Origin of the sequence: Agromyces mediolanus (genome assembly GCF_014648575.1) — a bacterium.
GTDB lineage: Bacteria > Actinomycetota > Actinomycetes > Actinomycetales > Microbacteriaceae > Agromyces > Agromyces mediolanus.
In genome coordinates, this window is the sequence record NZ_BMRJ01000002.1 from 228128 (window position 1) to 282522 (window position 54395).

The window sequence follows — 54395 nt, forward strand, 5'->3', positions numbered from 1 at the left end:
GCGACGGCGGCGCGGTACTCGGGCGCCGCCTCCTTGATGCCGAGCAGGTGACCGGTCGGCAGCTCGGCCACCCGTGCGTGCGGGTAGCGCGCGCCGAGGGCCCGCACCTGGGCGGGGTCGAGCACCTCGTCCTCGGTGCCGACGAGGAAGAGCATCGGGGTGGTGCCCGACGCCGAGCTCGCGGGGTCCGGCGGCCACGTGGCGCCGAGCATGGAGACGGCGGTCGAGGCGAACGCGGCGACCGCGGCCGGATGGCGCAGCGCCGAGCGGGCGGCGGCGGGCAGCTGCGCGCCGCCGTCGACGACGAAGCGCCGGAGCATCGGCTCGAGCTCCAGGCCGGGGCCGCTGTCGCAGAGGATGGCGTGGATCGGCGTCGCGGGGGTGCGCAGAGAGTAGAGCGTCGGGAACGTCGAGAAGGAGAAGCCCCACACGACGACGGGGCCGGCGTCCGGCCATCGCTCGGTCGCCGTCTCGATGCAGGCCGCGATGTCCCGGCTGAACCGATCGGCGAGCCCGCTCCGGCTCCGGTCGGAGCCGGAGCGACCGTGGTTGCGGTGGTCGAACAGCAGCACGTGATAGCCGAGCTCGTGCAACAGCTCCGCGTGCCGCAGGCTCGCCGACTTGGTCAGCCCGATGCCGTGGCCGACGATCGCCGTCCCGGCGCCGCGGCCGGGCACGAGCCAGACGTGGAGCTCGATGCCGTCGGCCGTGCGGACGGTGTCCGCGCTCGCCTCGAGCCCGAGGTCGGCCGGCCGGCGATGGTGGGGCCTCCGCGGCGGTCGGAAGAGCCGTGCAGCGAGTCGGCGCCCGATCAGCGCGCCGAGGCGCTCGCCGATCACGCGGCGGCCCCGTCGCCGCCCGCGGAGGCATCCGCGTCCGCCTCGAGCACGGCGGCCGAAGCGGCGAGCACCGAGCGCATGAGCCAGGGCGGCTGCGCGGCCTCCCGGATGATGAGGCGCGCGGCGGAGTACGGGAGGTCGATCAGGGCGAGCCGGGCGCGGCCGAGCGTCGCCGAGTCGACCCGCTCGAACCGCGCTGCCGCGAAGCCACGGACCGCGCGGGCGACGTCGTCGTTCAGAGTGCGCAGCTCGTCGCCGAGCTCGTCGGGCCAGAGCGCGATGAGGTCCTCCCGGCGGTGCCGGGTGAGCAGCTTCGCCTCGGTCGGATGCGCCGTGCTCCAGTCGAGCGTGTGGCGGACGGCGCGCTCGGCGGCGATCCGCGGGTCGGGCGAGGCGAGGGCGTCGAGGAAACCGCGCTGGAACCGCTGCACGGTGCGCACCCAGAGTGTGGCGACGAGCAGGTCCCGCGAGGGGAAGCGGTGGTAGATCGAGCCCGACGGCGCCCCGAGTCGCTTGGCGACCGCGACGGCGGTGGCCGCGTGGGCGCCGTCCTCGGCGATCAGCTCGAGCGCGGCATCCAGCATGTCCTGCTCCGAGTACTTCGCGGTCCGGCCCATCTCAGCGGACCTCCTTCCTGGTCGGTGCCTCCTGCTCGGCGAGCCGGCTCAGCTCGCGCAGCTGCTTGCGCATCATGACGAGGTCGCCCCAGGCCAGGGCGGTGTTGCGCGCCGCGGCCCCGCGGCCGGCGCTCGGCATGCGGAGGATGGCGCCGAGCTGACGCTCGTTGCCGGGGAGCCGGTCGATGCGGTACTCCACGACGAGCGCGCCGAAGAGTCGGGACGGCGCGCCGGGTCGCATGCCGAGGGCGATCGAGCGCCCGGGCTCGAAGGCGAGGAGGGTGAAGATGGTCATGAACCGTTGGCCCAGGGCGAGCCGGGTCATCGCCGGGTCGGCGCGCTGCGGGCTGCGGCGGGCGAAGTTGTCGATCCAGTCGTGGCTGTACGGAGCGCGGCGCAGCTGGCACAGCCAGAGGAACAGCGCCTCCGGTGTCGCGCTCGTGCGCACCGCCCGGGTCGCGATCGTCTGCGGATCGGGGAGGTGCGCGCCGGCGCTCGTGGCACCGGGGATCGGCGGCCCCCAGCTCCACGGGCGTCCCGGCCGGAGACGAGTCGACGAGATCATGGGGGCTCCTTGCATCCGGCTCAATATTAGAGATTAATCTCTATTAAGTCGAGCGTCTCACCGCGCGGGAGGAACGCGGCGCCCGTCGAGGGGTAACGTCGGGTGCGGCGCACCGCCGCCCGCACTCCCCGCCGAACGAAGGATCCGGATGACCGCCACCGCCACCCCCGAGCCCTCCATGAAGCGCGTGGCGCTCGGCGGCACCGGCCTGGAGGTGCCGAACCTCCTGCTCGGCGCCATGCGCATCGAGGACCTCGACGACGCCGCCATCCGCGAACTCGTCGATACCGCGCGCGCCGCGGGCGTCACGTACGTCGACCACGCGGACATCTACGGTCGGGAGCTGCACGGGTGCGAACGCCGCTTCGCCGAGGCGCTCCGGCTCAGCCCCGCCGAACGCGACGAGCTCACGCTGCAGACGAAGTGCGGCATCGTGAAGGGCGAGGCCGCCTTCGACTTCTCCTACGAGCACATCGTCGCCTCGGTCGAGGGCTCGCTCGACGCGCTCGACACCGACCGCATCGACGCGCTCCTGCTGCACCGGCCCGACGCACTGGTCGAGCCCGACGAGGTCGCCCGTGCCTTCGACGAGCTGCACGCCTCGGGCAAGGTGCGCGCATTCGGGGTGTCGAACCACACGCCCGGACAGATCGAGCTGCTCCAGCGCTCGCTCGACCAGCCCATCGTCGTGAACCAGATCCAGCTCTCGCTCGCCCACGCCTCCGCGATCGCCCAGGGCATCGCCGCGAACATGAGCGACGAGCAGTCCGTCGTGCGCGACGGCGGCGGCATCGTCGACTATGCCCGCCTGCACGGCATCGCGCTGCAGGCGTGGGCGCCGTTCCAGGGGCCGGCGGGCGTGTTCCTCGGCTCCGAGCAGTACCCCGAGCTCAACGCGGTGCTCGAGCGGATCGCGGCCCGGTACGGCGTGGAGCCCATCGCGGTCGCGACCGCGTGGCTCACCCGGCATCCCGCCGGCATCCAGGTCGTCCTCGGCACGACGAAGCCGGCCCGACTGGCCGCCGCCGCGCGCGGCTCCGATCTCCGGCTCAGCCGCAGCGAGTGGTACGAGCTGTTCCGCGCGGCCGGGTACCACGTGCCCTGACCGCGCGGAACGACCTGCCCGGTCAGGCGGACACGGCCTCGCGCCGCGCCTCCTCGATCTGCGCCGCCACCTTCGCGCGCTGCGCCCGGCCCCAGGTCTCGCGGGCGGTCAGGATGCCGGCGAGGCCGATCACGGCGGCGAGGATGTAGAGCATCGCGGCTCCGGGCCATCCGAACACACCGGTCAGCAGCGTCGCGAGCAGCGGGGCGAAGCCGCCGAGCGAGGCCGCGACCTGGTAGCCGATCGACGCGCCCGAGGTGCGCCTGGTCGTGCCGAACTGCTCCGACAGCAGCGAGCCCTGCACGCCGGTGAGCGTGGCGTGGATGAAGGCGATGCCGAACACGAAGACGGCGAAGATGAGCGCCGGCACCCCGTCGTTCGTGAGCCAGTACATCGGGAACGCGAACAGGATCGCGGTCACGCACGCGGCGATGTACAGCGGCCGGCGGCCGAAGCGGTCGCTGAGCGAGCCGGCGAGGAAGGTGGTGCCGATGGCGACGACGCTCGCGACGGTGATCGCGGCGAGCGCGACCGAGCGGGTGTCGGGATGGTTCGTGGTGAGGTAGTTGAGCAGGAACGTCGCCGTCAGGTAGTAGGCGAACGACTCCACGATGCGCAGCGCGATGACGCGCAGGATGCCCCGCCAGTCCTTGCGGAGCGTCGCGAGGAACGGGTTCTTCTCGATCTTGCCGGTCTCCTTCGCCGCCTCGAACTCCGGCGACTCCGACAGCCGTGCGCGCACGATCAGGCCCGCGACGACGAGGACGAGGCTCAGCAGGAACGGCACCCGCCAGGCCCAGTCGCCGGGGAGGTTGGCGCAGACCAGGAACATGAGGCTCGCGAGCGCGATGCCGAGCGGGTTGCCGGACTGGGGGATCGCGGCGAACATCCCGCGCCGGTTCCACGGCGCGTGCTCGTACGCCATCGTGACGGCGCCGCCCCACTCCGCGCCGAAGGCGAGCCCCTGGATCATGCGGATGGCGACGAGGAGGATCGGGGCGAGGATGCCGACGGTCGCGTAGGTCGGCAGCACGCCGATCACGAAGGTCGCGCCGCCCATGACGAGCATGGCCCCGACGAGCACGGGCTTGCGGCCGAAGCGGTCGCCGAGGTATCCGCCGATCGCGCCGCCGATGGGGCGCATCAGGAAGCCGACGGCGAGGGTCGCGAACGCGAGGAGCGTGCCGACGACGGTGTCCTCGTTCGGGAAGAACACCGGGCCGAAGTACAGGGCGGCGGCGGTGCCGTAGGCGATGAAGTCGTAGTTCTCGACGCTCGTGCCGACGGCGGCGGCGATCGCGGTCTTCACCCGGTCGGGCGAGCCCAGGGGGCTCGGGGCGGTGCTGGTCGTGCTGGTCATACCCAATCTCCTTCGATTGCGCGGTGGTGGGGTCAGGGGGTGGTGTCGTTCAGGTAGTCGGTGAGCGTGCGCTGCTCGAGCAGCCGGAGCTTCCGCACCCGGCGCCGGGTGTCCTCGTCGTCGTCGAACGTCGCCGTGAGGAAGGCGTCGAGGATGTCGCGGATGAGCGCGCGCGGCGCGAGCCACGCGCCCATCGCGATCAGGTTCGCGTCGTCGTGCTCGACGGCCTGATGGGCGGAGTACGGCTCGTGCGTCAGTGCGCAGCGGATGCCGTCGATCTTGTTCGCGGCCATGATCGCGCCGGCGCCGCTGCCGCAGACGAGCACCCCGCGCTCGGCCGCGCCCGACAGCACGGCGTGCGCGGTGCGGGCGGTGATGTCGGGGAAATCGACGGGGGTCTCGTCGAAGGTGCCGACGTCGACGATCTCGTGGCCGAGGGCCGTCAGCTGCTCCTTCACGAACCCGGTCAGCGGGAACCCCGCGTGGTCGGCGCCCACAGCAACTCTCATCCGGCAACTCCTTCATCCGCGGCGAGTGTGAACGTTTACATGGAAACGTTTACATGACTGCAGAGAGTTAACCTCCGCGGGCTCCCGCTGTCAAGTCGCGCGGGATCAGCCGCGAGCGATGAGCCGCGTGGGCAGGGTCACCGATCGGGGGTGACCGCCGTCGATCAGCTCGAGCAGCAGGCGCATCGCGACCGCGCCCATGTGCGCGGCGTCCTGCTCGATCACCGAGAGCGGCGGGTCGACCAGGCGCATCCAGTCCTGATCGTCGAACGAGACCAGCTCGACCGCCGCGCCGCTGCCGCGGATCGCCTCGAACGCCCCGGAGCTCATCAGCGCGTTCGAGGACAGCACCGCCGTCGGCGCCGGACTCAGGGCGAGCAGCCGTTCGGCCGCGTCCGCGCCGCCGCCGCGCCGGCCGTCGGCGAGCTGCACGAGCTCCGGCGCGGGATCCAGTCCGAGCTCGTCGCGGATCGCCTCGAACGCCGAGACCCGCGCCCGCCCCGTCGAGACCGAGACCGGTCCCGCGATCAGGCCGATGCGCCGGTGCCCGCGATCCCGCAGGTGGGTGATCGCCTGCTCGATCCCCTGCCGCACGTCGAAGGTCACGACGGGGGCGTCGACGCCGTCGAGCGTGCGGTTCAGCAGCACCACCGGGATCCCGGCCTCGACGAGCGACCGCGCGCCCTCGGCGCTGCCGCCCTGCGGTGACATCAGCACGCCGTCCACGCGCTGCGCGCGGAACGCCCGGAGATACCTGGCCTCGATCGCGGAGTCCTCGTCCGCATTGGCGAGCATCGTCACCCGTCCCGCCGCGAGCGCCTCCTGCTCGGCCCCGTGCGCGGCGTCGGCGAAGAACGGGTTCCGCACGTCGGAGATCGACAGGCCGATCACCCCCGTGCGCGCCAGGCGGAGGGACTGCGCCCGCGCGTTCGGGGTGTACCCGAGCTGCAGGGCGGCCTCGCGCACGCGTTCGCGCGACTCGGGGGAGGTGGCGGGGTTCCCGCTCAGCACCCGCGACACCGTGCCGATCGAGACGCCCGCGAGCCGCGCGACATCATGAATCGTGCTCATCCAGGTCCCCGCTCGGAAACGTTTCCACGTGCGCGGTCACGGTACCACGCCGCCGGCACGGTGACCCGCGGCGTCACACGCGCGCTGCGGGGTGGTGCTCACCGGTCTCAGAGCGGTGCTGCTGCGGTTCGGACGAGCCGCCGCCCGGTCGCCGCCCGGCGCAGTGCTACGACCGCGTCGACCGCGATGGCGATCACGAACGCGACGAGGATGAACTTGGTGGTCTCGTCAGCGGCTGCCGTCGCGAAGATCGGGCCGCCGAGCACCCACCAGAGCAGGAGTGCGATGAACACCAGGTCGAGCGCGCCCCTGACGGCCTGGGTGATCGGACCCCACCGGCCTGTGAGGAGGACGGCGATGAAGAGGGCGAGTTCCGCGGCCCACAGGAGCAGCAGCCACGGCGCCCGCCACTGCAGGAACTCGGGGTCGAGGGCGAGTGCGGCGAGCACGGGCTCGGGAAGGTCGGGTGCCCACGAGCCCAGCCAGGGCAGGGCGAGCAGCGCGCTGGCGCCCAGCAGGGCGAGTGCGAGGAAGAGCACCCCCAGGGGGCGGTTCACGAGGTCGCGGTCGATCGCGTTCCTCGGTACGGGAGCCGGGGTCGGCGCCCACGCCGTCGTCACGGACTCGCGGCGACGGGTGGCGAGCACCGAGAGGAGCGTGAACGTGATCAGTACGCCCGGCCACCAGAACGCGCCGAGGCCGGGGCCGAACCACCAGACCGTGAGTCGTCCCCACCAGGCGTCGGCGCCGTACTCCCAGCCGACGACCGGCGGCACGCCGAGCAGCGCGGCGGGAAGCGTGATCAGCCAGATCACGGCGATGCCGCCGAGTGCGAACCACGTGAAGCGCGGGGCATCCGATGGTCGGATCACGGTGAAGCCGGCGGGCCGGTAGCGGTCGGCCACGTCGGCCGGGCGACCGAACGCGGCGAGCAGCTCCATCGTCACGTCGGCGTCGACGGGGCGGCCGCCGTCTGCGGCGCGGCCCGCGACCTCCTCGCGGAGGAGCGAGCGGAGCTCGCGCGCCACATCGGTGCGCTGTCGTCGCGGCAAATGCCGCACGACGTCGCCGACGTAGCTGTCGATGATGGCGTTGGGGTCCATGTCACTCCTCCTCGTGGTCGTTCTCGTTCAACAGCACGTCCATCACCGACACGAGTGACCCCCAGGCGGAGGTGAGCTCGCGGTAGGCCTCGGCGCCCTGCGGGCTGAGTCGGTAGTAGCGGCGTGGTGGTCCGTCGTCCGCCTGCCAGTGCGACTCGAGCAGGCCCTGGCCCTCGAGTCGACGCAGCAGCGGGTACAGGGTGCCCTCCTCGATGGGCATGCCGTGCCGGGCGAGCTCCTGCCGCAGCGAGTACCCGTACTGCGGGGTGCGCAGCCGCGAGAGCGCGGAGAGCACCAGCACGCCTTTGCGCAGGTCCTGCTCGAGCTTCGGCAGCTGCCCGGCGTCATCTACCATGCGCCACACACTACATAGCGCCGCACAGTATGGCAATGGGCTCGACGAAAGACGACTCCCTCCGAGCCACCCTGGGGGTGAACGTGTCGCCGTCCCGCGGAGTACTCACTGGTGCCGACTACTCGGCGATGCGCGCTCCCGGCAGCGGTTCGAGCTCGGGTCTCCCATCGGCGAGCGCGCCCGCGCGGTCGCGCAGCGCGGCGAGGGCGGCGTGCAGGCCGAGCCCGAGGCGGTGCAGCGAGTTGAGGCCGCGCGACTCCCAGATCACGAGTTCGCCGTGCGCGTCCCGCGAGCCGAGCTCCCAGAGCAGCGCGTCGCCGTTCTCGCTCCAGGCGAAGACCTGCAGGCGCTCGGCGAGCGGCCAGTCACCGTCGGGCTCGACCATCCAGTCGTACCCCTCGGTGCGCCCGTCGGCGTAGGACTCGTGGAACCGCTCGGTGAGTCGAGTCGTGCGCCCGGGCCAGCCGTCCGCGTAGCCGGCCACGACGGGTGGGTAGACGAGCCACAGCCCGAAGAGCCGACCCCACCCTGCCGCCCGCACGAACTCGACATAGGAGGGTGGGAACGGCCCGCCGTCGGGCAGGACGGTCTGTTCGAGCGCCGCGATGTCGACGTGGTCGAGCGTCGGCGTGGCGGGCGGAGTGAATACCGGCATCGGACCCCTTCGCAGCGTGCGTCAGGACGACCCTACCCGCGCGCGTTCGTCGGCGCCGGTAGCTGCGCCAACCGGTGGTCGCGCCAGGCTCAGGCCGCGAGCACGCGGTGCCGGTCGGACGTGCCGGATGCCGTGAAGGCGACGGCCTCGTGCAGCCCGGCGTCGGCGGCCGCCGGCACCACCGACTCGGCATTGCGCCGTGCCTCTCGGAGCACGTCGGCGCGCGAGGTGTGCCACGTCGGCGCCGAGCGGCGTGCGATCCAGACAGCCTCGTAGCCGCCGCGCTCCCCGCGCTCCACGTAGGCGACGAGTCGCTGCACCTGCCCCACCGGGTACCGCGAGTCGCAGAGCCGCCAGCCCCCCGGTGCGAGCGGCTCCCAGATCAGTGTCTGCTCCATGTTCATCGACCTCCCGAAGGCATCATGCAGGCGGAAAGCCCCGCGCACGGGGCCCTTGACACGGAGGGGTTTTCAGCTAAATCGGCTACGCTGGCCACACCGGTCGCTCTACCCCTTCCGGCAGACGGAGTGACCGTGGACCCGGCCCAACTCGCCCTCGACCCCGACGAGCTCCGCAGGCTCGACGAGTGCGCGAAGGAGCCGATCCGAACGCCAGGCTCGATCCAGGCGCACGGTACCCTGCTCGGCATCGACCGCACCGGCCTCATCGCGGTGGCGAGCGAGAACGCGAGCGACTGGCTGGGGCATCTGGTGGCCGAGCTCGGCAACACCGAGCTCGAGTACGCGGTGCGCAGCGGCCAGGCGATCGACCCGGTGCGGATCACCTGGCAGGGCGAGGCGTGCGACGCGATCGTGCACCACCGCGACGCCATCACGATCGTCGAGATCGAACCCCTCCCGGAGAGCGGCGAGTACGCCCGCACGGCGGTCGTCGGGGCGATCATGCGCACCTCGCAGATGAGCTCCGAGGACGAGTTGCGCGCCGCGGTGGTCGCCGAGATCCGCGAGATCACCGGCTTCGACCGCGTCATGATGTACCACTTCCACGACGACGGCCACGGCGAGGTCGTGGCGGAGGCCCGCGCGGAGGAGCTGCCGCCGTACCTCGGCCTGCACTTCCCCTCCTCGGACATCCCGCCGCAGGCGCGCGCCCTCTACATCTCGAAGATCGGGCGCACGATCGCGAGCACCGAGGCACCCGGCATCCCGCTCGTCGCGCTCGCCGACGACCCGCTCACGATCGATCTGTCGGATGCCGAGCTGCGCACGGTCTCGCCCTACCACCTGCAGTTCATGCGGAACATGGGCCAGGCTTCGAGCTTCTCCCTCTCGATCGTCGAGAGCGGCCGGCTCGTCGGCATGATCACCTGCGCCGACCGGGGCGAGCGGCGGCTGCCCGTGCTGCTCCGGCGGGCGCTCGAGGTGCTGGCGGGACAGATCGCACTGCAGCTCGCCTCGATGCGGCAGATCAGCCGCCTCCAGCACATGGTCGACGTGCGCGCGCGGCGGGCGGAGCTGCTCGCCCCGCTCTACGCGTCCGACGACATCCACGCCGCGCTGCTCGGCGGCACCGCGACGGTGCTCGACCTCGTCCCCGCCGACGGCGTGCTGGTGCGGATCGCGGGCACCTCGCGGATGGCGGGCGAGACGCCCGCGCTCGGGCCGATCCTGCAGGTGCTCGAACGGGTGGGCAGCACGCCCTTCGTGTCCGAGTGCCTGCTGACCGAGCGGCCCGATCTCGCCGAGCTCATCCCGGGCGTCGCCGGGCTGCTCGTCGTGCCGCTCGCGGAGTCGGGCGACGTGCTCGTGTTCTTCCGCGGCGAGCTCGCACGCGAGATCTCCTGGCTCGGCGACCCCGGCGGCACGAACCGGCCCGACGAGCTGTCGCCGCGCACCTCGTTCGCCGCATGGAAGCGCACGGTGCGGGATCGCAGTGCGCCATGGGGCACGGTCGTCGAGGAGGCGGCGGAGCTCGGCCACGAGCTGGAGGTCGCCCTGCAGCGGCGGGCCGAGGCCCAGCTCGCGGAGCTCGCGATGCGCGATGCGCTCACCGGGCTGTACAACCGGCGCTACCTGGTGGAGCGTCTGGCCACCCGGGGGCCGGTGGGCGAGGCCGGCAAGGCGATGCTCTTCGTCGACCTCGACGACTTCAAGAGCGTGAACGACGCGCACGGGCACGACGCCGGCGACGCGGTGATCCTCGAGGTCGCGAACCGCCTCATCGAGTCCTCGCGCGAGCAGGACGTCGTGGTGCGCCTCGGCGGCGACGAGTTCGTGGTGCTGCTCGACGGCGTCATCGGCGAGGATGTCGAGGCGATCGCCGACCGGCTCGTGCAGTCGATCGCCGTGCCCATCGTGACGAGTCGTGCGGTGCTCTCGGTGACGGCGTCGTGCGGCGTCGTCGTGGCCGAGCCGGGCTCGCCCCGGGTCGGGCTCCTCGAGGCGGCGGACGCGGCGATGTACCGCGCCAAGCATGCCGGACGGAACCGCGTCTCGCTCTGAGCCGGGCGCGCCCTCGGGCGGGGCGCGTCAGGCGCCACCGCTCAGGCGGCGCACGCCGTCAGGCCTTCGGCTCCGGCGTGACGCGCATGCCGGCGGCGCCGTTGGCGGAGTCGATGAGCTCTTCGAGCCAGACCCGGTTGATCTCGCCGGGGGCGCCGTCGAACTCGAAGCGCAGCGTCGAGGACGGATTGATCCACACCTGCTGGCGTGCGCCCCCGTCGCCGTCGATGGAGAGCGCGAACGCCTCTTTGCGGCGGAGCTTGGCGAGCACGACGAACTCGATGTGCGCGAGGGTGCGATCGGGGATCGCGAACGAGGCCGGCGGCGAGCCGTAGTGCAGATGTCCCATTGTTCCGATCCTATGCGGAAGCGAGCCGAGGTAGCCTGAATCGGTGACCCTTGTGCACCGACTGACCGTAGACGGCCGAGACTACTTCCTTCCCGACCCCGTGACCGAGCTGAAGCAGCAGGTCCTCGAGGCGATCAAGGCGGGCGGCGGGTACGTCAACATCCCGCCGCTGCGCGGCGGCCCCGGCATCGACATCCTCTTCTCGCCGGGCATGCCCGTGACCTGGTCGCAGATCGACGTGGGCGGCGACCTGAGCGAACGCGACGACGAGAAGCCCGCCGGCGCATCCGGCGACGAGATCGTCCTTTAACGGCGGGATGCCTCGGGGCCCGGCGGCCTCGCGCCCGGCGCGAGGCTAGGCGACGCTGAGCAGCCGTTCCGCCTCGGCCGCGGGCAGCGCGGGGGAGAAGTAGAAGCCCTGCCCGCGATCGCAGCCCCACCGCCGAGCGCGGTCGAGATCGTCCGCCGTCTCGATGCCCTCCGCGACCACCACCGCGCCGCGCTCGTGCGCGACCTCCACCGCCGCACGCGCGAGCGCGTCCGACTCCGAGGCCTGGTCGCGCATGAGCGAGCGGTCGATCTTGACCTCGGTGAGCGGCATGCGCCGGAGCGCCTCGATCGAGGTGAAGCCGGCGCCGAAGTCGTCGACGGAGACGCCGATCCCGCCGTCGATGAGCATCTGCAGGGCCTCGACCTCCTCGCAGCTCTCGGTGAGGGCGGGGGTCTCGGTGATCTCCGCGGTCACGGTGCCCGCCGGGAGCCCGAGCTCGCCGACCAGCTCCAGCACGGCCGCCGCGAAGTCCGGGCGGAGTTGCGTCGGGGAGACGTTGACCGCGAGCCCGACGTGGCGGCCGTGGCGGTGCCACTCGGCGACGCGCCGCCCGGCCTGCTCGAACATGGCGCGGCTGAGCTCGCCGATGAGGCCGGTGCGCTCGGCGACCGGGATGAACAGGTCGGGCATCACCAGGCCGCGAGCGGGGTGCAGCCAGCGGCACAACGCCTCGACCACCACCGGCTGACCGGTCGCGAGTTCGTACTCGGGTTGGAAGTAGGCGACCAGCTCGCCCCGCCCGACGGCGCGACGGAGTTCTTCGGCCGACCGGTCGGCGATGGGATGCGATGCGCGGCGCTCCATCCCACAAGACTCGTCCTGTCAACCCCCTTGCGCAAGGATCGCTCGTTCACAGCTCGGGGGTGTACCGTACCGCCTCGCGGCTTCTGCACCCGCCGGGCGTGCGCCCAGCGGGCCGATGCCGGCGAGCGCTCGTCCTCCGGGTATCCTTCCTCTGATGGGCACGCTCACCTACGACTCCAAGCTGGTCGTCTCGTTCGACGATCGGGTGCTCGCGCACCTGCAGGCGGCGATCTGGGCGAAGCTGCGACGCGGCGAACCGTTCGCCTTCACCTGGACCGAGTCCGCCTCGGCCAGCGGCTTCGGTCGGACCTCGGTCTGGCTGTCGCCGGCGATCCCGGTCGCGTTCGAGTACTTCGGCGGCCGCGCCCCGCGCCTCAACCCCGCCTGGGTGCAGGCGATGAACCGCTCCGCGAACTCCGCAGGAGGCCTCACGATCGTGCCGGAGCCGCTCGAGGCCGGGCGCGAGCCCACGGGCTGAGCGCCGAGGCATCCGCCCGGTCGCGCCGAATGGGGTGCGCCCCGCTCAGTGCTCCGTCACGCCCTGACCGGACGGCTCGGGAACGAGGCTGAGGCCGGCGGGCGAGTTCGCCGCCCGCGTCAGATCGCGCAGCCAGAGCGGGTTCAGCCGCGGCTCCCGAGCGTCGAAGAACTCGAAGACGACCGGGATGTCGGGGCCGAGCCAGATCGAGTTGCGGCCGCTGCCCTGCTCGGCGGGCACCTCCCAGGAGAACGCGAAGGACTCGCCGCGTCGCAGCTTCGCCAGGATGACGCTGCGGAGATGGGCGAGCGACCGGTCCTCGATCTCGACGGTCCGGATGAAGCGATAGGTCAGGATGCCCACCGCTCCAGCATGCCACCCCCGCGGTCACTCGGCCGCCACCCGGGTCGCAGGATCGGCGCCCGCGGCGCCCGCGCCCGGCTCGGGGAGCTCGCGCACCCGGGGAAGCCGCGAACGCAGCACGTACAGCAGCTGCGCGGCGAACAGCACTGCGCACCCCGCGATGCACCACTCGATGCCGGCCGTGGCGGCCAGGGCTGCGCCGAGGCCGGCGCCGATCGGGCGGGCGCCGTACGTGGCGACGACGAGCACGGCGGAGACCCGGCCGATCATCCGGGTCGGGGTGACCGCCTGGCGAAGTGAGGTGGTGCCGATCGTCCAGAGCACCGGGCCGAGCCCGAACAAGAAGTAGGAGAGCACGGCGAGCGCGGGGATGGGGAACCAGAGCGTCGCCGCGACGAGCAGCGCGGCCGCGAAGCCGCCCATCGGCCCGAGCAGCGCCATCCGGCCCAGCGGGACGCGCGACGAGAGCCAGCCCGCGCTCAGTGCGCCGAGCACCATGCCGACGCCGAACGCGCCGAGCGCCACGCCGATGAGCTCCGGGGTCATGCCGAGCCGCTCGAGCGCGTACACGACGAAGACGGACTGCAGCAGGAACCAGCCGACGTTGAAGAGGAGCGAGGTGACGATCATGGCTCGCAGCAGCGCGTGCGTGAAGACGAAGCGCAGGCCGTCGCCGACCTCCCGCCACGGGCGGCTGCGCGGCGCGAGCTCACCGCGCGGGACTCGCGTCGTCGCGAGCAGGGCGAGCGCCGCCGCGCAGGCGATCGTCGCGGCGACGAACGCCGTCGTGCCACCGCCGGCGGCGACGGCCGCTCCGCCGAGCACGGGCCCCGAGATGAACGCCGCGCTGCGGCCGAGTTCGAGCCAGCGGTTCGCCGGGACGAGCTGCTCGCGCCCCACGAGCCGCGGCACGGAGGCGGGGACGGCGACGCTCAGACCCATCGTGCCGATCGCGCCGACGAAGCCGAGCGCGAGCAGGGCCGGGAACGTCAGGGACTCGAGGAGGAGCAGGCCGACGACCGCCGCGAGGGTCGTCGTGCGCAGGGCCTCGGAGCCGAGCAGCACTCGGCGCGGGGCGGTCCGGTCCACGAGCAGCCCGAACGGCACCGCGAGCAGGAGGAACGGCAGCGTCTGCGCCACTTGCAGCAGGGCGGTCTCCGCCGCGCCCACGCCGAGCGCGAGCACCGCGAGCAGCGGTGCGGCCACGAGCACGAGCTGCTCGGCGAGCTGGGTGAGGACGCTCGCCCAGGACAGTCGGGTGAAGCCGGAGGGGAGCGGGACGCGTTCGGGGGAGAGCGGCATTCCCCTACCCCACCACCGCGGGCGGCGCCGCTCCGGCGGAAATCGGACTGAGCGTGGGTCCTGTCCCGGCGAGGCCGGGCACCGGATTCGACCGGATCGTGCGGACGGTGTGCGTCGCGATCCGACCGGAGCGGGCGGCGCCGCCGGATCCCGGATGACCGATTCCGCCCGCTCGGCCCCGAGGGCGCCTCAGATGCGTCGCGGGCCGGGGCCGTCGGCGCTCAGGGCGTCGTCGGGGTTCAGCAGCCGGCAGGCCTTCAGCGAGAGGCATCCGCAGCCGATGCAGCCCGTGAGCTCGCGCTGCAGGTGCTCGAGCTGGGTGCGGCGGGCGTCGAGCTCGGCGCGCCAGATCTTGGCGAGCCGCCGCCAGTCCTGCTGCGACGGCGCGTGGTCGAGCGGGAGGCCGGCGAACAGCTCCTGCACGTCGCTGAGCGGGATGCCGAGCCGCTTCGCCACGACGATCAGGGAGATGCGTCGGAGCATGTGCCGCGGGTAGCGGCGCTGGTTGCCGGCCGTGCGAGTCGACGCGATGAGCCCGAGCTGCTCGTAGAAGTGCAGCGCCGAGGCGGGCACGCCGGTGCGGCGGGAGACCTCGCCGATCGCGAGCAGGTCGTCGGGTTCCAGGGACATGGCACCTCCTTGACCTCAAGTTTACTCGAGGTATTACCGTGGCCCGCGGCGCCGCATCGGCGCCCGGATGCCGCGGCATCCGCCCCTCGACACGAAGGACGGACCATGACCGAGATCGACCAGGACTCGACCGCCACGGGCACGTGGCGCGAACTCCTCGGCAGCCGGTACGCACCGATCGCCGCCGTCCTCGCCGGCGGCGTGCTGCTCGAGGCGAGCAACGTCTACCTCACCACCAGCCTGCTGCCGACGATCGTCGCCGAGATCGGCGGAGCCGAGTTCTACGCGTGGACGATGACGGTGTTCCTGCTCGCCTCGGTCGTCAGCTCCATGCTCGTCAGCCGCGTGCTCACCCGGCGCGGAGCGGTGCAGGCCTATCTGCTCGCGCTCGGCCTCTTCGCCGTGGGCTCGCTCGTCTGCGCCGTGAGCCCGTCGATGCTGGTGCTGCTGCTCGGCCGCGCGGTGCAGGGCCTCGGCGGCGGCCTGCTCGCCGGACTCGGCTACGCCCTCATCCAGCGCGCCCTGCCCGAACGGCTCTGGGCCCGGGCCGCCGCACTCGTCTCGGCCATGTGGGGCGTCGGCAACATCGTCGGCCCCGTCGTCGGCGGCGGCTTCGCCCAGCTCGACGCGTGGCGCTGGGCCTTCGCCCTGCTCGCCATCGTCTCGGCCCTGATCGCCCTCCTCGTGCTCCGCCGGATGCCCCGCACCGCGACCTCGCCGTCGAGCGACGCCCTGCCGTGGGCCTCGCTGCTGCTCCTCGCGGGCGCCGTCGGCGCGGTCGGCGTCGCCAGCATCCTGCCCGCCGGCGTCTGGACCGCGGTCGTGCTGATCGCCGGTGTGGCGCTCGCCGCCGGCTTCGTCGCGCACGAGCGGCGCACCGGCAACGGCATCCTGCCCCGCGTCACCTTCGCACGGAACTCCTCGCTGCGCTGGGTCTACCTCACCGTCGCCGTGCTCGCCTTCGGCATCGGGACGGAGGCCTTCATCCCCCTGTTCGGTCAGGAGATCGGTGGAATGGCCCCCTTCACCGCGGGCCTGCTCGGCGCGGCGCTCTCGCTCGGCTGGTCGGCCACCCAGGTGGTGGCTGCGAACGCCTCGACGGCGACCGCGCGCCGGGCGCTCATCCTCGTCGGCCCGCTCGTGCTCGCCGCGGGCCTCGCGGCGTACGGGCTGCTGCAGCACGAGGACCCCTCGCTCGCGGTGATCGTGGTCTGGTTCGTCGCACTGTTCGTCGCGGGTGCCGGCATCGGGCTCGGCTTCCCGCACCTGACCGTCGCCGCGCTCGGCAGCACGAGCGGCGAGGAGGAGGGCGCGAAGGCCGCCGCGGCCGTCAACACCGTGCTCCTGATCGCGAGCGCGTTCGCCGCCGCGCTCGCCGGGGTGCTCGTGAACCTGGCCGCTCCCGATCTCGTGCGCGCAGCTCAGCTGCTCATGCTCGTCTTCGCGGGGCTCAGCGTGCTCGGCCTGGTGCCGGCCCGCGGCGCGGGGCGGGGCATCCGTCGCGGCGCGGCGGCGGAATGAGCACCCCTCGACCAGCTCGGGAATCCGCGACCCGGTTCGCCGAGCTGGTCGAAGCGACTGATGCGCTGGTGACCGGATCGTACCGAGTCGTGGCCGGATCCGGCCTCGTCGGAGGCGCCCGCGGAGCACAGGATGATTCCATGACCCCTCGTTCCGACACCGCCTTGCTCGTCATCGATGTGCAGGAGTCGTTCCGCCAGCGCGCTGATGACTGGGCGGCGACGGCCAACCCCCGGGCCGTGCCGAACGTCGTCCGGCTCGTCGAGCGGGCCCGCGAAGCCGGTGACCTGATCGTGTGGGTCACCCACGCGGAGCCCGGCACCGGCCACGTGTTCGACCCGGCGCTGGGCTTCGTGCGGGTGATGGACGAGCTGCAGCCCGGCCCCGACGAGCCGCGGGTGACGAAGACCTCCATCAACGCGTTCACGACGACGAATCTGCAGCAGCAGCTGACGGCCGCCGGCATCCGCCGACTCGTCGTCTGCGGCATCCGCACCGAGCAGTGCTGCGAGACCACCGCCCGCGTCGCGAGCGACCTCGGCTACGACGTCCGGTTCGTCATCGACGCCACGACGACCTCCCCGATCCGCGCCGGCGAGGGATACTCCGAGATCTCCGGCGAGCGGCTGATGGCGCGCACGGCGTCGATCCTCGGCGGCCGCGGCTTCGCGGAGATCGTGACGACCGAGCAGCTCGCGGGGGTGGCGGTCCCAGCATGACCCGCGTCGTCTTCCTGCTCGCGCCCGGCGTGATCCTGCTGGATCTCGCCGGGCCGGCGCAGGTGTTCGCGACGGCGGCCTCGGCCGGCGCGGATTACCGTCTCGACTACGTGGCCGAGACCGCGAGGATCCCCTCCGGGCACGGGCTGATGCTCGAGGCCGCCGTCGAGCGACCCGAGCTCGACCCGGCGGACCTCCTCGTCGTCCCCGGCTGGCGTGCTCCGCTCGAGCCCGGCAGCGGCGCGTTCGCCGAGGCGACCCTGCGCTGGATCCGCGAGCACCACGAGCGCGGCGGCACCGTGGTGAGCGTGTGCTCCGGCGCATTCGCGCTCGGCCGCGCCGGGCTGCTCGAGGGGCGGCGCTGCACGACGCACCACGACATCCAGCACGAGCTGCAGCGCCGGAACCCGGGCGCCAGGGTCATCCACGACGTCCTCTACGTCGATGACGACCGCGTGCTCAGCTCGGCCGGGATCGCGAGCGGGATCGACCTCGCCCTCTTCCTGCTGGCGCAGCGCCACGGGCCGGCCCTCGCCGCGCGGGTCGCGCGCGAGATGGTCGTCTACGCGCGCCGCAACGGCGACGCGGCGCAGCTCAGCGCGCTGCTGCGGCACCGCTCGCACGTCGACGAGCTCGTGCACCGCGTGCAGGACCTCATCGACCGCTCCTTCGACCAGCCGCTGCCGCTCGCCGAACTCGCGGAGGGGGTCCACGCGAGCCCGCGCACTGTGACGCGGGCGTTCACCGCAGCTACCGGCCTCACGCCGCTGCGCTACCAGCAGCTGCTGCGACGGGAACGGGCCGAGCACCTGATCGCGCAGGGATACACCGCCGAGGCGGCCGCGCGGGAGGTCGGCTTCGAGGATGCGCGGATGCTGCGGCGGATGCGGGCCGCGGTGCGTCCCGCGGCTATGCCGGCCGCCTCGGCGGGATGACCTCGGGCTGCCGGGCGACGTTGTGACCAAAACTGCTACTCTGGTCACAACGTCGGAACGGAGCCGCAGCCATGCCACGACCACTCGTCCCGAATCGCCGCGAGCGCATCCTCGACGCCGCGGAGCAGCTCGTGCTCGACCGCGGGTTCGATGCGATGAGCGTCGCCTCGGTCGCCGAGCGCGCCGGCATCGCCAAGGGCGCCGTGTACCGCGAGTTCGCGAGCAAGCACGAGCTCCGCGAGGCGCTGCTCCGCCGGGGCGCCGAGCGCATGCGCGCCCGGGTCGAACAGGAGCTCGGCGAGCAGCCCCTGCTCAGCGAGGGCTACCGTGCGACGATCCGCGCGCTCCTCGGCGACCCGCTGATGACCGCCGCGTACCTCGACGACGAGGGGGTGCTCGGCACCCATGCCGACGCCGTGAGCGACGAGCGCTTCCGGGTGCACTTCGAGGGCACCGCCGAGTGGATCCGCCAGCTCCAGGAGCGCGGCGCGTTCAGCTCGGCGGTCGACGCCGAGCAGCTCGCGCTCGCCCTGTCGTGCGCGACGATCGGCCTGCTCTCGGCGGCGAAACGGCTCGGGCCGCTGAGCCCGGCGCAGCTCGGCGGGGCGATCTCCGTGCTCGCGACGATGGTGGCCGGATTCGAGCAGACGGATGCGCCCGCGACCGGCGCGTGACGAAGGGGCGGGCATGTACGCGAGTGTGACGAGCGGGCGGGCCGATCGGACGGTGCTCCTGCTGCACGGCGGCGGCGTCGGCGGGTGGATGTGGCGGCCCGCGATCGCCGAGCTGCGCTCCGATCCCACCCTGATCGTCCCCGACCTGCCCGGCCACGACCGCAGCTCGGCGACACCCTACGTCTCGCACGCGCAGACCGTGCACGAGCTCGCGGAGCTGATCGAGCGGCGTGCCGAGGGGCCGGTCGCGGTGGTGGGCTTCTCGCTGGGTGCGCAGCTGGCGGCACTCCTCGCCGCCGAGCGGCCTGAGCTCGTCGACCGCGTCGCGGTGGTGAGCGCGCAGGCCGAGCCGACCCCGGCGCCTGGCCTCGTCCTCGGCCTGCTGGGCCTGACCGCGCCGCTCGCGCGGCGGCGCTGGTTCGCGACGCTGCAGGCGCGGGAGCTCTTCGTCCCGGCATCCCTGCTCGACGACTACCTGCGCACCTCGGCGAGCGTCTCGCGCGCGACGCTCCTCGCGGCCGTCGGCGAGAACCTCCGCTTCACCGTCCCAGCCGGCTGGGCGGGCTTCCCCGGCCGCGCCGTCGTCCTCGCCGGGGCGAAAGAGCGCGCGGTCATGCGCCGCTCCGCCCGTCGTCTGGCCGAAGCCCTGCCGAGCAGCGAGCTGGAGATCGTGGACGGATGCGGCCACGGCATCCCGCTCCAACGCCCCGACTGGTTCGCCCGGCGGCTGGAGCGCTGGCTGGCCGAGGACTAGCGAGCGCGCCCGGATTCGCGGCCCGCCGCCGTCACAGCCCGCCGTCGATGCGCAGCACCTGGCCGGTGAGGTACTCGGAGCCGGGTTCGAGCAGGAAGCGCACGAGCGGGGCCACATCGGCCGGGGTGCCCAGCCGGCCGAGGGCGTTCCGCACGTTCGCGTTGGCCTCGGGGCGCTCCGCCATGCGGCGGAGCAGGCGGCCCGTCGCGATCGGGCCGGGCGCGATGCAGTTGACTCGGATGCCCTCGGGCCCGAGGTCCTTCGCGAGGTAGCGCGAGTAGTGCGCCACGGCGGCCTTCGCGACCCCGTAGTGGGCGTAGCCGCCGTGCTCGGTCGGCTCGATCCCGTTGAGCGAGGACATGGTCACGATCGCGCCGCCGGGCGTCGCACGGAGCAGCCCGAGGTGCGCCTGCACGGTGCGCACCGTGCCCAGGAGGTTGCGCTCCAGCATCTCGGCGAGGTCGGCGGGCGAGACCTCCGATGCCCGGTTGCCGTCGAGTTCGCCGGAGCCGCCGCCGGCGTTGCAGACGAGGCCGTCGAGCGAGCCCCACCGCGCCCGGAGCTCGGCGGCCACCGCGTCGAGCGCGGCCCGGTCGGTCACGCTCGCCTCGAAGCCGACGGCGTCCGCCCCGAGCTCGCGGAGGACGTCCACGACGGGGGCCGTGAACGGCTCCTCGGGGAACTCGCGGTAGCCGTCGAGGTCGAGGTCCAGCACCGCGACGTCCCAGCCGGCGCCGGCGAGGTGCTCGGCGAAGGCGCGGCCGAGCCCCCGGGCGCCGCCCGTGACGAGCACCCGGCGCCGCTCGCTCGGGCTCATGCGACCGGGACGGCCGCGCCGAGGCGTTCGGCCGCGAGCGAGCGGATCGTCTCGCCGAGCAGTTCGAGGGCCCGCGCCGCCTCCTCGGCGGTGACGGTCATCGGCGGCGTGACCCGCAGCACGTTGCCGTACAGGCCGCCGCGACCGATCAGCAGGCCGAGTTCCCTGGCCCGCTGCACCGCTGCGACGGCGAGCGCCGGCGCGGGATCGCTCGTGCCCGGCTCGACGAGCTCGACGCCGATCATCAGCCCGGCCCCGCGCACCTCGCCGACGATCCCCTGCGAGTCGGCCGCGATGGCGCGGAGCCCGCGCTGCAGGAGCTCGCCCATGCGGTCCGCCTGCTCGATGAGGCCGCGCTCCTCGATGTAGTCGAGCGTCGCGTTGGCCGCGGCCATGACCACGGGGTTGCCGCCCGCGGTGGAGATGCTGTTGGCCGGGAGGCTGTTCATGATCTCCGCCTCGGCGACGACGGCGCCGATCGGCAGCCCGTTCGCGATGCCCTTCGCGAGCGTGAGCAGCTGGGGCACGACGCCGTGCGCGTGCATGCCGTACGGCCCGCGGCCCGTGCGGCCCCAGGCGGTCTGCACCTCGTCGGAGATGAGCGGGATGCCGTACTCGTCGAGCACCGCCTTCGTGCGCTGGAAGAAGCCGGGCGGCGGTTCGGCGAAGCCCCCGGCGCCCTGCACCGGCTCGGCGAGCATGGCCGCGACCCGGCCGCTCGTGCTCGTCTCGATGATGGTGCGCATCTCCTCGATGCACGCGTCGACGAAGCGGGCGTCGTCGAGGTCGCGGAAGGGGCTGCGGTAGCGGTAGCCGCTGTGCAGGTAGCTCACCTGCAGCGGGCTGAAGCCGGTCGCGGACCAGGCGCGGATGCCGGTCGTCGCGACCGTGCCGAAGCTGCGGCCGTGGTAGCTGCCGCGCAGCGCGAGCACCTGGTTGCTCGACGCGTGCGCCGTCGCGATCAGCAGGGCGGCCTCGACCGCCTCCGTGCCGGAGTTCACGAAGAACACCCGCGGGTCGGCCATCCGGCTCGCGGCGGCCAGCCGCTCGGCGAGCCGCACCTGGCCGCTCAGCAGGTACAGCGTCGAGGAGTGCAGGATGCGCTCCGACTGACGGCGGATCGCCTCGGTGATCTCGGGGATGTCGTGCCCGACCATGGTCGCGAGCAGGCCGCCGAAGCAGTCCAGGTACTCCCTGCCGTCGCTGCCGAGTACGGTGCGGCCGCGGCCCGAGACGAGCTCCAGCGGCTCGTCGTAGTACAGCGACATCCAGTCGGGCATCACGGCGCGGTGGCGCTCGAGGAGCGTGCGCCCGTCGGCGTCGGGCGTGGGGTGCGCGTTCGTCATGCGCCCACGGTAGGGCCGGGGCCCGCGGGCGGCGGGGTCGCAGCGGCGATATTTCGGATAATCGAAAAGCTTGTTCGGAATATCGATGAGCTCGGGCCCCGCCCCGATGATGATCCAGACCAGAGAGGGAAGCCAGCATGACTGCAGAGGAAACGCACGGTCTCGACGACGAGATCGCGGCGCGCGGCGAGGCCATCGCCGCCCTCCTCGCCGACTCCGTGCGGCGGCCGAGCGTGACCGGCGCCGAGCGCGCCGTCGCGGACTTCTACGCCGACTGGATGCGGGCGCACGGCTGGGACGTCGAGCTCCAGCCCCTCTCCGGCACCGGCTTCGCCGCGAGCGAGGAGCACGTCGGCGACCGAGCGAACGTGATCGGCTACCCGTTCGGCCGCCCGCAGCCGGGCGACCGCACGATCGTCTTCAACGGCCACCTCGACGTCGTCCCCGAGGGGGACCACGCCGCCTGGACGCATCCGCCCTTCGACGGCGTCCGCGCGGACGGCCGCGTGCACGGACGCGGAACGGTCGACATGAAGGGCGGCATCGCGGCCGCGCTGGTCGCCCTCGAGGTGCTCCGCGAACGCGCCGAGCCGCTGCGTCATCTCCCCGTCGTCCACCTCGTGATCGGGGAGGAACGCACCGGGGTCGGCACCCGGCTCGCGCTCTCCCTCGCCGAACCGCCCGCCGCGGCCGTCGTGCTCGAGCCGACGGGCAACGCCCTCGTCACCGCCTGCACGGGGCTCCAGTTCTTCCGCGTGGAGGCGTCCGGCGTCGCCGCGCACTCCTCGGCCCCGTGGCTCGGGATCGACGCGCTCGCGCGACTCCTCGTGCTCCGGGAGACGATGCTCGCCACCGCGGCCGCCCGCTCCGCCGGCTTCGCCCACCCCCGCTTCGCGGAGGTGCCCACCGGCATCCCGTTCAACATCGGCCTCCTCGAGGCCGGCGAGTACCAGGCATCCGTGCCGGCGCGCGCCCGGATGACCGGACGGATCGGACTGAAGCCCGGTGAGGACCCCGAGGACGCGCGGGCGGCGTTCGCGGACGCGCTCGCCGCGGCGGTCCGAGACGACCCGCACGAGCGCGAGCACCCGCACCGCCTCGAGTGGCTCGGGGCGCCGTACCCGGGATGGGAGACGTCGGAGTCGGGCGAGCTCGCCACCGCTTTCGTCCGCGGGCTGGAGCTCGTCGACGGCGCCGCCGAGCTCCGCGGTTTCACCGCCGGGAACGACGCCGGCCAGTACGCCGCCCTCGGCGTGCCGACGCTCGTCTTCGGCCCGGGGGACACCTCGCTTGCGCACACCGCGAACGAGTCCGTCGCGGAGGCCGAGCTGCTGCGGGCCGCACGCACCATCACCCACGCCCTGCGGGTGCTGCCGTGACCGCCGCGAAGTCGGAGATCCTGACCACGCTCAGCCGGGGCATGGCGGTCTTCGAGCACCTCGTGAACGCCGGTCCCGCCACCGCGAAGCAGCTCGCCGCCGAGCGGGGCCTCTCGCTCGGCGTCTGCTACCACGTGCTGCGCACCCTCGAGGCCGACGGCTACGTCATCCGCGGCGAGGGCGGCCGCTACGAGCTCGGCCCGCACGGCTTCGCGCTCGGCCGCGGCCTGCAACGCCACTCCGAGATCGCCCCCGAGCTCGCGGTCATCCTCACCCGGCTGTTCAACGCGACGGGCGAGACGGCGTTCATCGCGGAGTGGACCGGCGGCGCGGTGCTGCTGCGCCACTTCCTCACGAGCACCCACACCCTGAGCGTGGGCGGGCTCGAGGTCGGCTATACGGGCGACATGCACGCCAGGGCATCCTGCAAATCGATCCTCGCCCACCTCCCCGTCGAACAGGTGGAGACCCTGTTCGCCGGGGTGACGCTGACCCGGCTCACGCCGCGCACCGTCACCGACCTCGACGGCCTCCTCATGGAGCTGGCGCGAGTGCGCAGCCAGGGCTACGCCGTCGACGAGGAGGAGTTCGCCGAGGGCATGCGCTGCGTCTCGGCCCCGTACTTCGCGCCCGACGGCACCCCCGCGGGCTCGTTCACGGTCTCCGCCCCCGCCGAACGATTCACCCGCACGCGGCCGCAGCTCGTCGCCGCGGTCGGGGAGGCCGCCACCCTGGCGAGCTCGCTGCTCGCCTCCGGGCGCCTGCGCGCGCCCGCCGCAGTCCAGGAGGCCGCCCGAGCGGCCGCAGACCGGAAGGAGACCGCATGAGCGAGGACACCCTGCTCGACGTGCTGGAGGTGATGCACCGCATCCGAGAGACCGAGGAGACGATCACCCGGCTCCGCCTCAGCGAGGACATCGTCGGATCGGTGCACCTCTGCAACGGCCAGGAGGCGATCTACGCCGGCGCGGTCCGCGCGCTCGAGCTGAGCCGCGACGCGGTGTTCCCGACCTACCGGGGCCACGGCTGGGCGATCGCCTGCGGCGTCCCGCCGGAGGCCGTGCTCGCCGAGCTGCTCGGCCGGGAGAGCGGCATCAGCGGCGGCCGCGGGGGGTCCGCGTACTTCACGGCTCCCGCCTACGGCATGTACGGCGAGAACTCGATCGTCGGCGCGGGCGCGCCGATCGCGTGCGGCGCGGCGCTCGCCGGCCGCTTCGACGGGAGCGGGCGGGTCGCGGTGGCGTCCTTCGGCGAGGGCGCGATGAACCAGGGCGCCGTGCACGAGGCCATGAACTTCGCCGCGGCGATGACGCTGCCGGTGGTCTTCCTCGTCGAGAACAACACGTACTCCGAGCTCACCCCGACGCGGGACGTGGTGCGCAACGACCAGTTCTTCCGCCGCGCCTCCGCGTACGGCATGGCCGGCGTGCGCTTCGACGGCAACGACCCCGACGCGGTGCGCGACGCCGTCGCCGACGCCGTCGAACGGTGCAGGAACGGCGCCGGCCCGGTGCTGCTCGAGGCCATGACCCAGCGCATCGTGGGGCACTACATCGGCGACGTGCAGCACTACCGGCCGGCGGGCGAGCTCGACGCCGCCATCGCGGCCGAGCCGATCGCGAGGGCCGAGCGGATGGCCCGGGCGGCCGGCGTCGGCGACGCGGAGCTCGCGGCGCTGCGCCAGCGCGTGGTCGACGAGGTCGATCGCGCCGCCCAGGCCGCACTCGCCGCCCCGCTCGCAGACCCCGCCACCGTCGAGGAGCACGTCTATGCCTGAGATCATCGAGAAGACCCTGTCCTACGCGGAGAGCGTGAACGCGGCCCTCGCCCGTGCGCTCGAGGAGCGCCCCGAGACGCTGCTCTTCGGCGAGGACGTGGCGATCCCCGGCGGCGTGTTCGGCGTCACCAAGGGCCTGCGCCGCAAGTTCGGTGAGCGGGTGTTCGACACCCCGATCTCCGAGTCGGCGATCCTCGGCGGCGCGGTCGGCTCGGCGATGTTCGGCCGGCGGCCGATCGTCGAGATCATGTGGGCCGACTTCGCCCTCGTCGCGTTCGACCAGATCGTGAACCAGGCGGCCAACGTGCGGTACGTCTCGCGGGGCGCGCTCACCGCGCCGCTGACGGTGCGCACCCAGCAGGGCAACGCCCCCGGCGCCTGCGCCCAGCACTCGCAGTCCCTGGAGGCGCTGTTCGCCCACATCCCCGGGATCCGCGTGTGCATGCCGACCACGAACCAGGACGCCTACGACCTGCTGCTCAGCGCCATCTGGAGCGACGACCCGACGATCGTGATCGAGAACCGCACGCTCTACCACGGCGCCAAGCAGCCGGTGCGGATCGGCGGTCCCGTGCAGGCGGTCGGCGGGGTCGGCCTGCGCCGCTCGGGCTCGGACCTCACCGTCGTCACCTGGGGCGCGATGCAGCACCGGGTGCTCGCCGCCGCCGAGCGCGCCGCGGCCGAGGGCATCGACGCCGAGGTGCTCGACGCCCGGTGGATCCGCCCGCTCGATCTCGACAGCATTCTCGCGAGTGTGCAGCGCACCGGTCGGCTGCTCGTGGTGCACGAGGCGCACACGATCGGCGGGGTGGGCGCCGAAGTGGTCTCCCGCGTCGTCGAGAGCGGCGTCCGGCTCAGCTCGCCGCCGGTGCGGATCGGCGCGCTGGAGACGCGGATCCCGGCGGCGGTGCAGTTGGCCGCCCGGGTGCTGCCGGCGGACGAGGACATCCTCGGCGCGATCCGCCGCGTCGCGCACGACGTGCCGGCCGGCCGCGTCGAAGCCATGCCGGTGGGTGCGCGATGAGCGCCGCCGCGCCGCTCGCCATGCCGGTCTTCGCTCCGCTGTTCACGCCAGGCACCGAGCGCGTCGAGGTGCGCTGGCTGACTGTGGAGGCGCCGATCGATGCCGACGTCGCCGCCCGGTGCCTGCCCGCCGGGCTGGGCGTGCCGGACTCGCCGACCGTGGCGCTCTGGATCGCCCAGTTCATCGGCGCGGAGTTCGCCTCGCCCGACGGGGTCGAGCGTCGCCCGGACTACCTGCAGGGCGGCGTCTCGCTGCGCTGCGCCGGATACGGCGGCGGCCCGGACGGCGCCTACGCGATCGAGACCTTCGTCGAGGGCCTGAACCACGGCATCCTCGGCCGCGAGCTGTTCGGGCTGCCGAAGAAGCAGGCCCGAGCGGTCCGCCTCGACGAGCACGGCGACGGCGTCGCCTTCGCGATCGTCTCCGCCCTCGGCGAGGAGCTCGTCGCGGGGGAGGCGGTGCTCGGGCGCGGCTCGCAGGACGTCCCCGCCCCCGACTGGTTCGCCCGGCACTGCACGGTGAAGGCGATCCCGAGCGCGGAGGGCACCGGCTACGACTTGTGCAAGCTCGTCGAGATCCCGTGGAGCCTCACCGCCCTCGGTCCCGCCCGCAGGGGCACCGCGGACTTCGTCTGGGGCGCGAGCGAGGCCGACCCCCTGCACGTCTTCGCCCCGAGCGGACCGGCGACGGCCGCCTACGGCCGCGCGGTGCTCGACATCGGTTACGGCCGGTACCTCGCCGACGTGGACCCGCCCGCGCCGCTCGGCCGCCCGAGCTGGACCCCGGTGCCGCCGCACGCGCAGCACGCGCCCTGAGGCACCGCAGCACCACCCGGCATCCGCCCCGATCGTCCCGGCGATCCTCCCGCGTCATCCGATCCATCCCACGCGTCACCCGATCCATCCCCCGCGTCACCGAACAGCAAAGGAGCTCACGATGACTGTCACGCACCCCCGCAACGCCCGCGAGAAGGGCCTGCAGCCCTCGCAGATGCGCGCGATCGTCGCCGCCTGCATCGGCAACTTCCTCGAGTGGTACGAATTCGTCCTGTACGGCTACTTCGCCGCGGTCTTCGCGGCGCTCTTCTTCCCCCAGGAGGATCCGGCCGTCGCCCTGCTGACGACGTTCCTCGTCTTCGGCATCAGCTTCATCATCCGCCCGCTCGGCGGGGTGCTGTTCGGCCTCGTCGGCGACCGGCTGGGCCGGAAGGCCGCCCTGTCGGCGATCATCCTGATGATCTCGATCGCGACCGCGCTCATGGGCCTCGTGCCGCCGTACGCGAGCATCGGCGTCCTGGCTCCGATCCTGATCTTCCTGCTGCGCCTGGTGCAAGGGCTCTCCGCCGGCGGCGAGTGGATGGGCGCGGTCACGTACATCATCGAGACCGCCCCCGCGGGCAAGCGCGCCTGGTACGGCAGCTTCCAGACCATCACGATCGTGCTCGGCATGTTCGTCGCGGCGCTCACCTCGCTCTTCATCACCACCTCGATGAGCCCCGAAGCGGTGCTGGAGTGGGGCTGGCGCATCCCGTTCCTCGTCGCGCTCCCGCTCGGCCTGATCGGGCTGTACATGCGGCTCCGGCTCGCCGACCCCGCCGAGTTCACCGAGGCGAAGGCCGAGGTCGAGGCATCCGACGGCCGCCAGGCCGGCCGCTCGCCGCTCACCCGCGTGCTGCGCGAGAACTGGCGCTCGGTGCTGCTCGTCGCGGGACTCGTCGCCTCGCCCACCATGTGCACCTACGTGCTGCTCGTCTGGGGGCCGACATTCTTCGCGGGGCAGCTCGGGTACGCCGACACGGAGGCGCGCAACATCGGCCTCGTCTCGATGCTCGTGCTCGTCGCGCTGGTGCTCGCGTTCGCGAAGGCGTGCGACCGCTTCGGCCGGCGTCCGTTCATCCGCTGGGGCGCAGCGCTCGTGATCGTCACCACGCCGATCGGCTTCCTGCTGCTGCACACCCAGCAGCTCGGCCTCGCGATCCTCGGCATCGGGCTCATCCTCGTCGGCGACGCGATGATGCTCGCGGCCCAGCCCGCGCTCTTCGCCGAGCTCTTCCCGACCGCGCAGCGGTACAGCGGCCTCGCGGTCGGCTACAACCTCGGCGTGGTGCTCTTCGGCGGCCTCGGCCCGCTCGTCGCGCAGGCCCTCGTCACGGCGACGGGCTCGAGCTGGTCGCCCTCCTGGTACCTCGTGGGCGGTGCGGTCATCAGCCTCATCGCCGCCCTGTTCACCCCGGAGACGAAGCACGCCGAACTGCGCACCGGCGCGATCCCCGCGGCGGGCGCATGACGGGCGCGGATGCCGGCATGCTGGCCCTCGTGCACAGCGGGTCGGCGGGGCTCGACGGGCTGCGCGTCGCGCGGATGCCGGCCCCGGAACCCGCGGCGGGGGAGGTGCTGCTCGCCGTCGAGTACGCGGGCCTGAACCGGCACGAGCTGTTCACCGCCGAGCGGCGCGACGGCTCGGAACCGGCGCGGATCCTCGGCGCCGACGCGGTCGGCCGGGTGGTGGGCGTGGGGCCCGCCGCCTGGCCGGCGCACGGCAGCGACGGGCCCGCGCTCGGGGGCGACGGGCCCGCGCTCGGGGGCGACGCGCCCGCGCTCGGCGACCGGGTGCTGCTCGACCCCACCCTGAACTGGCCGGAGCGCGCCCGGGTGCCCGAGCACCCCGACCTGCTCGGCGGCCGCGCACCCGGGACCTTCGCGGAGTTCGTCGCCGTGCCGGTGGGGAACGCCCACCCCGTGCCGGCGCACCTCTCGGGGCCCGAGGCCGGGGCGCTCGGGCTCGCCGCGGTCACCGCCTACCGGGCGCTCTTCACCGTCGGCGAGCTGGTCGCGGGCGAGCACGTGCTCATCCCGGGCATCGGCAGCGGGGTCGGCCTTCTCGCGCTCGATCTCGCGCTCGCCGCGGGCGCCCGGGTCACCGTGACGAGCCGCTCGGCCGAGAAGCGCGACTTCGCGCTCGCCCGCGGTGCCGCCGCGGCGGTGCCGAGCGACGAGCTCGGCGCGGCCCGCCTGCCACCGGTGGACCTCGTCGTCGACACGGTCGGCGCCGCGAGCGTGCCGGCGGCGCTCGGCACGCTGCGACCCGGCGGCCGCGTCGTCACCCTCGGGGCGACGACGGGCGCGGAGATCCGGCTGTCGCTGCGCGAGCTGTTCTTCCGGCAGCTGAGCCTGCGGGGCACCTCCGTGGGCAGCGCGGAGGAGTTCCGTGACGCGCTCGCCTTCGTGCGCGAGCATGGGATCCGGCCCGTCGTCGACGCGGTGCATCCGCTCGAGGAGGCCCCGGCCGCCATGCGCGCGAGCGCCGACGGACGGACGCTGGGCAAGACCGTGTTCCGGATGCCCGGAACGCTCGATGAAGGAGGAGAACGGCCATGATCGTCACCGGAGGCAACCCCGACGCGCTCGCCGCACCGATCGGGCAGTTCCGGCACTACACGGTCGTGCCGGACGACCACCGCCTCGTGTACCTCTCGGGGCAGGTGGGACAGGACCGCGCCGGCGTGCTCGCTCCCGGCGGCTGCGGAGCGCAGACGGCGCAGGTCTTCCGCAATCTCGAGCTCCTGCTCGACGAGCTCGGCGCGACCCCCGCCCACATCGTGAAGCTCTTCACGATCGTCGCGGGCGAGGGGAGCTTCCGGGAGTTCGCGGGGGTCCGCACCGAGGTCTTCGGCCGTTGGTACCCGGACGGCGCCTACCCCGCGCACTCCGCGTTCGTGGCGGCCGAGCTCGCCGCCCCGGAGCTCCTCGTCGAGATCGAGGCCGTGGTCGCGGTCCCGCGATGACGCCGGAGGAGTTCCGCGCGAGCTTCCCGGCGTTGGAGCGCTGGGCCTGGCTCGACACCCCCGGCTCGGCCCCGGCGGCGGCGCCGGTCGCGGCGGCCCTCCGGCGCGCGATCGACGGGCAGCTGGCCGGTGACTTCGACTGGGGCGACTGGGACGCGGCCTCCGAACGCGCCAGGGTGCGGTTCGCGGCCTGGTGCGGGGTACCGCGCGAATCGGTCGCGACGCTCGGCTCGCTCGCCGAGGCCGCCGCGACGGTCGCCCGCTTCCGACCCGCGGGCGTCGCGCTGCTCGCCGCCGACGAGTTCCAGAGTCTGCTGCTGCCCTTCGTCGCCGAGGCCGGCCGGGACCCCCGCCGCCCCGTCGGGCTCGTGCCGGTCGAAGCCGGCGAGAGCCGGAGCGACGCGCTGCTCGAACGGATCCGGCCGGGCGTCTCGCTCGTCGCGGTGTCGGAGACGACGACGCTCGACGGGGAACGGATCGACCTCGCGGCGCTGCGGGAGCGCGCGAGCGAGGTCGGCGCCGAGCTCTTCGTGAACGCGACGCAGAGCCTCGGCGTGCTCCGTTCGCCGATCCCGGCGGCGGCGCCCGACTACCTCGCGGTGCACGGCTACAAGTGGATGCTCGCCCCGCGCGGCGCGGCGTGGCTCGTCGCGGCTCCCGCAGCGGCGGTTCAGCTGGAAGCCATCGCGCCGGGCTGGAAGACCGCCGAGGGCGCCGAGGGACTGTTCGGCGGCCGCCCGCAGCTCGGCGGCGGGCTCGCGCGGTGCGACACCTCGCAGGCCTGGCTCTCCTGGATCGGGGCGGAGGCGGCGCTGGGCCTCCTCGCCCGGCTCGATCCGCTCGCGATCGAGGAGCGTGCGCTCGAACTCGCCGAGCTCTTCGAACGCGAAGCGCTCGAGCTCGGCGCCGTCCCCGCCCGGACCGGGGCGGGCTCGCACATCCGGGTGGTGCGGGTGGCGCGCCCCGAACGGCTCGCCGCCCGTCTCGCCGAGGCGGACGTGCGCGCACGCGTGACCGGCGATCGACTCCGCATCGGCGTGCACGGCTTCAACGACCTCCGCGATATCGAACGGGTGCTCGCCGCGATCCGGGCCGCCTGAGCGGCCGGATGCCCGGAAGCGGGGAGTTCTCCCCATTCCGCACCGAGGCCCGAGCTGCTTGCATTGGAGCACAAGGGACACCGAATCCGGGGGAGAAGAACCATGAAGCGCAAGATCCGGCTGGCCACGACGACCGCGGCACTCGCTCTCGTCGTCACGGGTGGCGTGGCGACTGCGGCACCGGCCCAGGCCGCCGACTGGAAGGCGTACAGCGTCAGCGTGCAGGGGCAGAGCGCCTGCAAGGGCATGCTGACGAGCGCCATCCGCGGCAAGCTGATGACCGGCTACAAGGTCGATCTGCGCCAGCCCTGCTACCACAGCGGCGGTGGCTACTGGAGCGCGTACTTTTACTACTCGCGCTGAGCCCGCCGTCGGCGGCCCGAGGGGGTCGGGCCGCCGACTCGTGCGGTCACGCGCGCTCGACCGGGAGCCAGAGCTCGCACGTCGCCGTGGTGAAATCGTCCGCGCGGTCGAGCACGGCGACGATCGACGGGCCGGGGCGGAGCCGCCACGGGTTCGACGGGAACCAGTCCGTCGCCGTCGCGGCCCACGCGGTCTGCAGCGCGGCCGGATACTCGCCGGCGACGCGGAACACGGCCCACTGACCGGCCGGGACCTCGATCGTGTCGAGGTCGTCGGGCGCTGCCGCGGCGTCCGCGAGCGCGACGCCGTGCAGATACGTCAGGGGCGTGCCCTCGCGGGCGTCGGGGTCCACGTCGGCGCTCACCTGGAGGAGTCCGCGCGGCTCGGTGTCGCCGAGCTGCTTCAACCGGGCGTGCTCGCTCGGCTCGATCGCCGCGATGTGCGCCTGGATGTGCGGATTCACCCCCTCGTGGATGAGCGGGACGCGCGCGGCGTGGCCGGCGAGCGTGAACGCGGGGCGATCGGTGATGCGGGTGTCCATCGGGGCACTCCCTTCGACGGTCAGGCGGAACCTGAGCTGCGGTTGCGTGCGAAGGGGGCCGCCGTCGCGACGCACCTCGGCCGGGGACGCCCCGTGCACCGCACGGAACGCCCGGCCGAACGCCTCCGTCGAGCCGTAGCCGTGGTGGACGGCGATGTCGAGCAGCTCGCCGTCGCCGAGGACCTCCGCCGCGGCGAGCGTCATCCGCCGCCGGCGGACGTACTCCGAGAGCGGCATCCCCGCCAGCGACGAGAACATGCGACGCAGGTGGTACTCGGTCGTGCCAGCCCGGCGCGCGAGCGCCGCCAGCTCCATCGGGCCGTCGAGGGTCTGCTCGACCAGCTCGACGACGCGGTCGAGCGTCGCGATCACGGTTCCTCCTTCGCCGTCCAGCCTGCTCGTCGCGGCAGCCCGGTGCCCGACTTCCGCGGTCCGGATCGATCGGATGCCGACGGCTCCCGGGTCAGCCCGCGGTCGGCGCGGCGACCGCGGCCGTCGCGCGCTGGAGTCCCGCGTAGTGGCCGCCCCAGCGGGTCAGCGCCTCGACGAGGGGGCCCGCGCTCTCGCCGAGCTCGCTCAGCCGGTACTCGACCTTCGGCGGCACCTGCTGGTACACGGTGCGGGTGACGAGGCCGTCCTGTTCGAGCTCGCGCAGCTGGCGCGTCAGCACCCGGGCGGTGGGGTTGTCGAGCAGGCGCCCGAGCTCGCCGAAGCGGAGCACGCCGTGCTCGGCCAGGGCTTTCAGGATGCTCGGCTTCCACGCGCCGCCGAGCACGGCGATCGAAACCTCGGCGTCGCAGGTGTCGGTCCATTCGCGGATGACGCGTTCGGTCTTCTCTCGCATCGGCTGCACCTCCGGGTGGCGATCGGATGACTCCTCGCGCCCATAGTATCCAAACAGGCACTACCTGACGAGAATGTCCGTACTTGTCCCTTCGTACTGTACTCCACAGAATGGAGCAGTGACCCTCTCTCCGGCCCTCCCCGACTCTCGTTCCTCGATCCGCCGGTGGGCCGCGATGGTGCCGATGCTGCTCGGCATCCTCATCGGCTCGCTCGCGATCAGCAGCGCCGCGACCGCGCTGCCCGCGATCCGCGCGGAGCTCTCGCTCGGCGACACCGAAGCGCTCTGGCTCGTCGACAGCTATTCGCTCGCGATGGCCGCGACGCTCATCATCGCGGCGAGGATCGGCGACGCGTTCGGCCGCAAGCGGATCATCCTCATCGGACTCGCCGGCTTCGCCGTCCTGAACCTGGCCGGCGGCCTCGCCACCGGTGGCGCGATGCTCATCGGGGCGCGGGCGCTGCTCGGCATCGCGGAGGCGTTCGTGATCGCGGGCGTGGTCGCCACGATCGGCGCCCGCTACGCCGGGCGCGACCGTGTCGTCGCCTACGGCCTCTGGACCGCGACCTTCGGCGTGGGCAACGCGCTCGGGCCGGTGCTCGGCGGCGCGCTCGCCGAGGGCCCGGGCTGGCGCTGGCTCTTCCTCGGCAGCGTGCCGCTCGCGATCATCGCGATCGTGCTCGCGGCCTGGCTGGTGCCCGACTCGCGCAGCAGCGTCCGCCCGGGCTGGGACGTGCCGAGCATCCTCGCCTCGATGCTCGCCCTCGGCGGGCTGGTGCTCGCGCTGCACGAGGCGGTCGCCGCCCCGCTCGTGGCGATCATCGCCGGTGCGGTGGCCGTCGCGAGCCTCGTCTTCTTCATCGTGCGGCAGCGGCGGCTGCGCGAACCGCTCATCGACGTGCGGCTGTTCGGGCTCGCGGGGTTCTCGCCGGCGATCACCCGGATCCTCGTCAGCGCCGGCGCCTCGGCGGCCTCGGTGCTGCTCGTCAGCCTGCAGCTGCAGGACACCCGTGGCGCGAGCGCGGCGGAGGCCGGCCTCGCCCTGCTGCCGCAGGCGGCCGCGATCGCGGCGGGCGGCGTCGTCACGCCGCTGCTGCTCCGCTGGCTGTCCGCGAACACGCTGACCGTGCTCGCCCTGCTCGCGCAGGCGGCCGGCCTCGGCTGGCTCGCGAGCGATCCGGGGCTCATCGCCGCCCCGCTCGTGCTCGTGGGCCTCGGCTTCGGCATCGCCGGCACGCTCGCCGCGACGGCGCTGTTCGAGGCGACCACCGAGGACCAGGCCGGGCAGGTCGGCGCGATCCAGGAGATCGGCTTCGCGCTCGGCTCGGGCCTCGGTATCGCCGTGTTCGGCACGATCGCCGCCGCCCTCGCGACGGGCGGGTTCGCGGTCGCGGTGCTCGTCGCGGCGATCGTGGTGGGCGCCGTGGCGGTGCTGCCGGAGCTGCGCCGCCGACGCTGATCGCCGCCGGACCGTCCATGTCCGGAGGGTTTTCACAAAGCGATGGATGTTTTTCCCGGCGAATTCTGTCGGGTGGTTGACGGAAAAAATCGGCCCGCTTAGCGTTCAACGCATGCCATTGCCCAGCGGAGTGCACACGCTCGTCAGACGCACGCACGAGGACCGCGTGCTGCAGCTGCTGCGCCAGCACGGCGGGATGACCCGCGGCGAGCTCGCGAAGCACATCGGGCTGTCGCGCACGACCCTCTCGGAGATCTCCGGCAACCTCATCTCGCGCGGCGTCGTGTCGGTCACGATCGACGACTCGCCGCGCGTCGGCCGCGGCCGACCGGCCGAGATCCTGACGCTGGACCCGGCGGCGGGGCAGTACCTCGGCGTGGACTTCTCGCACCGGCGCGTCCGGGTCGCCGTGATGAACGCCGCGCACGAGCTCATCGCCTCCGACGTGGCGCCGTACGAGGAGCCGGCCGACTGGGGCACCCGCGTCGAGCTCGCCCTCGGGCTCATCGAGCGGCTCGCGGAGGCGCCCGAACTGCACTACGAGGGCATCCAGGGCGTCGCCATCGGCTTCCCCGGTCCGTTCTCGCCGCGCCTGCCGCGGCGGCGCGCCGAGCCGGTCGCCGAGGCCCGCCGGGTCGGGGCCGAACTGGTCCGCACGGCCTTCGAACGTCGCTTCGGCGTCCCCGTGCTCGTCGACAACAACACCCGCCTCGCGGCCCTCGGCGAGGCCGCCTGGGAACCGAGCACCGAGACCGAGCACCTGCTGTACGTGCGGCTGTCCGCCGGCATCGGCGGCGGGCTCGTCATCGGCGGCCGGCTCGTCACGGGCGCGGCCGGGTTCGCCGGGGAGTTCGGGCACATGAGCGTCGCCGGCAGCAGCGTCGACTGCCGCTGCGGCAAGCGCGGATGCCTCGAGACCATCGCCTCGATCGACGCGATCCTGCGGCGCTGCACCGAGACGGGCGCCGCCGTCACCACCCTGGCCGAGCTCGACGCCGCCGCCGCGAAGGGCGACCCGATCGTCATCGCCGCCCTGCGCGAGGCGGGGGAGGCCGTCGGCCAGGTGCTCGGTTCGCTCGCCGTCGCCACGAACCCCGCCGACATCGTCATCGGCGGCGAGGTGGCGCACGTGTCCGAGGTCGTCGTCGAGCAGATCGCCGCGACCGTCGCCTACGAGCTCGTCCCCGTGGGCGGCTCGACCCCGCGCATCCGGCGCGCCGTGCTCGGCGACGAGGGCGGCGCCATCGGCGGCATCATCGCGCTGCTGCGCAGCTCGCCGCTGCTCGCCGGCTACGCCACCCTGACCGCCGACGACGCGTCGGCCGAGACCCGATTGCGAAGGAGCAACGCCTAGTGTCCGCTTTCCCCCGAGGAGGACTCCGATGGCCTCGATGACCGAGACCGTGACCGCCCGCGACGAGCCCGGCACCGCCACCTCGGCGAGCGCGCTCGCCGAGCCGAACGCCGAGCCGTCCCGCCGCACGCGCCGCGCGCGGCAGGACTCCGCGAAGCGCGCCCGCACCCTGCTGCTGAGCGCGATCAGCATCGCCGCCGGCATCGGCGTGTGGTGGTTGCTGTCGTCGATCGGCTTCAAGCTGCCCTCGCCCGCCGACGTCGTCGTGCGCGGCTGGGAGCTCACCGTCGACGGCACCCTCGGCGCCGATCTCGTCGCGAGCCTCACCCGCGTGCTCGTCGGCTTCGCGCTCGGCACGATCGTCGCCATCCCCGTCGGCTTCCTGATGGGCTGGTACGCCTGGGCGCGCGGGCTCATCGAGCCGTGGATCCAGTTCTTCCGGACCATCCCGCCGCTCGCGATCATCCCGCTCGCGATCGTGCTGCTCGGGATCGGCGAGGAGCCGAAGATCCTCGTGATCTTCCTGGCGGCGTTCTTCGCCTGCGTCATCTCGACGTTCCAGGGCGTCGTGAACGTCGACCGGACGCTCATCAACGCCGCCCGGGTGCTGGGCACCAAGGACGCCGGCATCTTCGTGCGGGTCGTCGTGCCGGCATCCGTGCCGTTCATCCTCGTCGGCATGCGCGTCGGCCTCGGCGCCGCCTGGGCGACGCTCGTCGCGGCGGAGCTCATCGCCGCCCAGCAGGGCCTCGGCTACCGGATGCAGCAGGCCCAGCTCTACTACGACCTCCCGACGATCTTCGTCGGCCTCATCGTCATCGGCGTGCTCGGCCTGGTCATGGACCGGCTCCTGCTGCTCGCCGAGAAGAAGCTCACCGGATGGCAGGAACGCCGATGACCACGACCACGCCCACCGCCGGCGGCCCCCGCATCTCGGTGCGGAACGTCACCCGTACCTTCGACCTCAAGGGCGAGGAGTTCGTCGCCCTCGACGACGTCTCGCTCGACGTCGCCGACAACGAGTTCATCACCGTCGTCGGGCCCTCCGGGTGCGGCAAGTCCACCCTCATGAACATCCTCGCCGGGCTTGACACCCCGACGAGCGGCGAGGCCCTCGTCGACGGCCGACCCGTCACCGGGCCGGGGCCCGACCGCGGCGTCATCTTCCAGCAGTACGCGCTCTTCCCCTGGCTCACGGTGCGCAAGAACGTCGAGTTCGGGCTGAAGACCGCCGGGCTGAGCGCGAAGGACCGGCGTGAGAAGGCCGAGCACTTCATCGAGATGGTCGGCCTCGGCGAGTTCGCCGACGCGCTGCCGAAGATGCTCTCCGGCGGCATGAAGCAGCGCTGCGCGATCGCGAGGGCGTACGCCGTCGATCCCAGCATCCTGCTCATGGACGAACCGTTCGGCGCCCTCGACGCCCTCACCCGCGTGAAGCTCCAGGAGCAGCTGCTCGACACGTGGAGCCGCGAGAAGCGCACCGTCATGTTCATCACGCACGACGTCGACGAGGCCGTCTTCCTCGCCAACCGCGTCGTCGTGATGGCGGCGCGGCCCGGTCGGATCTACGACGTCATCGACGTGGAGCTGCCGGGCCCGCGCACCGAGGACCTGCGCCTCAGCCCCGAGTTCACCGAGCTCCGCAACCGGGTGTGGAGCGCCGTGTACCACCAGACCCCCGGCCGGCGCGTCGACGCCACCCACCGAGCCATCGCACCATCCCCCACCGCCGTCGCCTGACGGCCAGAGCAGAGGACCCCCATGCAGATCAGGACCACGCGCGGCATCGTCGCCGCCATCGCCACGGCGGCCGCCGCCGCCCTCGCCCTCGCCGGCTGCTCGAGCGCCGGCTCCGAGGCGCCCGCCGCGAGCGGCGACGCCGCGGCCGACTTCCCGAAGATCCGCTTCGGCTACATCGCCGACTTCAACGGCGGCAGCCTCCTCGCGATCGCCGAGGAGCAGGGCCTCTGGGAGAAGCAGGGGCTCGAGGTCGAGACCCCCGTCTTCACCAACGGCCCGCTGCAGATCCAGGCGCTCGGCACGAACGACCTGGACTTCGGCTACATCGGGCCGGGCGCCATGTGGCTGCCCGCCTCGGGGCAGGCGGAGATCGCCGCGATCAACGGCCTCGGCAACGCCGACCGTGTGATCGCGCAGCCCGGCATCGACTCGATCGAGGACCTCAAGGGCAAGAAGGTCGCCGTGCCCGAGGGCACCTCGGGCGACATGATCCTGACGATGGCGCTGAAGTCGGCCGGGCTCACCATCGACGACGTCGAGAAGGTCGCCATGGACCCGGCGACCGTGGTCTCGGCGTTCTCGTCGAAGCAGGTCGACGCGGCGGGCATCTGGTACCCGCTCATCGGCACGATCGAGCAGCAGGTGCCCGACCTCGAGATCCTCGCCGAGAACGAGGACTTCGCCGAGGAGATCGCCTTCCCGAGCGCCTTCGTGGTCAGCCCCGCCTTCGCGGAGGAGCACCCGGAGGCCACGGAGGCCGTGCTCGCGGTGCTCCGCGAGGCGATGGACTACCGCGTCGAGCACCTCGACGAGACCGTCGAGCTCACGGCCGCGAAGCTCAAGGCCGACCCGAAGGGCTTCGCCGCGGATGCCGCGAACGCGAAGTACCTCTCGGCGAGCGAGCTCGACGAGCTCACCGAGGACGGCACGGTCGCCTCCTGGCTCACCGGCCTGAACGAGTACTTCGTCACGGCGGGCAAGCTCGACGAGCCGACGGACGCCTCCACCTACTACCTCGGCGAGCAGTTCGTCGCTGCGGGGAAGTGACGTGACCGGGCGCAACATCCTCTTCCTGATGACCGACCAGCACCGGGTCGACAGCCTCGGTGCCTACGGGAACACCGCGGCGGAGACGCCCGCGCTCGACGCCCTCGCGGCGAGCGGCACCCGGTTCGACCGCTGGTTCACGCCCACCGCGATCTGCACGCCGGCGCGGGCGAGCCTGCTCACCGGGCAGGCGCCGTTCCGGCACAAGCTGCTCGCGAATCACGAGCGCAACGTCGGCTACATCGAGGATCTCCCGGACGGGCAGTTCGCGTTCTCCTCGGCACTGCGCGAGGCGGGCTACAACTGCGGCCTGCTCGGCAAGTGGCATGCCGGCACGAAGCGCACCGCGGCCGACTTCGGCTTCGACGGGCCGCACTTCGACGGCTGGCACAACGCGATCGACCACGAGGACTACCTCGCGTACCTCGAGGAGCACGGGCTGCCGCCGTACGAGATCAGCGACCGCATCCGCGGCGTGCTGCCGAACGGCGGGCCGGGCAACCTGCTCGCCGCCCGCCTGCACCAGCCCGTCGAGGCGACCTTCGAGTACTACCTCGCGACGCGCACGATCGAGATGCTCGAACGCTACGCGGACGACTACCGCTCGGGACGGCGGCCGTTCTTCCTCGCGCTGCACTTCTTCGGCCCCCACCTGCCGTACATCGTGCCGAGCGAGTACTTCGACCGCTTCGATCCCGAGCAGATCGAGTTGCCCGTCTCGATGCTCGAGACGTTCGCGGGCAAGCCGCCGGTGCAGCGCAACTACAGCGCGCACTGGGCGTTCGACTCGCTGACGGTCGAGCAGAGCCGCAAGCTCATCGCCGTGTCCTGGGGGTACATCACCCTCATCGACGAGCAGATCGCCCGGGTCATGGCGGCGCTCGAGCGGCTCGGCCTCGTCGACGACACGGCGGTGTTCTTCACGTGCGATCACGGCGAGTTCACCGGCTCGCACCGGCTCCACGACAAGGGGCCGGCGATGTACGAGGACATCTACCGCACCCCGGGCATCGTCCGGATCCCCGGGGCGCCCGCTGGGCAGGTGCGCGACGAGTTCGTCAGCCTGCTCGACTGCACCGCGACGATCCTCGAGCTCGCCGGGGTGGACCCGACGCCGGCGACGGACTCCCGCAGCCTCGTGCCGCTCGTCGCGGGCGACTCGCCCGAGTGGCCCGACGACATCGTCTGCGAGTTCCACGGCCACCAGTTCCCGTATCCGCAGCGCATGCTGCGGAACGAGCGCTACAAGCTGGTCGTCAACCCGGAGTCGGTGAACGAGCTCTACGACCTCGGACTCGACCCCGACGAGCTGCAGAACGTCTACGAACTGCCGGAGTACGGCGCGATCCGCCAGCGGATGCTGGAGCGGCTCTACCGACTGCTGCAGGAGCGGGGCGACAACTTCTCGCACTGGATGACCGCGATGTACCCCGTCGGCGGGGTCGACTACGACCCCTCCTTCGGCGGCTTCGACGACGCGGCCTACACCCCCGAGCGCACGCTCGTGCACGAATGAGGACGATGAGCACCGAGCATCCCCGACGGCCCAACGTCGTCATCATCCTGACCGACGACCACGCCGCGCACGCGATCGGCGCCTACGGCTCGGTCGTGAACCGCACCCCGCGGATCGACGAGATCGCCGAGGCCGGCGTCCGGCTCGACAACTGCTTCTGCACGAACGCGCTGTGCACGCCGAGCCGGGCCACGATCCTCACCGGGACCTACAGCCACGTCAACGGCGTCACCACGCTCGAGACCCCGATCGACGCCTCGCAGCCGACCTTCGTCTCGCAGCTCAAGGAGGCCGGCTACCGCACGGCGATCGTCGGCAAGTGGCACATGGGGGAGGGGCCCGGGCACGACCCGGAGGGCTTCGACTACTGGGCGGTGCTGCGCGATCAGGGCGAGTACTTCGATCCGCAGATCCGCACGGCGCAGGGCGTCGAGATCGTCGAGGGGTATGCGACCGACGTCATCACCGATCTCTCGCTCGACTGGCTGGACTCGCTCGAGGGGGAGGAGCCGTGGTGCCTGCTCGTGCACCACAAGGCGCCGCACCGCCCGTGGGAGCCGGACGAGCGGCACCGCGGCATGTACCGCGAGCCGATCCCGGTGCCGGCGACCTTCGGCGACGACTACGCCACCCGGGGCTCGGCGGCGCACCGTGCGGCGATGCGGATCGCCGACCATCTGACGCTCGCGGACCTCAAGGAGCTGCCGCCCGAGGGGCTCGACTACGAGCAGGCCGCGCTGTGGAAGTACCAGCGCTACATGGAGGACTACCTCGCGTGCGTGGCGTCCGTCGACGACAACGTCGGCCGGGTGATCGACTGGCTGCGCGCGCACGACTCGTTCGACGACACGCTCCTGATGTACACCTCGGACCAGGGCTTCTTCCTCGGCGACCACGGCTGGTTCGACAAGCGCTTCATGTACGACGAGTCGCTGCGGATGCCGCTGCTCGTGAGCTGCCCGTCGCGCATTCCGGCCCGCTCCGAACCGCTCGGGCAGATCGTCACGAACGTCGACTTCGCGCAGACCGTGCTCGAGGCCGCCGGGGTCGCCCCGCATCCGCGGATGCAGGGACTCAGCATCTGGCCGCAGCTCACGAGCGAGCCGGATGCCCCGACGCGCCCCGCGATGTACTACCGCTACTTCGAGAACGACGATGTGAACCATCACGCGCTCGCGCACTACGGCATCCGCACGGAGCGGTACAAGCTCATCTACTTCTACAACGACGGGATGGGGCTGCCGGGCAGCTCGCCGCACGTCTACCCGCCGGAGTGGGAGCTGTACGACCTCGAGCTCGACCCCGAGGAGCTGCGGAACGTCGTGCGCGATCCGGCGTACCGCGGCATCCGCGAGGAACTCGAGGTGCAGCTGTGGGAGCTCCAGGCGGAGCTGCTCGATGCGCCGCACCCCTCGCAGCCCGTCCCGGAACGCGTGCGGGTCGCCGCTGGCTGAGAGCGCTTCCAAGCTGCCGCGGCGCGTCGCCCGTTCGGGGGTGTTGGCCGGGTGCCGCCTGGGAGTATGCTGACGCGCACTGCGGTGGTTGCGGCACGTCAACCGTTCGAGCGGCGTGCCGGCGCACCGCAGTGGGGGTCGACCCGGGCGAGATCGGGGGGATGCTTGCCCGGGCCGGCCGTGCCATCGGAGCGGCAGGGAAAACGCCGGCCTCCGATGTCCTTCCGGGTGGGAACCACCCCGAAGGTAGGGGGATCCTGCCAGAGTGCGGCCCCGGCCGCAAATCGACGAACGCGGTCCGCTTCGGTGGTGGTGCGCTGAGCTTGTCGAAGCGGCGTTGGTGCGCTGAGCTTGTCGAAGCGGCTGTGGTCCGCTGAGCTCGTCGAAGCGGCGTTCCCTTCGACGGGCTCAGGGAACCAGGTGTTCCCTTCGACGGGCTCAGGGAACCAGCTGTTCCCTTCGACGGGCTCAGGGGGCCAGGGCGGCGGCGACCCGCTCGCGCAGCACGGGCAGCAGTTCGGCGGCGAACCAGGGGTTCCGCTGCTGCCAGGCCGTGTTGCGGGGGCTCGGATGCACGAGCGGGACGATCGCCGGCCCGAACTCGGCGAAGTCGCGCACCGTCCGGGTGAGACTGGCGCCGCCCCGCCGACCCAGGTAGTGCCGCTGCGCGTAGCCGCCGATGAGCAGGGTCAGCCGGAGCTCGGGCATCGATCGCAGGATCGGCGGATGCCACCTCGCGGCGAAGCCGGGCCGCGGCGGCAGGTCGCCGTTCGGGCCGCGACCCGGGTAGAAGAAGTCCATCGACAGGAACGCGAATGTCTCCGGCGCGCGGAAGGTGGGCTCGTCCACGCCGAGCCAGTCGCGGAGCCGCGCGCCGCTCGCATCGCTCCAGGGGAGGGCGTTGTCCTGCGCCTGCCTGCCGGGGGACTGCCCGACGACGAGGATGCGCGCGCGGGGGTCGGCGGTGAAGACGGGCTGCGCCCCGGCGTCCACGAACGCGCGGTTCGCCGGGTCCGCGACGATCGCGGCGCGGATCGACGCGATCGCCTCGGAGCTCATGCGAACGATGATCTCACCCCGGTGGTCCGCTGAGCTTGTCGAAGCGGGGTGGGGGTTCCCTTCGACGGGCTCAGGGAACCAGGGGGGCTCAGGGAACCAGGGGGCTCAGGGGTCCAGGCGGGCGCGCAGCGCCTCGGCGGCGGCGCGGGCCTCGCTCGCCGCCCGGGCGGCCCGCGCGCGATCCCGTTCGAGCGGCGGCACCGCCTGCTCGGCGCGGGCCAGTTCGCCCTCGGCGTCGCTCAGTCGGCGTTCGAGTTCGCGGCGCTCGGCGAGCAGGGCGTCCCGCTGCGCGGCGGCGGCTCCGGCGGCGGCGCTCGCCGCGTCGACCAGCTCGGATGCCTCGGTCGCAGCGGCCTTGGCGGCATCCGCCCGCTCCTCCGCCTCGGCGAGCTCCCGCTCGGCGCGCGCCCTGGCCTCCCGCTGCTTGCGCGTGCGTCGCTCGGCGAGCTCGTCCGGCGGATCGGCCCGCCGCCGCGCGGCTGCCGGGGCGACACCTCCCGCGAGCCCGCCGGCGACGGCCCCGTCGAGCTCGACCTCGGTGCCGACGGCTTCGAGCGCCCGCACGAGCAGCCCCGTGCGCACGGCGTCGGCGGCCGAGGCATCCGTCATCGCCGCCTGCAGCGTCTCGGCGACCTCGTCGAGCACCGGCTGGCGCACGGGCGCGCCGAGCTCGTCGGCGACCGCGCCCGCCTCGCGGGCGAGGGCGGCGACCACGGTGCGCCGCTGCCGGGCGAGGGCGGTGAGCGAGGCCGCGTCGAGTTCGGCCTGGGCGGCCCGCAGCTCCTCGCCGAGTTCGAGGAGCTGCTCGAGCTCGTCCCGCCGGTGCCTGGCGAGCTGGTTCACGAGCCAGGCGGCCGGGGCCGGGCGGCGCAGCTCGGCGACCGCGGCCGCGAGCGCCGGGTCGTGCGGCTTCAGCTCCTTCGCCCGGGCGTTCCGGGCCGCGACGAACTCCGCGGGAAGCGTTCCGTAGAGCTCCCCGGCGATCTCGGCCAGTGCGTCGTCGTCGGCCATGTCTTCATCCTGCCTCGCCCCGACCAGGAGTTGCCCGACTTTCATGAAAGTCGGGCAACTCCGAAAAAGTTCGGTATTCGGTGTTGCTAAGTACCGGTACTCAGTGTTACTTTCTAGTGGTACTCAGCAACACTGAATAGCAAAGCATGAAGAGAAGGGAGCATCCCGATGGGCAAGCAGATGACCGAGATGCTCAAGGGCACGCTCGAGGGCATCGTCCTCGCGATCATCGCGGTGCAGCCGGCCTACGGCTACGACATCACCGCGCGGCTCCGCGAGCGCGGCTTCACCGACATCGCCGAGGGCACCATCTACGCCCTGCTCGTCCGAGTCGAGCAGCGCGGCCTCGTCGACGTCGAGAAGGTGCCCTCCGAGAAGGGCCCGCCCCGCAAGGTGTTCACCCTGAACGCCAAGGGGCACGACGAACTCGAAGAGTTCTGGAGGACGTGGAGCTTCCTCGCAGAACGTATCGAACAGCTCCACGAAGGGGAGAAGTGACCATGGCTGCCAAGTGGATCGAAGCCTTGACCGGCTCGCTCGAGCAGAAGAAGCAGTACCGCCAGACGAAGGCCCGCCTCGAGGCGCTGCCCGAGCCGTACCGCACCGCCGCGAACGCCTGCCAGCGGTACTTCATGTACTACGGCGGCATCACCGACGGCGAGACCCTCGTGCAGATGTTCGTGGATCTCGCCGACCTCTGGGAGCGCGCGGCCGTCGACGGCACCCCCGTCGCCGACATCGTGGGCGACGACCCCGTCGAGTTCGCCGAGGAGTTCGCCAAGGCGTACGGCGGCGCGCAGTGGATCGACAAGGAGCGCGCGCGCCTCGTCAAGGACATCGAGCAGGCGAAGCGAGGTGACCGGAAATGAGTGACACCGCCATCCGGGTGCGGGGCATCGAGAAGTCCTTCAAGGACGTGCACGTGCTGCGCGGGGTCGACTTCGACGTCGAGCGGGGCAGCATCTTCGCCCTGCTCGGCTCGAACGGGGCCGGCAAGACGACGCTCGTGCGCATCCTCTCGACGCTGCTGAAGGCCGACGCGGGTGCCGCGACCGTGCAGGGGCACGACGTGGGCAGCGAGCCGGGCGAGGTGCGCGAGTCGATCAGCCTCACCGGGCAGTTCGCCGCGGTCGACGAGGTGCTGAGCGGGCGGGAGAACCTCGTGCTCGTGGCGAAGCTGCGGCACGTGAAGCATCCCGCCGCCGTCGCCGAGGAGCTGCTCGCGCGCTTCTCCCTGACCGAGGCGGGCGACCGCCGGGCGGCGACGTACTCCGGCGGCATGCGCCGCCGGCTGGACATCGCGATGAGCCTCATCGGCGAGCCGAAGATCATCTTCCTCGACGAGCCCACCACCGGGCTCGACCCGCAGGCCCGCATCGACGTCTGGCGCACCGTGAAGCAGCTCGCCGATGGCGGCACCACCGTGCTGCTCACCACGCAGTACCTCGACGAGGCCGAGCAGCTCGCCGACCGCATCGCGATCCTGCACCGCGGCACCATCATCCAGAACGGCACCCTGGCCGAGCTCAAGCAGCTCCTCCCGCCCGCCGAGATCGAGTACGTCGAGAAGCAGCCCTCCTTGGAGGACGTCTTCCTCGCGCTCGTCGGCGACACGGGCGAGGCCGACGCGGCGGAGAACGCCGACGCGGCGGCGGATGCCTCAGCACGAAAGGAAGCACGATGACCACCCACGCCATCGCCGACACCGGCGTGCTCACCGGGCGCTCGCTGCGCCACATCCTCCGCAGCCCCGACACGATCATCACGACCGCGGTCACCCCGATCGCGCTCATGCTGCTGTTCGTGTACGTGCTCGGCGGGGCGATCAACACGGGCTCCGACGAGTCGTACATCAACTACCTGCTGCCCGGCATCCTGCTCATCACGATCGCCTCGGGCGTCGCGTACACCTCGTACCGGCTGTTCCTCGATCTGCAGGGCGGCATCTTCGACCGATTCCAGTCGATGCCGATCGCCCGCTCGAGCGTGCTCTGGGCGCACGTGCTCACCTCGGTGGTCGCGAACCTCGTCTCCGTCGCGATCGTCGTGGGCGTCGCCCTGATCATGGGGTTCCGCACGGGGGCGTCCGTGGGGGCGTGGCTCGGCGTCGCCGGCATCCTGGTGCTCTTCATCCTCGCGCTCACCTGGTTGGCCGTGGTGGCTGGGCTCTCGGCGAAGTCGGTCGACGGGGCGAGCGCGTTCAGCTACCCGCTGATCTTCCTGCCGTTCATCAGCTCGGCCTTCGTGCCGACCGATTCGATGCCGGCGCCGGTGGCCTGGTTCGCCGAGAATCAGCCGGTCACCTCGATCGTGAACACGATCCGGGCGCTATTCGCGGGCCAATCCGTGGGCGGCGAGATCTGGATCGCGCTCGCCTGGCTCGTCGGCATCCTGGTCGTCGCGTACGGCTTCGCGATCGCGATCTACCGGAAGAAGCTCAGCTGAGCCGCCCCAACGCGGTGTTGCCCGACTTTCATGAAAGTCGGGCAACTCGGCGTTGGGTCGGCACGGCGCCGTGGGCGATCGGCACGGCGAGCAGATCCCCGATCCCGACGTCGCCGGGCAGCTCGGCGAGACATCCGCACTCCGGGCCGCCGATCTCGAAGCGGGCCGCACGCGCTCGCGACGCCCGGCCGACGAGCCGGGTCTCGCCCGCGCAGACCGCCGCGGCGTCGAACTCGGCGTCGACGAGGAGGCGGCTCGGCACGCCGTCGACGCAGCCGGTCACCCGCATGAGCAGGATGCCGTCGGCCGCCGCGGGTCGGCAGGGGGTGCCTCGCGCCGCCGCCAGCGCGGACAGCGAGACGCCGGCGACGATCACGTCGGTCACCGTCATCCGCGTCTCCGCGGGCCAGAGCCCGGGGGTGTGCGGGTCGGGGATGCTGAGGCGGAGCGTCGGCAGGATGGTCGTCAGGGTCATGCCGTCCGGTCTACGCCGGATCGAGGCCGGCCGACGGGGGCCCGACGGAGTCCGAACGGCCCGGCGCGCGATCCGAACGGAATCCTCACGCCCGCCGGCGGGCGGATGCCTCAGCGGCGCGTGAGCGCGGCGGGCTCCGCCCAGCGCAGCACCCGGAGCGCCCGCAGCGTGTTCCACCGGCTCGGCTGCCCCTCGGGCGCCTCGACGACGTAGCCGCGCAGCGTCGGCCGCTGCGGTCCGGCCGGCCAGCGGCCGTCGGGCAACCGCTGCGCGAGCAGCAGCTCGAGCGCCGGGGCGAGCCGCGCGTCGGGCGCCCCGCCGTTCAACCGGAAGTGCTCGAGGGCGCGCAGCACGTCGTAGAACCAGTACATGGGGAACGCGAACGTCGCGTACTGCGGGTTCGCGAGTTCGCCGGTGCTCCGGCGGCGGAACAGGCTGCGCTCGAGCAGGTACTCCTCGCCCGTGCGCACGGCGTCGGCGATCGAGGCATCCGCCGTTCCGGTCTCCCGCTGGTACGCGCGCAGCCCCTCGAGCACGCAGAGCGTGCTGTCGAAGGAGGAGCGCACCGACTCCTCGACGGGGTCGCAGTTCCAGCCGCCGTCGCTGAGCCGCTGGCCCAGCAGACGGTCGACCAGGCGATCGGATGCCTCGTCGAGCACCCCGAAGTACGCGGCGTACGCCAGCACGCCGCCGTTGACGCACTCCTCGATCTCGCCGGCGAAGAAGGGCCGGCCGCCGTCCTCCTCGGGCCAGTGCACACCCTCGCGCACGCGTTCGATCGCGGTGCGCACCTCCGGCGCCTTCGGGTCGACGCCGAAGCGGAGCAGCACGTGCAGGGTCCACATCACGCTGTCGCGCTCGCGCTGCGGCCCGTACGTGAAGCCGCCCCAGTAGCCCCGCTCGTCCTGCAGCTCGAGGATGCGCGCGGCGAGCCCCTCGCGCGTCGCGAGCGCCCGTTCGGCGGCGACGAGATCACTCGGCGAGTCGAGCAGATCGCGTTGCACCTGCCAGCGGATCGCGGGGTCGGCGTGCAGCAGCCAGTCGATGACGTCCTCGTCCATGGGCGCGATGATGCCACCGGCCGCCGACAGCCGCATCCACCCGGACGGATCCCGGGCCCATCGACGGCACTTTGTCCAACATTTGGCTCAATCGGGCGTAGGGTGGTGCGGTGCCCGGAATCTCCCACAACACCCCGCTCTCCACGCAACTGGCCGACGAGCTCCGCCGCCGCATCGCCGAGGGGGAGTACGCCGTCGGCGCGCTCCTGCCGACCGAGGCCGAGCTGGCCGCCGAGTTCGAGGTGAGCCGCAACAGCCTGCGCGAGGCGATCCGCTCGCTCGTGCACGCCGGGCTCCTGGGCGCCCGCGCCGGCTACGGCACCTTCGTCGTCGCCGCGAGCGACGTCGCCCCGGCGCTCGCCCGGCGGCTCGACCACGACCGCGCCGAGGACGTCGCCGAGGTGCGGCTCCTGCTCGAGCGCGAGGGCGCCCGGCTCGCCGCCCTGCGTGCGGGTGAACCGGAGCGCCGGGCCATCCTCGAGGCGCTCGCCGCCCGAGCCGCCGCCGAGACGGCGCCGGAGTATGCGGCCGCCGACGTGCGCTTCCACCGCGCGGTGCAGGATGCCTCGGGCAACGCCCTGCTCGCCGAGCTCTACCGCGGGGTCGGCGGCAACGAGCAGGCCCTCGCACCGCTCTCGGGGCCCGAGGTCGACCTCGCCGCCCAGCGCGCCGCGTTCGGGCACGTCGACGACGCCCACGCCGAGCTCGCCGAGGCGATCGTCGCCGGCGAGCCCGAGGCCGCGGCCGCGGCCGCCGAGCGGATGGTGCGCCTCGCGCACGAGCAGACCGGATTCCCCGGCGCCGTCGCCGGCACCGCCGCGAGCGACGCCGAGGCCGCCCGATGAGCCGCGGGGGAGCGGCCCGCGCCCTCAGCCCCGCGCTCGTGCTCGCGGGGCTGCTGCTCGTCGCGGCGAACCTCCGCGCCGGCATCACCACGGTCGGCCCGGTCCTCGGCGAGCTGCAGCAGGATCTCGGGCTGGCCTCGCTCGAGGCATCCGTGCTCATCAGCCTGCCGCTCGTCGCCTTCGCGATCGTCTCGCCGATCGCGCCGGCGGTCGCGAGCCGCATCGGCCTCGAGCGCTCGCTCGGCATCGCCCTCGCCGCGCTCGCCGTCGGCCTCGTCGTGCGCTCCCTGCCCGGCCTGCCGCTGCTCTGGATCGGCACCGCCCTGCTCGGCGTCGCGATCGCCGTGCTGAACGTCGTGCTGCCCGCGGTCGTGAAGCGCGACTTCCCGAAGCGCATCGGCCAGGTCACCGGCACCTACTCGGCCGTGCAGGCCGCCTTCGCCGCGCTCGCCGCCGGCGTCGCGGTGCCCGTCGCGGGCGCGTCGGCGCTCGGCTGGCGGCTGCCGCTCGGCATGTGGGCCGGCCTCGCGCTCATCGCGATCGTCGTCATGCTGCCGCAGTTCCGGCGCACCACGCACCTCTCGGCGCAGGACCTCGCCGACGCCGAGCACCCCGACCTCTCGGGGCTGCGCTCGCCGTGGCGCTCGGCGATCGGCTGGCAGGTCACCGCGTTCATGGGGCTGCAGTCGCTCGGCTTCTACGTGCTGATCACCTGGCTGCCCTCGATCGAGGCCTCGGCGGGGATCGACCGGGCCTCGGCGGGCCTCCACCAGCTGCTGCTGAACGGGGCGGGCATCGCGGGGAGCCTCGCGGCATCCGCGCTCATCCCGAGACTCCGCGACCAGCGCTGGCTCGCCGCGGGCAGCTCGGCGCTCTTCCTCGGCTCGGTGCTCGGGGTGCTGCTCGCGCCGCAGCTCGCCGCCGGGTGGGCGATCCTCGCGGGCATCGCGGGCGGATCGAACATCGTGATCGCGCTGAGCTCGTTCGGCCTGCGCACGAGCCACCACGCGCAGGCGGCCTCGCTGTCCGGCATGGCGCAGTCGGTCGGCTATACGCTCGCGGCGATCGGGCCGATCGCGGTCGGCCTCATGCACGACGTCACCGGCTCGTGGACGCCGCCGCTGCTCGTGCTCGCCGGACTCGTGTGCCTCACGGTCGTCTTCGGCTTCCTGGCCGGGCGGGACCGCGTGCTCCGCTGAGCACAGGGCGCCGCCCCGCTCAGCGCCCGGGCCCCGCTGGCCCGCCGAGGGGGTCGTTCTGCGACTTCCGTTCCGTCCCGGCGCGGCGCCAGCGTCGGAAAGCGACCCCCGCGGCGCGCTCAGGGGGTCGCCGCGCGGCGCCGCGCCCGCGCGTAGCCCGCGAGGCGGCAGACGAGGGCGGCGAGCCCGAGCCCGACGCACACCAGGCCGAGGATCGCCGCCATCGGCAGCAGCCACACCGTCACCACCCAGTTCGTGACGAGCCCCGCGTTCGCGTTCATCAGCATCGGCAGCAGCGCCCCGGCGACGACGAGCAGCGCGATCGGCAGCAGCCGCAGCGCCACGAGCGGGCGTTTCGCGAACACGCGGCGGCGCGCCCAGCGCGGCGCCCGCACGATCGCGACGATCAGGAGGATGCCGATGACGAGCGTGAGCGCGAGCAGCACGGCGTTCAGCACGGTGAACGGATTCTCGATCGGCAGCACGGGGTCGCCCGTGACCGTCGCGAAAAGGTTCGCGGACAGCTCGCCCGGCGAGCCGGCCGCGTTCGTCAGCACGACCACCGCGGTGCCGTCGCCGGGCGAGAAGACCACGTCGCCCGTCCAGGTCGCGAGCGTGCCGCCGTGCCCGACCAGCGGGATGCCCGACGGGGCGCGCCGATCCTGCCAGCCGAGCGCGTAGCCGTCGCTCGCGGCCGTCGCGCGGTGCAGGGTCGCGAGCGAGTCCGCGCCGAGCGGACCGACGGTCGCGCCGGTGTTGAAGCGCATCCAGCGCACGAGGTCGTCGAGCGTCGAGATCACGCCGCCGTTGCCGGCGCAGAGGCCCGGCATCTCCGGCACGTCGACGGCGAAGCCGAGCACGACCTCGTAGCCGTCGGCCACGCCGGGGACCTCGTCGGAGCAGCCCTCCGTGGCGAGCGTGTCCGCCATGCCCAGCGGCGCGAAGAGCTCCGTCTCGAGGAACTCGTCGAACGGCCGGCCCGAGACGTGTTCGACGAGCCGGGCGGCGATCGCGTAGTTCGTGTTGTGGTATTCGAACTGCGTGCCGGGGTCCCAGGCGAGGTGCCGGTCCGCGAGGCGTGCGACGGCCTCCTCCGCGCTGCCGGCGGGCGGCAGGGCGTACTCGTCGTTCGTGCGGATCGAGAGCCCGGAGCGGTGCATCAGGAGCTGCCGCACGGTGACGTCGCCGGCGCGCGGGTCGTCGAGGCGGAACTCCGGCAGCAGGCCCGCCACAGGATCGTCGAGGCCGAACTCGCCGCGCTCGACGAGCAGCATGACCGCGGTCGCCGTCATCGACTTGCTGATCGAGGCGATCCGGAACGGGGTGCTCGCGGTCACCTCGCGGCCGTCGCCGTCCTGCCCGCTCGTCACCCGCTCCACCCCGTTGCCGGTGATGATCGCCGCGGCGACGCCGGGGGTGCCGTACACCGCCCGGTAGTCCTCGACGAGCTGGGCGGCGGAGGGGGCGGATGCCTCGGGCGGCTCGCTCGCCGCCTGCGCCGCCCCGGCGGGCGAGCCCACGACGAGGAGGAGCGCGGCGAGGGCCGCGGCGCCGCCGAGGGCGAGCCGGCGCGCGAGAGCGGATTCACGGGGGAGTGACTGGTGCATGCCAGGAACGGTATGCATCTCCCGAGGGGTGGACATCACCCCGCGGGATGAGGCGGGCATCCGCCGCTCGTGGGATCGTTGCGGCAGCATGCATCCCGAACCTCCGTCCGCCGTCCACCCCGCCGCGCAGCCCGGCCGGGGCTGGCGGCGCGCCGCGCTCGCGAGCCACCTCGTGCTCGCCCCGGCTTCGGCCGTGGCGATCGTGCTCATCGCCTTCAGCGGCGGCGGCCCCTGGCTCGTCGCTGCGACGGTCGCCGTGGCCGTCGCGCTGCACCTCGCACTCGTGCTCGCCGTTCGCTTCCCCGACGTCGGGTTCGCGCTCGCCTCAGCGGCGATGCTCGCGCTCGTGCTGCTGCCCATGCCCGGCTGGTCGCCGAGCCTGCTGCCCTCCGCGGGGTGCTTCCTGCTGGTGCTCTGGCGTCAGGCGGAGCTCGGCGCGCGCCTCCGGCGCCTCCTCGCGCTCGCCGTCGGCCTTCTCGGCGTGCTGCTCGCGGAGCTCGTTGCCGTCTCGCGCTCGAGCGAGGTCGAGCCGACGTGGATGCGGGTCACCGAGGGGGCGCTGCTCGCCGGCGCCGTCGTCGGCGTCTGGCTCGCGGCGATCGCGGCGACCCGACGACGCCAGCGCGCGGCATCCGCGCAGGCCGCCCGCATCGAGGAGGCGCGCCGGGCCGAGCGCGCCGGCATCCGCGGCGACCTGCACGACGTCATCGCCCACTCGCTCACGGTCATGATCGCGCGCGCCGAGGCCGCGGCGCTCGCCACCGTCGACCCGGGCGCCGAGGCGGAGCTGCTGGAGATCGCCGAGTCGGGGCGCGACGCCCTCGACGGCTTGCGCGCGATGCTCGCGGTGCTCGACGCCGATCCGGGCGCGACGCCCGAGCTGCCGCTCTCGCTCGAGGCGCTGCCGACGATGGTCGCCGCCGCGTCGACCTCGTTGCACACCGTCGAGCTCGTCGAGGAGGGCGAGCGCGGGCCGCTGTCCCTGCGCGCCGAGCTCGCGCTCGTGCGGCTCGTGCAGGAGGCGATCACGAACGCGCTGCGGCACGTGCAGCCCCCGCTCGCGGTGCGGGTGCGGCTGCGCTGGGAGCCGCACCGGGTGCTGGTGGTGGTGCAGGACGACGGCGGGAGCGGGCCGCGCCGGGCGCGCGGCTCTGGTTCCGGGCTGTCGGGCGTGCGCGAGCGGGTGCTCGCCGCGGACGGGACGTTCGAGGTGACGGAGGAGGGCGGATGGCGACTCGAGGCGATGCTCCCGGTGCGGGAGAAGCGATGAGGCCGGTGCGGGTGCTGCTCGCGGAGGACCAGGCCATGCTGCGCGGGGCGCTGCGCGCCCTGCTCGAGGTCGACCCGGGCATCGAGGTCGCCTTCGACGTCGGCGACGGTGCGGCCGCCGTCGAACTCGTGCGCGCCCACCGCATCGACGTCGTGCTGATGGACCTGCGGATGCCCCGCCTCGACGGCGTGCGCGCCACCGCGGAGATCACCCGGCTCGCGCCGGCCACCCGCGTGCTCGTGCTCACGACCTTCGACGCGGACGAGCTCGTCGTCGCCGCGATCCGGGCGGGCGCCTGCGGCTACGTCACGAAGGACATCCGGCCCGCCGCCCTGCGCCAGGCGGTGCTCGACGTCGCCGACGGCAGCGCCGCGCTCGCGCCGGGGGTCGCGGAGAAGGTGATCGGCCTGCTCCGGCAGGCCCCCGTCGCCGACCCCGACGCGCTCGCCCCGCTCACGGCGCGCGAGCGCGAGATCTTCGGGCTCATCGTCGCCGGTCGCTCGAACGACGAGATCGGGGCGAAGCTGCACCTCACCCGCAACACCGTGAAGACGCACGTGCGCGCGGTACTCGGCAAACTGGGGCTCCGCGACCGCGTGCACGCCGTGATCTACGCCTACGAGCACGGGGTCGCCCCCCGAGACGGGTTCTTGAGTCCGCCTCGCATCTCGCCCTAGGCTGCGAGCAGGCGAGGCGACGGCGGCGAACACGCCGCAGGATCCGGGGGGACGCGGTCGGCCCGCCCGCCGCAACGGCGCGGCACCGCGGAGTCGAGGTCGACATGACGGGCAAGCGCACATCAGTGATCGGGGAGGCGCTGCCCACGGCGCGCACGCTGCCGTTCCCGCCGAAGGCGTCGGGCAGCACCGCCGGGCGGACGCTGCAGGAATCCACGTACTCGCCGAGACCGCCCGAGCGGCGGCTCCCGGCCGACGCGCCGAACGTGCTCGTCATCCTCATCGACGACGCCGGCCCGGCGCTGCCGAAACCGCTCGGCGGACTCGTCGAGACGCCGACGCTCGCCCGAATCCGGGAGGGCGGCATCGGCTTCAACCGCTTCCACACCACCGCGATGTGCTCGCCCACCCGCGCCTCCCTGCTGACCGGACGCAACCACCACCGCGTCGGCAACGGCCAGATCGCCGAGCTCGCGAACGACTGGGACGGCTACTCGGGGCACATCCCGAAGTCGAGCGCGACGATGGCCGAGGTGCTGCGCCAGTACGGCTACTCGACCGCGGCCTGGGGCAAGTGGCACAACACCCCCGCCGAGGAGACCACCGCGGCCGGCCCCTTCGACCGCTGGCCCACCGGCTACGGCTTCGAGTACTTCTACGGCTTCCTCGCGGGCGAGGCATCCCAGTACGAACCCAACCTCGTGCGGAACACGACGACCGTGCTGCCGCCGCGCGCGCCCGAGGACGGCTATCACCTGAGCGAGGACCTCGCCGACGACGCGATGCGCTGGCTGCGCGACCACAAGGCGAACGCGCCCGAGCAGCCCTTCTACCTGTACTGGGCGACCGGGGCCATCCACGGCCCGCACCACATCATGAAGGAGTGGGCCGACAAGTACGCCGGCGTCTTCGACGACGGCTGGGACGCCTATCGCGAGGAGGCCTTCGCCGGGGCGAAGGCGGCGGGCTGGATCCCCGACGACGCCGAGCTCACCCCGCGGCCGGAGAGCCTGCAGGGCTGGGACGAGATCCCCGAGCACCAGAAGCCCTTCCAGCGCCGGCTCATGGAGATCGCCGCCGGCTTCGGCGAGCACGCCGACGTGCAGGCCGGCCGGCTCATCGACGAGCTCGAGCGGCTCGGCTACCTCGACGACACGATCATCGTCTACATCTGGGGCGACAACGGCTCCTCGGGCGAGGGGCAGAACGGCACGATCAGCGAGCTGCTCGCGCAGAACATGATCCCGACGACCGTCGATCAGCACCTCGCCGCGCTCGACGAGCTCGGCGGCCTCGACGCGCTCGGCAGCCCGGCGACCGACAACCAGTACCACGCGGCGTGGGCCTGGGCCGGGTCGACGCCCTACCAGGGTATGAAGCTCATGGCCTCCCACCTGGGCGGCACCAGGAACCCCATGTTCATCCAGTGGCCGGGCCGGATCGCGGCGGATGCCTCGCCGCGCACGCAGTTCCACCACGTCATCGACCTCGTGCCGACGATCTACGAGATCATCGGCATCCAGCCGCCGGAGACGGTCAACGGCATCCCGCAGATCCCCATCGACGGCACGAGCTTCGCCTACGCGATCGACGACGCCGCGGCCGAGGGGCGGCACCGGGTGCAGTACTTCGAGATCATGGGCAGCCGGTCGATCTACGCCGACGGCTGGCTCGCCTCGGCGACGGGGCCGCGGCTGCCC

Annotated in this window: 59 protein-coding genes (1 of these 59 cut by a window edge); 35 read left to right on the plus strand and 24 right to left on the minus strand. The window is 73.0% G+C overall.

Features of this window, described 5'->3' with window-relative positions; translation table 11 throughout:
• The 3 genes from IEY71_RS10870 to IEY71_RS10880 form a co-directional block, all read right to left on the minus strand.
• On the minus strand, nucleotides 1–839 hold an 839-nt coding region (locus IEY71_RS10870; RefSeq protein ID WP_189085359.1), incomplete at its 3' end, for an alpha/beta hydrolase.
• Entirely contained in the window at nucleotides 836–1456 is a 621-nt protein-coding gene (locus IEY71_RS10875) for a TetR/AcrR family transcriptional regulator (RefSeq protein WP_189085360.1), read from the minus strand. The genes IEY71_RS10870 and IEY71_RS10875, both read right to left, overlap by 4 nt.
• 1 nt (nucleotide 1457) lies before the next feature.
• Complete coding sequence (locus IEY71_RS10880; RefSeq protein WP_189085361.1) at nucleotides 1458–2021, minus strand: hypothetical protein; 564 nt, start codon at nucleotides 2019–2021, stop codon at nucleotides 1458–1460.
• A 178-nt stretch (nucleotides 2022–2199) separates the two neighbouring features.
• Between IEY71_RS10880 and IEY71_RS10885 the strand changes: the two genes are divergently transcribed.
• A complete protein-coding gene (locus IEY71_RS10885) occupies nucleotides 2200–3126 on the plus strand; it encodes an aldo/keto reductase (RefSeq protein ID WP_189085947.1) in 927 nt (308 codons plus the stop codon).
• Between the two features lie 22 nt (nucleotides 3127–3148).
• On the opposite strand, the gene IEY71_RS10890 is transcribed toward IEY71_RS10885, so the two are convergent.
• From IEY71_RS10890 to IEY71_RS10920, 7 genes are all read right to left on the minus strand, one after another.
• The gene (locus tag IEY71_RS10890; RefSeq protein ID WP_189085362.1) at nucleotides 3149–4486 is read right to left on the minus strand and encodes an MFS transporter; all 1338 of its coding nucleotides are present in this window, start codon (nucleotides 4484–4486) and stop codon (nucleotides 3149–3151) included.
• Nucleotides 4487–4518: 32 nt separating this feature from the next.
• A complete protein-coding gene (locus IEY71_RS10895; RefSeq protein WP_189085363.1) occupies nucleotides 4519–4995 on the minus strand; it encodes an RpiB/LacA/LacB family sugar-phosphate isomerase in 477 nt (158 codons plus the stop codon).
• Between the two features lie 105 nt (nucleotides 4996–5100).
• Nucleotides 5101–6066: a LacI family DNA-binding transcriptional regulator gene (locus tag IEY71_RS10900; RefSeq protein WP_189085364.1), complete on the minus strand. Its 966-nt coding sequence runs from the start codon at nucleotides 6064–6066 to the stop codon at nucleotides 5101–5103.
• A gap of 107 nt (nucleotides 6067–6173) precedes the next feature.
• Entirely contained in the window at nucleotides 6174–7169 is a 996-nt protein-coding gene (locus tag IEY71_RS10905) for a hypothetical protein (RefSeq protein WP_189085365.1), read from the minus strand.
• A gap of 1 nt (nucleotide 7170) precedes the next feature.
• A complete protein-coding gene (locus IEY71_RS10910; protein ID WP_189085366.1) occupies nucleotides 7171–7524 on the minus strand; it encodes a PadR family transcriptional regulator in 354 nt (117 codons plus the stop codon).
• 118 nt (nucleotides 7525–7642) lie between these two features.
• Complete coding sequence (locus IEY71_RS10915; RefSeq protein WP_189085367.1) at nucleotides 7643–8179, minus strand: hypothetical protein; 537 nt, start codon at nucleotides 8177–8179, stop codon at nucleotides 7643–7645.
• A gap of 89 nt (nucleotides 8180–8268) precedes the next feature.
• Nucleotides 8269–8577, minus strand: coding sequence for a hypothetical protein (locus IEY71_RS10920; RefSeq protein WP_189085368.1), 309 nt, complete (start codon nucleotides 8575–8577; stop codon nucleotides 8269–8271).
• Between the two features lie 135 nt (nucleotides 8578–8712).
• Between IEY71_RS10920 and IEY71_RS10925 the strand changes: the two genes are divergently transcribed.
• Complete coding sequence (locus IEY71_RS10925; RefSeq protein WP_229781687.1) at nucleotides 8713–10641, plus strand: bifunctional diguanylate cyclase/phosphodiesterase; 1929 nt, start codon at nucleotides 8713–8715, stop codon at nucleotides 10639–10641.
• A gap of 58 nt (nucleotides 10642–10699) precedes the next feature.
• On the opposite strand, the gene IEY71_RS10930 is transcribed toward IEY71_RS10925, so the two are convergent.
• Entirely contained in the window at nucleotides 10700–10990 is a 291-nt protein-coding gene (locus IEY71_RS10930) for a DUF7882 family protein (protein WP_189085370.1), read from the minus strand.
• Between the two features lie 43 nt (nucleotides 10991–11033).
• Here IEY71_RS10930 and IEY71_RS10935 point away from each other — a divergent pair, with 43 nt between their 5' ends.
• Nucleotides 11034–11300 carry a hypothetical protein gene (locus tag IEY71_RS10935; protein ID WP_229781688.1) on the plus strand — a complete coding sequence of 89 codons (267 nt, stop codon included), beginning with the start codon at nucleotides 11034–11036 and terminating at the stop codon, nucleotides 11298–11300.
• A 45-nt stretch (nucleotides 11301–11345) separates the two neighbouring features.
• On the opposite strand, the gene IEY71_RS10940 is transcribed toward IEY71_RS10935, so the two are convergent.
• A complete protein-coding gene (locus IEY71_RS10940) occupies nucleotides 11346–12125 on the minus strand; it encodes an EAL domain-containing protein (protein ID WP_189085371.1) in 780 nt (259 codons plus the stop codon).
• Between the two features lie 154 nt (nucleotides 12126–12279).
• Here IEY71_RS10940 and IEY71_RS10945 point away from each other — a divergent pair, with 154 nt between their 5' ends.
• On the plus strand, nucleotides 12280–12603 hold the full coding sequence (locus IEY71_RS10945) for a DUF7882 family protein (protein WP_189085372.1): 324 nt from the start codon (nucleotides 12280–12282) through the stop codon (nucleotides 12601–12603).
• Nucleotides 12604–12648: 45 nt separating this feature from the next.
• Here IEY71_RS10945 and IEY71_RS10950 read toward each other — a convergent pair whose 3' ends face one another.
• The 3 genes from IEY71_RS10950 to soxR form a co-directional block, all read right to left on the minus strand.
• Nucleotides 12649–12966, minus strand: coding sequence for a DUF7882 family protein (locus tag IEY71_RS10950; protein WP_189085373.1), 318 nt, complete (start codon nucleotides 12964–12966; stop codon nucleotides 12649–12651).
• A 24-nt stretch (nucleotides 12967–12990) separates the two neighbouring features.
• Nucleotides 12991–14268, minus strand: a complete 1278-nt coding sequence (locus IEY71_RS10955; RefSeq protein ID WP_189085374.1) for an MFS transporter — start codon at nucleotides 14266–14268, stop codon at nucleotides 12991–12993.
• Between the two features lie 189 nt (nucleotides 14269–14457).
• Nucleotides 14458–14898 (minus strand): redox-sensitive transcriptional activator SoxR, encoded by a 441-nt coding sequence (gene soxR, locus IEY71_RS10960; protein WP_189085375.1) that lies wholly within the window; start codon nucleotides 14896–14898, stop codon nucleotides 14458–14460.
• 105 nt (nucleotides 14899–15003) lie between these two features.
• Here soxR and IEY71_RS10965 point away from each other — a divergent pair, with 105 nt between their 5' ends.
• The 5 genes from IEY71_RS10965 to IEY71_RS10985 all read left to right on the plus strand — a co-directional run bounded on the left by IEY71_RS10965 (nucleotide 15004) and on the right by IEY71_RS10985 (nucleotide 19501).
• Nucleotides 15004–16419, plus strand: a complete 1416-nt coding sequence (locus IEY71_RS10965; RefSeq protein ID WP_189085376.1) for an MFS transporter — start codon at nucleotides 15004–15006, stop codon at nucleotides 16417–16419.
• 140 nt (nucleotides 16420–16559) lie between these two features.
• On the plus strand, nucleotides 16560–17138 hold the full coding sequence (locus tag IEY71_RS10970) for a cysteine hydrolase family protein (RefSeq protein ID WP_189085377.1): 579 nt from the start codon (nucleotides 16560–16562) through the stop codon (nucleotides 17136–17138).
• Entirely contained in the window at nucleotides 17135–18073 is a 939-nt protein-coding gene (locus IEY71_RS10975; protein WP_189085378.1) for a GlxA family transcriptional regulator, read from the plus strand. The genes IEY71_RS10970 and IEY71_RS10975 overlap by 4 nt, the downstream gene beginning before the upstream one ends.
• Nucleotides 18074–18144: 71 nt before the next feature.
• Nucleotides 18145–18747 carry a TetR/AcrR family transcriptional regulator gene (locus tag IEY71_RS10980; RefSeq protein ID WP_189085379.1) on the plus strand — a complete coding sequence of 201 codons (603 nt, stop codon included), beginning with the start codon at nucleotides 18145–18147 and terminating at the stop codon, nucleotides 18745–18747.
• Nucleotides 18748–18760: 13 nt separating this feature from the next.
• Nucleotides 18761–19501 carry an alpha/beta fold hydrolase gene (locus IEY71_RS10985; RefSeq protein WP_189085380.1) on the plus strand — a complete coding sequence of 247 codons (741 nt, stop codon included), beginning with the start codon at nucleotides 18761–18763 and terminating at the stop codon, nucleotides 19499–19501.
• Between the two features lie 31 nt (nucleotides 19502–19532).
• On the opposite strand, the gene IEY71_RS10990 is transcribed toward IEY71_RS10985, so the two are convergent.
• Complete coding sequence (locus tag IEY71_RS10990) at nucleotides 19533–20318, minus strand: SDR family NAD(P)-dependent oxidoreductase (protein WP_189085381.1); 786 nt, start codon at nucleotides 20316–20318, stop codon at nucleotides 19533–19535.
• On the minus strand, nucleotides 20315–21664 hold the full coding sequence (locus tag IEY71_RS10995) for an aspartate aminotransferase family protein (protein ID WP_189085382.1): 1350 nt from the start codon (nucleotides 21662–21664) through the stop codon (nucleotides 20315–20317). Before IEY71_RS10995 ends, IEY71_RS10990 begins: the two co-directional genes overlap by 4 nt.
• A gap of 137 nt (nucleotides 21665–21801) precedes the next feature.
• Here IEY71_RS10995 and IEY71_RS11000 point away from each other — a divergent pair, with 137 nt between their 5' ends.
• From IEY71_RS11000 to IEY71_RS11045, 10 genes are all read left to right on the plus strand, one after another.
• On the plus strand, nucleotides 21802–23043 hold the full coding sequence (locus IEY71_RS11000) for a M20 family metallopeptidase (protein ID WP_189085383.1): 1242 nt from the start codon (nucleotides 21802–21804) through the stop codon (nucleotides 23041–23043).
• On the plus strand, nucleotides 23040–23870 hold the full coding sequence (locus IEY71_RS11005) for an IclR family transcriptional regulator (protein WP_189085384.1): 831 nt from the start codon (nucleotides 23040–23042) through the stop codon (nucleotides 23868–23870). Before IEY71_RS11000 ends, IEY71_RS11005 begins: the two co-directional genes overlap by 4 nt.
• Nucleotides 23867–24820 carry a thiamine pyrophosphate-dependent dehydrogenase E1 component subunit alpha gene (locus tag IEY71_RS11010; protein WP_189085385.1) on the plus strand — a complete coding sequence of 318 codons (954 nt, stop codon included), beginning with the start codon at nucleotides 23867–23869 and terminating at the stop codon, nucleotides 24818–24820. Before IEY71_RS11005 ends, IEY71_RS11010 begins: the two co-directional genes overlap by 4 nt.
• Nucleotides 24813–25844, plus strand: a complete 1032-nt coding sequence (locus IEY71_RS11015) for an alpha-ketoacid dehydrogenase subunit beta (RefSeq protein ID WP_189085386.1) — start codon at nucleotides 24813–24815, stop codon at nucleotides 25842–25844. Before IEY71_RS11010 ends, IEY71_RS11015 begins: the two co-directional genes overlap by 8 nt.
• Nucleotides 25841–26659, plus strand: coding sequence for an acetoacetate decarboxylase family protein (locus IEY71_RS11020; protein WP_189085387.1), 819 nt, complete (start codon nucleotides 25841–25843; stop codon nucleotides 26657–26659). Before IEY71_RS11015 ends, IEY71_RS11020 begins: the two co-directional genes overlap by 4 nt.
• Nucleotides 26660–26780: 121 nt before the next feature.
• A complete protein-coding gene (locus tag IEY71_RS11025) occupies nucleotides 26781–28130 on the plus strand; it encodes an MFS transporter (protein WP_189085388.1) in 1350 nt (449 codons plus the stop codon).
• The gene (locus IEY71_RS11030) at nucleotides 28127–29221 is read left to right on the plus strand and encodes a quinone oxidoreductase family protein (protein ID WP_229781689.1); all 1095 of its coding nucleotides are present in this window, start codon (nucleotides 28127–28129) and stop codon (nucleotides 29219–29221) included. Before IEY71_RS11025 ends, IEY71_RS11030 begins: the two co-directional genes overlap by 4 nt.
• Nucleotides 29218–29628, plus strand: coding sequence for a RidA family protein (locus tag IEY71_RS11035; protein ID WP_189085389.1), 411 nt, complete (start codon nucleotides 29218–29220; stop codon nucleotides 29626–29628). Before IEY71_RS11030 ends, IEY71_RS11035 begins: the two co-directional genes overlap by 4 nt.
• Complete coding sequence (locus IEY71_RS11040) at nucleotides 29625–30728, plus strand: aminotransferase class V-fold PLP-dependent enzyme (RefSeq protein ID WP_189085390.1); 1104 nt, start codon at nucleotides 29625–29627, stop codon at nucleotides 30726–30728. Before IEY71_RS11035 ends, IEY71_RS11040 begins: the two co-directional genes overlap by 4 nt.
• A 102-nt stretch (nucleotides 30729–30830) precedes the next feature.
• Nucleotides 30831–31091 carry a hypothetical protein gene (locus tag IEY71_RS11045; protein ID WP_189085391.1) on the plus strand — a complete coding sequence of 87 codons (261 nt, stop codon included), beginning with the start codon at nucleotides 30831–30833 and terminating at the stop codon, nucleotides 31089–31091.
• Between the two features lie 46 nt (nucleotides 31092–31137).
• Here IEY71_RS11045 and IEY71_RS11050 read toward each other — a convergent pair whose 3' ends face one another.
• Entirely contained in the window at nucleotides 31138–32004 is an 867-nt protein-coding gene (locus tag IEY71_RS11050) for an AraC family transcriptional regulator (protein WP_189085392.1), read from the minus strand.
• 91 nt (nucleotides 32005–32095) lie between these two features.
• Nucleotides 32096–32476: a winged helix-turn-helix transcriptional regulator gene (locus IEY71_RS11055; RefSeq protein WP_189085393.1), complete on the minus strand. Its 381-nt coding sequence runs from the start codon at nucleotides 32474–32476 to the stop codon at nucleotides 32096–32098.
• 118 nt (nucleotides 32477–32594) lie between these two features.
• Here IEY71_RS11055 and IEY71_RS11060 point away from each other — a divergent pair, with 118 nt between their 5' ends.
• The 7 genes from IEY71_RS11060 to IEY71_RS11090 all read left to right on the plus strand — a co-directional run bounded on the left by IEY71_RS11060 (nucleotide 32595) and on the right by IEY71_RS11090 (nucleotide 41046).
• Nucleotides 32595–33935 (plus strand): MFS transporter, encoded by a 1341-nt coding sequence (locus IEY71_RS11060; protein ID WP_189085394.1) that lies wholly within the window; start codon nucleotides 32595–32597, stop codon nucleotides 33933–33935.
• Nucleotides 33936–34047: 112 nt separating this feature from the next.
• Nucleotides 34048–35289 (plus strand): ROK family transcriptional regulator, encoded by a 1242-nt coding sequence (locus IEY71_RS11065; protein WP_189085395.1) that lies wholly within the window; start codon nucleotides 34048–34050, stop codon nucleotides 35287–35289.
• A gap of 37 nt (nucleotides 35290–35326) precedes the next feature.
• Nucleotides 35327–36187 (plus strand): ABC transporter permease, encoded by an 861-nt coding sequence (locus tag IEY71_RS11070; protein WP_189085396.1) that lies wholly within the window; start codon nucleotides 35327–35329, stop codon nucleotides 36185–36187.
• Nucleotides 36184–37029, plus strand: a complete 846-nt coding sequence (locus IEY71_RS11075) for an ABC transporter ATP-binding protein (RefSeq protein ID WP_229781690.1) — start codon at nucleotides 36184–36186, stop codon at nucleotides 37027–37029. The genes IEY71_RS11070 and IEY71_RS11075 overlap by 4 nt, the downstream gene beginning before the upstream one ends.
• A 21-nt stretch (nucleotides 37030–37050) precedes the next feature.
• On the plus strand, nucleotides 37051–38076 hold the full coding sequence (locus tag IEY71_RS11080; RefSeq protein WP_189085398.1) for an aliphatic sulfonate ABC transporter substrate-binding protein: 1026 nt from the start codon (nucleotides 37051–37053) through the stop codon (nucleotides 38074–38076).
• Between the two features lies 1 nt (nucleotide 38077).
• Nucleotides 38078–39592 carry a sulfatase family protein gene (locus IEY71_RS11085; RefSeq protein ID WP_189085399.1) on the plus strand — a complete coding sequence of 505 codons (1515 nt, stop codon included), beginning with the start codon at nucleotides 38078–38080 and terminating at the stop codon, nucleotides 39590–39592.
• A gap of 5 nt (nucleotides 39593–39597) precedes the next feature.
• Complete coding sequence (locus IEY71_RS11090) at nucleotides 39598–41046, plus strand: sulfatase family protein (RefSeq protein ID WP_189085400.1); 1449 nt, start codon at nucleotides 39598–39600, stop codon at nucleotides 41044–41046.
• Between the two features lie 468 nt (nucleotides 41047–41514).
• On the opposite strand, the gene IEY71_RS11095 is transcribed toward IEY71_RS11090, so the two are convergent.
• Entirely contained in the window at nucleotides 41515–42105 is a 591-nt protein-coding gene (locus IEY71_RS11095) for a uracil-DNA glycosylase family protein (protein WP_189085401.1), read from the minus strand.
• Between the two features lie 105 nt (nucleotides 42106–42210).
• A complete protein-coding gene (locus IEY71_RS11100) occupies nucleotides 42211–43116 on the minus strand; it encodes a hypothetical protein (protein WP_189085402.1) in 906 nt (301 codons plus the stop codon).
• A gap of 168 nt (nucleotides 43117–43284) precedes the next feature.
• Here IEY71_RS11100 and IEY71_RS11105 point away from each other — a divergent pair, with 168 nt between their 5' ends.
• Genes IEY71_RS11105 through IEY71_RS11120 form a run of 4 tightly spaced genes read left to right on the plus strand, consistent with a single transcriptional unit; the run spans nucleotide 43285 to nucleotide 45561 of the window.
• Nucleotides 43285–43614: a PadR family transcriptional regulator gene (locus IEY71_RS11105; RefSeq protein ID WP_189085403.1), complete on the plus strand. Its 330-nt coding sequence runs from the start codon at nucleotides 43285–43287 to the stop codon at nucleotides 43612–43614.
• A gap of 2 nt (nucleotides 43615–43616) precedes the next feature.
• Complete coding sequence (locus IEY71_RS11110) at nucleotides 43617–43985, plus strand: DUF1048 domain-containing protein (protein ID WP_189085404.1); 369 nt, start codon at nucleotides 43617–43619, stop codon at nucleotides 43983–43985.
• Nucleotides 43982–44800, plus strand: a complete 819-nt coding sequence (locus IEY71_RS11115) for an ABC transporter ATP-binding protein (RefSeq protein ID WP_189085405.1) — start codon at nucleotides 43982–43984, stop codon at nucleotides 44798–44800. The genes IEY71_RS11110 and IEY71_RS11115 overlap by 4 nt, the downstream gene beginning before the upstream one ends.
• Nucleotides 44797–45561, plus strand: coding sequence for an ABC transporter permease (locus IEY71_RS11120; RefSeq protein ID WP_189085406.1), 765 nt, complete (start codon nucleotides 44797–44799; stop codon nucleotides 45559–45561). Before IEY71_RS11115 ends, IEY71_RS11120 begins: the two co-directional genes overlap by 4 nt.
• A gap of 28 nt (nucleotides 45562–45589) precedes the next feature.
• Here IEY71_RS11120 and IEY71_RS11125 read toward each other — a convergent pair whose 3' ends face one another.
• Together IEY71_RS11125 and IEY71_RS11130 are read right to left on the minus strand one after the other, a co-directional pair.
• The gene (locus IEY71_RS11125) at nucleotides 45590–46036 is read right to left on the minus strand and encodes a hypothetical protein (protein ID WP_189085407.1); all 447 of its coding nucleotides are present in this window, start codon (nucleotides 46034–46036) and stop codon (nucleotides 45590–45592) included.
• 110 nt (nucleotides 46037–46146) lie between these two features.
• Complete coding sequence (locus tag IEY71_RS11130; RefSeq protein WP_189085408.1) at nucleotides 46147–47097, minus strand: hypothetical protein; 951 nt, start codon at nucleotides 47095–47097, stop codon at nucleotides 46147–46149.
• Nucleotides 47098–47207: 110 nt separating this feature from the next.
• On the opposite strand from IEY71_RS11130, the gene IEY71_RS11135 reads away from it, so the two are divergent.
• Nucleotides 47208–47942, plus strand: a complete 735-nt coding sequence (locus tag IEY71_RS11135) for a FadR/GntR family transcriptional regulator (protein ID WP_189085409.1) — start codon at nucleotides 47208–47210, stop codon at nucleotides 47940–47942.
• The gene (locus IEY71_RS11140; RefSeq protein ID WP_189085410.1) at nucleotides 47939–49141 is read left to right on the plus strand and encodes a CynX/NimT family MFS transporter; all 1203 of its coding nucleotides are present in this window, start codon (nucleotides 47939–47941) and stop codon (nucleotides 49139–49141) included. The genes IEY71_RS11135 and IEY71_RS11140 overlap by 4 nt, the downstream gene beginning before the upstream one ends.
• 119 nt (nucleotides 49142–49260) lie before the next feature.
• Here IEY71_RS11140 and IEY71_RS11145 read toward each other — a convergent pair whose 3' ends face one another.
• Nucleotides 49261–50748: a serine hydrolase domain-containing protein gene (locus IEY71_RS11145; protein ID WP_189085411.1), complete on the minus strand. Its 1488-nt coding sequence runs from the start codon at nucleotides 50746–50748 to the stop codon at nucleotides 49261–49263.
• Nucleotides 50749–50836: 88 nt separating this feature from the next.
• On the opposite strand from IEY71_RS11145, the gene IEY71_RS11150 reads away from it, so the two are divergent.
• From IEY71_RS11150 to IEY71_RS11160, 3 genes are all read left to right on the plus strand, one after another.
• Nucleotides 50837–52018, plus strand: coding sequence for a sensor histidine kinase (locus tag IEY71_RS11150; RefSeq protein WP_189085412.1), 1182 nt, complete (start codon nucleotides 50837–50839; stop codon nucleotides 52016–52018).
• Nucleotides 52015–52695: a response regulator gene (locus tag IEY71_RS11155; protein ID WP_189085413.1), complete on the plus strand. Its 681-nt coding sequence runs from the start codon at nucleotides 52015–52017 to the stop codon at nucleotides 52693–52695. The genes IEY71_RS11150 and IEY71_RS11155 overlap by 4 nt, the downstream gene beginning before the upstream one ends.
• 104 nt (nucleotides 52696–52799) lie before the next feature.
• Nucleotides 52800–54395, plus strand: the 5' portion of a protein-coding gene (locus IEY71_RS11160) for an arylsulfatase (RefSeq protein WP_189085414.1). Its footprint extends 741 nt past the window's final position; only the first 1596 of its 2337 coding nucleotides appear in the window; its start codon is at nucleotides 52800–52802; its stop codon lies off the right edge, out of view.

Coding starts and splice junctions, on each gene's coding strand:
- IEY71_RS11095 (WP_189085401.1), bottom strand. CDS start 42,105: ATGAGCTCCGAGGCGATCGCGTCGATCCGCGCCGCGATCGTCGCGGAC.
- IEY71_RS10965 (WP_189085376.1), top strand. CDS start 15,004: ATGACCGAGATCGACCAGGACTCGACCGCCACGGGCACGTGGCGCGAA.
- IEY71_RS11120 (WP_189085406.1), top strand. CDS start 44,797: ATGACCACCCACGCCATCGCCGACACCGGCGTGCTCACCGGGCGCTCG.
- IEY71_RS10995 (WP_189085382.1), bottom strand. CDS start 21,664: ATGACGAACGCGCACCCCACGCCCGACGCCGACGGGCGCACGCTCCTC.
- IEY71_RS11045 (WP_189085391.1), top strand. CDS start 30,831: ATGAAGCGCAAGATCCGGCTGGCCACGACGACCGCGGCACTCGCTCTC.
- IEY71_RS10910 (WP_189085366.1), bottom strand. CDS start 7,524: ATGGTAGATGACGCCGGGCAGCTGCCGAAGCTCGAGCAGGACCTGCGC.
- IEY71_RS11130 (WP_189085408.1), bottom strand. CDS start 47,097: ATGGACGAGGACGTCATCGACTGGCTGCTGCACGCCGACCCCGCGATC.
- IEY71_RS10915 (WP_189085367.1), bottom strand. CDS start 8,179: ATGCCGGTATTCACTCCGCCCGCCACGCCGACGCTCGACCACGTCGAC.
- IEY71_RS11065 (WP_189085395.1), top strand. CDS start 34,048: ATGCCATTGCCCAGCGGAGTGCACACGCTCGTCAGACGCACGCACGAG.
- IEY71_RS11070 (WP_189085396.1), top strand. CDS start 35,327: ATGACCGAGACCGTGACCGCCCGCGACGAGCCCGGCACCGCCACCTCG.
- IEY71_RS10955 (WP_189085374.1), bottom strand. CDS start 14,268: ATGCCGCTCTCCCCCGAACGCGTCCCGCTCCCCTCCGGCTTCACCCGA.
- IEY71_RS11090 (WP_189085400.1), top strand. CDS start 39,598: ATGAGCACCGAGCATCCCCGACGGCCCAACGTCGTCATCATCCTGACC.
- IEY71_RS11140 (WP_189085410.1), top strand. CDS start 47,939: ATGAGCCGCGGGGGAGCGGCCCGCGCCCTCAGCCCCGCGCTCGTGCTC.
- IEY71_RS10875 (WP_189085360.1), bottom strand. CDS start 1,456: ATGGGCCGGACCGCGAAGTACTCGGAGCAGGACATGCTGGATGCCGCG.
- IEY71_RS10920 (WP_189085368.1), bottom strand. CDS start 8,577: ATGGAGCAGACACTGATCTGGGAGCCGCTCGCACCGGGGGGCTGGCGG.
- IEY71_RS11115 (WP_189085405.1), top strand. CDS start 43,982: ATGAGTGACACCGCCATCCGGGTGCGGGGCATCGAGAAGTCCTTCAAG.
- IEY71_RS10970 (WP_189085377.1), top strand. CDS start 16,560: ATGACCCCTCGTTCCGACACCGCCTTGCTCGTCATCGATGTGCAGGAG.
- IEY71_RS10905 (WP_189085365.1), bottom strand. CDS start 7,169: ATGGACCCCAACGCCATCATCGACAGCTACGTCGGCGACGTCGTGCGG.
- IEY71_RS10985 (WP_189085380.1), top strand. CDS start 18,761: ATGTACGCGAGTGTGACGAGCGGGCGGGCCGATCGGACGGTGCTCCTG.
- IEY71_RS10980 (WP_189085379.1), top strand. CDS start 18,145: ATGCCACGACCACTCGTCCCGAATCGCCGCGAGCGCATCCTCGACGCC.
- IEY71_RS10880 (WP_189085361.1), bottom strand. CDS start 2,021: ATGATCTCGTCGACTCGTCTCCGGCCGGGACGCCCGTGGAGCTGGGGG.
- IEY71_RS11075 (WP_229781690.1), top strand. CDS start 36,184: ATGACCACGACCACGCCCACCGCCGGCGGCCCCCGCATCTCGGTGCGG.
- IEY71_RS10895 (WP_189085363.1), bottom strand. CDS start 4,995: ATGAGAGTTGCTGTGGGCGCCGACCACGCGGGGTTCCCGCTGACCGGG.
- IEY71_RS11150 (WP_189085412.1), top strand. CDS start 50,837: ATGCATCCCGAACCTCCGTCCGCCGTCCACCCCGCCGCGCAGCCCGGC.
- IEY71_RS10940 (WP_189085371.1), bottom strand. CDS start 12,125: ATGGAGCGCCGCGCATCGCATCCCATCGCCGACCGGTCGGCCGAAGAA.
- IEY71_RS11145 (WP_189085411.1), bottom strand. CDS start 50,748: ATGCACCAGTCACTCCCCCGTGAATCCGCTCTCGCGCGCCGGCTCGCC.
- IEY71_RS10930 (WP_189085370.1), bottom strand. CDS start 10,990: ATGGGACATCTGCACTACGGCTCGCCGCCGGCCTCGTTCGCGATCCCC.
- soxR (WP_189085375.1), bottom strand. CDS start 14,898: ATGTCCCTGGAACCCGACGACCTGCTCGCGATCGGCGAGGTCTCCCGC.
- IEY71_RS11030 (WP_229781689.1), top strand. CDS start 28,127: ATGACGGGCGCGGATGCCGGCATGCTGGCCCTCGTGCACAGCGGGTCG.
- IEY71_RS10885 (WP_189085947.1), top strand. CDS start 2,200: ATGAAGCGCGTGGCGCTCGGCGGCACCGGCCTGGAGGTGCCGAACCTC.
- IEY71_RS11125 (WP_189085407.1), bottom strand. CDS start 46,036: ATGACCCTGACGACCATCCTGCCGACGCTCCGCCTCAGCATCCCCGAC.
- IEY71_RS11015 (WP_189085386.1), top strand. CDS start 24,813: ATGCCTGAGATCATCGAGAAGACCCTGTCCTACGCGGAGAGCGTGAAC.
- IEY71_RS11155 (WP_189085413.1), top strand. CDS start 52,015: ATGAGGCCGGTGCGGGTGCTGCTCGCGGAGGACCAGGCCATGCTGCGC.
- IEY71_RS10945 (WP_189085372.1), top strand. CDS start 12,280: ATGGGCACGCTCACCTACGACTCCAAGCTGGTCGTCTCGTTCGACGAT.
- IEY71_RS10990 (WP_189085381.1), bottom strand. CDS start 20,318: ATGAGCCCGAGCGAGCGGCGCCGGGTGCTCGTCACGGGCGGCGCCCGG.
- IEY71_RS11105 (WP_189085403.1), top strand. CDS start 43,285: ATGGGCAAGCAGATGACCGAGATGCTCAAGGGCACGCTCGAGGGCATC.
- IEY71_RS10900 (WP_189085364.1), bottom strand. CDS start 6,066: ATGAGCACGATTCATGATGTCGCGCGGCTCGCGGGCGTCTCGATCGGC.
- IEY71_RS10890 (WP_189085362.1), bottom strand. CDS start 4,486: ATGACCAGCACGACCAGCACCGCCCCGAGCCCCCTGGGCTCGCCCGAC.
- IEY71_RS11080 (WP_189085398.1), top strand. CDS start 37,051: ATGCAGATCAGGACCACGCGCGGCATCGTCGCCGCCATCGCCACGGCG.
- IEY71_RS11025 (WP_189085388.1), top strand. CDS start 26,781: ATGACTGTCACGCACCCCCGCAACGCCCGCGAGAAGGGCCTGCAGCCC.
- IEY71_RS11010 (WP_189085385.1), top strand. CDS start 23,867: ATGAGCGAGGACACCCTGCTCGACGTGCTGGAGGTGATGCACCGCATC.
- IEY71_RS11035 (WP_189085389.1), top strand. CDS start 29,218: ATGATCGTCACCGGAGGCAACCCCGACGCGCTCGCCGCACCGATCGGG.
- IEY71_RS10975 (WP_189085378.1), top strand. CDS start 17,135: ATGACCCGCGTCGTCTTCCTGCTCGCGCCCGGCGTGATCCTGCTGGAT.
- IEY71_RS11040 (WP_189085390.1), top strand. CDS start 29,625: ATGACGCCGGAGGAGTTCCGCGCGAGCTTCCCGGCGTTGGAGCGCTGG.
- IEY71_RS11110 (WP_189085404.1), top strand. CDS start 43,617: ATGGCTGCCAAGTGGATCGAAGCCTTGACCGGCTCGCTCGAGCAGAAG.
- IEY71_RS11020 (WP_189085387.1), top strand. CDS start 25,841: ATGAGCGCCGCCGCGCCGCTCGCCATGCCGGTCTTCGCTCCGCTGTTC.
- IEY71_RS11100 (WP_189085402.1), bottom strand. CDS start 43,116: ATGGCCGACGACGACGCACTGGCCGAGATCGCCGGGGAGCTCTACGGA.
- IEY71_RS11055 (WP_189085393.1), bottom strand. CDS start 32,476: ATGCGAGAGAAGACCGAACGCGTCATCCGCGAATGGACCGACACCTGC.
- IEY71_RS11000 (WP_189085383.1), top strand. CDS start 21,802: ATGACTGCAGAGGAAACGCACGGTCTCGACGACGAGATCGCGGCGCGC.